A 47,499-nucleotide genomic window follows, 5' to 3' on the forward strand; every position below is an offset into this window, starting at 1 on the left:
TCGCTCACCCAGATCACCGGGAAGCTCTTGAGAAGGCTTATTTTGAAATGGCATATTGATCAACTGAAATTAAAATCGATAGGGAATCCATTTTTAGCAACTACTTCAGATGTTTTTGCGGAAGTAGTTGCTCGATTAATCCTAGATTTTTAAACGTAATATTTTACTGAACCATGATTTTTCTGAAAAATTCCATCACCCGAAAAAACCTTATGGCTATTACGGGTCTGTTTTTATCTTTCTTTTTAATAATCCATTTGCTGGGGAATTTACAATTGTTATTGCCGGCGGAAGAAGCCCAACTCCAGTACAACTCCTACAGTCATTTCTTAGGAGGTAATATTCTGGTAAAGCTGGTGGCTTATGTTCTTTACCTTTGTATCATCCTTCACAGCCTGGATGCAATTTATCTTGCTTATAGACGGAAAAAAGCGAATGGTGTTTCCTATTCCTATGACCGCCGTGGCAGGGCAAGTACCTGGTACTCCCGGAATATGACAGCCCTGGGAATCATTATTTTTGTATTCCTGGTAATTCATTTTAAAGATTTCTGGTACCACTATAAATTCGGAGATCTTCCAACAGATGTAAATGGCAACAAAGATCTTTATACACTGGTAGTGGTGGCTTTTGAGCAGTTGTGGTATGTTATATTATATATAATAGCGATTCTGGCCCTGGGATACCATCTTCTACACGGGGTTTTTAGTGCGCACAGGACTATTGGTCTTTACCATCCCATGTACAACAAGGTAATTCGGGTCCTTGGAGTTGTTTTCGCTGTAGCCATTACCATTGGTTATATCATAATTCCCCTCTTTCTATATATTAATTTTCAATCATGAGTAAAACAATTGAAGCACCCATTCCTGAAGGCCCTATAGCCGAAAAATGGAGCAATTATAAAGCAAAAGCAAAGCTGGTAAGTCCTAATAACCGAAAAAGGCTGGAGGTTATTGTAGTGGGAACAGGCCTGGCAGGAGCCTCTGCAGCTGCTTCCCTGGCCGAAATGGGATATAATGTAAAAAGTTTTTGCTTTCAGGATTCTCCCAGAAGGGCACATTCTGTTGCTGCCCAGGGAGGTGTAAATGCAGCTAAAAATTATAAAAACGATGGGGATAGTGCTTACCGAATGTTCTATGACACTCTGAAAGGAGGGGATTTTCGTTCACGGGAAGCTAATACCTATCGCCTGGCAGAATGTTCTGCCAGTTTGATAGATCAGGCCGTAGCCCAGGGTGTTCCCTTCGGAAGAGAATATGGCGGGTATTTACGTAACCGTTCTTTTGGTGGAGTCCAGGTCTCCCGTACTTTTTATGCGAGAGGTCAAACAGGACAACAGCTACTTTTGGGATCCTATCAGGCCTTATTAAGACAAAAGCAGGCAGGAAAAGTAAAGCTTTATGCCCGTCATGAAATGCTTGATGTGGTTATTATTGAAGGAAAGGCCCGGGGAATAATTGCACGTAACCTTGATACCGGTCAAATCGAACGCCATGGGGCTCATACCGTAGTTCTGGCAACAGGAGGATTTGGAAAGATATATTATCTCTCCACCCTGGCTATGGGTTGTAATGCTTCAGCAATTTGGCGTGCTCATAAAAAAGGAGCTTTTATGGCCAATCCCAGCTGGACACAAATTCATCCAACAAGTCTACCTCAAAGCGGGGAACATCAGTCAAAACTCACTTTAATGAGTGAATCCCTGAGGAATGACGGACGAATCTGGGTGCCTAAAGATCAAAATGAAACCCGTGCACCCGGGGATATTCCGGAGGAGGATCGGGATTACTACCTTGAAAGAAAATACCCCTCTTTTGGTAACCTTGCCCCCCGTGATATTTCCTCCCGGGCCGCAAAAGAACAAATAGACCTTGGGAAAGGGGTGGGACCTCTCAAAAATGCCGTTTACCTCGACTTTTCCAGAGCAATTAACGAGTATGGAAAAGATGTCATCGCCGAACGCTATGGCAACCTTTTCACCATGTATAAAAAGATCACCGGGATAGATGCTTACAGGGAGCCAATGAAAATTTCTCCCGCAGCGCACTTTTCCATGGGTGGCCTTTGGGTGGATTATGAACTTATGACCACCGTACCCGGACTGTTCGCAATAGGGGAAGCAAACTTTTCAGATCATGGTGCTAACCGTTTAGGGGCAAATTCCCTGCTACAGGCCTGTGTGGATGGATATTTTATTCTTCCTTACACCCTTCAGAATTATTTGGCAGACCAAATAAGGATTGAAAAGACAGATGTAAATCATCCGGCATTTGAAGAAAGTGAAAGGCAGGTAAAAGATCAAATGCAGGCCTTTCTTAATTGCAAAGGCAAAAAAACAGCTGAAGAATTTCACAAGGAACTGGGAAGAGAACTTTATGATAAATGCGGACTCCTGAGAACCAAAGAAGGTCTGGAAAAAGCGATTGAAAACATAAAAAAATTAAGAGAAGAATATAAAACAAATCTCCTGGTGCCGGGAACAGCCGGAGAGGTCAACAGCGAACTCGAAAAGGCCGGTCGCGTTTCAGATTATATGGAACTGGCAGAGCTAATGTGCCTTGATGCCTTACACCGGGAAGAATCTTGTGGAGCCCATTTTAGAGCCGAATATCAGACGGCAGAGGGTGAAGCAAAAAGAGATGATGAGAATTATTGCTATTCAGCAGCATGGGAATGGACGGGAAATGCGTCTGCTCCAATGTTAAACAGGGAACCGCTGGTTTTTGAAACAGTAAAACCTACGGTGAGAAGTTATAAATAGAAGGTTATGAAGATCAAATTAAAAATATGGCGCCAAAGGGATAGCCGGAGCAAAGGAGAATTTAAAGAATACCACCTCGATGACGTAAGCAAGGATATGTCTTTCCTGGAAATGCTTGACACTCTCAATATAAAACTAATTAAGCAAGGCGACCTGCCGGTGGAATTTGACCATGACTGCAGGGAAGGAATTTGCGGACAATGTGGGGTGATGATCAATGGAATTGCCCACGGACCTTTAAAAAACACCACTACCTGCCAGCTGCACATGAGATCCTTTAATGATGGGGATACTATTCATGTGGAACCTTTTAAAGCTGCTGCTTTTCCTATTGTGCGAGATCTCAAGGTAAATAGATCTGCTTTTGACAATATAATTTCTTCCGGCGGATATGTTTCTGTAGATACGGGTCAGGCTCCCGAAGCCAATTCCATACCGGTTACCTTTGAAGAGGCAGAATCGGCTTTTGATGCTGCGGCTTGTATTGGGTGTGGAGCTTGTGTGGCCAGTTGTAAGAATTCCAGTGCAGCCTTATTCACAAGTGCGAAGATCTCCCACCTCGCACGATTACCCCAGGGGGACAAAGAGACTTCCACCAGGGTTGTGAACATGGTGAATCAAATGGAAGAAGAGGGATTTGGATACTGCACAAATACGGAAGCCTGCCAGGTGGAGTGTCCGGAAAATATTTCGGTATTGAATATCGCTCGTATGAACTACGAATACAATAAAGCTAAAGTTCTGGCAAAGAAGTAAAAACGGAAATACGAAACTGTCAAAATTTTCAGGTTCTGATAAGTGACCGATAGATCCTGAAATATAATCATAATGACTTTTAAAAATTAAGGAGCACCCGAAAAGATGCTCCTTTTTTCATTCCGGCAAATATTCCCTCTGATTCTGAGCTCAAAAAAACCGCCCGGAGATCTCTCTCCGGGCGGTTCCTGTGGTTGGATTTAGTTAGTATCTAGAATTCTGCATCCATGTGATGATGCTCATCAATTAGCGGACCTCCATTGATTATCTGTTCAGATGCCTCTGTAGAGAATTTCTCGAAGTTGAGGTGGAATGAATGGGCTAACTGAATGGATTTTTGAATATAAGCGCCTTTCTGCAGCCATGTATTCAATGGGTTCAGCATTTCTGAAGGCACATTATGACAATATTTAGGCATATGTAGTCCAAAGATCGGATGCATTTCAAAATCAACATTCTCAAGCTCTCCTTTGAGAATAGAAGTGATCATTGCACGGGTGTATTTAAGTTTGATCCTGGATCCTGTTCCGTAAGGACCACCGCTCCATCCGGTATTGATAAGCCACACATTAACACCTGATTCTTTCATTTTTTTGCTTAACATTTCTGCATAAACGGTTGGATGCAGCGGCATAAATGGTGCTCCAAAACAAGCGGAGAATGAAGGTACCGGTTCGTTAATTCCTGCTTCTGTTCCTGCCACTTTTGCGGTATATCCTGAAATGAAGTGATATGCAGCCTGACCTGGGGTTAACTTAGAAACCGGAGGCAGTACTCCAAAGGCGTCACAGGTAAGGAAGAAAATGTTTTTAGGATTTTTAGCGTAAGAAGGAACCTGGATGTCATCAATATGATCAATTGGATAACTTACCCTGGTATTTTGAGTAATGGAGGCATCAAAAAAATCAACTTCTTTTGTACCCTTTTTGAAGATCACGTTTTCCAGTAGGGCTCCGGGTTTTATAGCACGGTAGATATCCGGTTCAGATTCTTCGGTAAGGTTAATTACCTTGGCATAACAACCACCTTCAAAGTTGAAGATCACATCTTCAGCTGTCCAGCCATGCTCGTCATCCCCAATAAGCTTTCTTTCAGGATCTGCAGAAAGTGTAGTTTTTCCGGTTCCTGATAATCCGAAGAAAATAGCTGTATCCCCGTCCTCACCAACATTGGCAGAACAGTGCATAGGCAGTACATTTTTTTCTACGGGTAGAATAAGGTTAAGAGCAGAGAAAATTCCCTTTTTCATCTCCCCTGTATAGGCAGATCCTCCTACCAGTGCAACTTTACGTGTAAAATCCAGGATACTAAAGTTTCCCTGACGCAAACCATATTTTTGGGGTTCTGCTTCAACATATCCGGGAGCACAAACTACCAGCCATTCTTCTTTAAAATCGATAAGCTCTTCCTGTTCAAGGCGAAGGAACATATTCTTAACAAAGAAGGCAGACCATGGGTACTCAGTAATGGTACGCACATTCATACGGTAGTCTTCGTGTGCACAAACATATCCGTCATGTAAATAGACCTCTTTTCCCGAAAGATATTCGGTCACTTTCTCATAAAGGAGACCAAAGTTTTCTGAAGACAATGGTTTATTAATGTTTCCCCACCAAACTTTGTCTTTCGTATAATCATCTTTTACAAGAAACCGGTCTTGTGGCGATCTTCCTGTAAAGGTTCCTGTATTGACACTAAGAGTGCCGTTTTCAGTTTCGGTGCCCATTCCTTTGCGTACAGTGATTTCCTGTAACTCTTCGCCCGAAAGATTCCAGTGTACCTTGCAGTTTTTCAACCCATATTTATTAAGGGTTTCGGTTTGAGGTCTTTCTAATACATTTTTCATGATCTAAGTATTGAGTGGTTATAAATTGTGCCATTTGTTTCGCTGGCGATAATTAAATTTAAACTGAAAGGTAAAAATTTTGGTCACCCGCCTCTGGTTCTTAATCAAGAACCAGTAGAGGAACATTTGAATGCAGGGTAAGCAAGTTTGTAAGTCGGCCTGGAGAAGCCTCACTTCCCGGTAAATGGGTTTTTGGCATTATGGCCAGCATATCCATATCATTCTTTTGAATATAACTAAGAATGCCCAGTTCAATATCTTCACTTTCGTGGAAAGTATGGTGAGAATAGAACATTTCAAGGAAGTAATTCAAAGTAGCCTCATTACTCTCATCGTCCTCATTATATCCCATTGCCATTTCCTTTTGCTGAATGGTCAAAACATGGACCTGAGTCTGATGTTTTCGGGAAACCTCCAAAAGGGTATATAAAGGAGACCTGTCGGCTATCTTTTCATTACCCAGAGAGAGGATGATGGTGTTGAGCCTGAATTTCTTATACTTTTCAGGAATAACAAGTACCGGAAGATCTGCTTCCTGAACAAGATTTGAAGTTGTGGTGGCAATATTCTCTTCTCCGGGTTTTGCTCCCCGGGTTCCCATTATAATGAGATCTATCTTTAGCTCTTTTTGAAGCTGAATGATTGAAGATACCAGCTCCCCACTACGCACTATGGAATGAATTTCCGGAAGAAGAGGCTTTTTGTACTTTTTTATGATCTTCTTAAAATTTTCTTTAATGGCATTGACATCAGAGTTCTCGTTAGAAATATTTAGAAGGAACAAAGTGATAGAAGGATCCTTATCTGCAAAATTTACAGCATACTCCAATGCATTTTTGGATACTTCAGAAAAATCGAAGGGAATTAGGATATTTTTCATGGCTTTAAAATTGCGGAAAATGCTGTACATATTCCTGATTTATATCACCTTAAAGATACCTCTAGTAAAAACTGTTAATCATGACAAATATCATTTGTAGAATGAAAGAAATCAACATTTTAGCTCCGAAAACGTTTGCAGTTTTTGCTTTAATCCTACTGCAGAAAAAGAGGTGCCAAAAATGCTATTTTTGACAGGTAAGTATAAAGAGAAATTTCTTTTCGGGATTCTTAATTCCGAAGTTCTAATCCTTCCATTCTTTTAACTGAAGGTTTTTCCCGTCGTAAACCCCATAAGTGTAGAAATTGATCCAGTCCCCCAAGTTCATGTAAGTAGAATTCTCCTGAAGTTGAATATCCAGCGGAAGATGCCGGTGTCCAAAAATAAAATAATCGTAGTGCTGAGTCTCCAGCTTCCGCCGGCAGTATTGAATTAGCCATTCCTTTTCCTCCCCCAAAAACTGAACGTCTTCTTCCCCTGAGATAGCTTTATTTTTTACAGAAAAATATTGTGCCAGTGGCATTCCAATATCGGGATGCAACCAGCGGTAAAGCCATTTGGCCAACGGATTGGTAAAGACCTTTTTCATCCTTTTAAAACCCTTGTCTCCCGGACCGAGCCCGTCCCCGTGACCGATAAGGAATTTTTTTTCATTAAAGATGAACTCCTTTGGCTTCCGAAAAACGGGAATATTTAACTCCTTTTCAAAATAGTCGTCCATCCAAAGATCATGATTTCCCACGAAGAAGTAAATGGGAATACTACGGTCCCTTAATTGCGCCAGTTTTCCTAAAACCCGAACGTAACCTTTTGGCACCACATGTTTATATTCAAACCAAAAGTCAAAAAGATCCCCCAGTAAAAAAATTGCAGCAGCGTCTTGGCTAACATGATCAAGCCAGGCAACGAACTTCTCCTCCCGGGGCCTGCTTTCTTCGGCAGTAGGCGCACCAAGATGGTTATCGCTTGAAAAGTAGATCTTTTTACCCTCGGGTATATGCATGCTAAGGATTTGCGGGTAAAGATAGTTTTTAAATTTCCGAAGTTAAAATCTTCAGAAAAAATGGCATCCTACCGTGCGCTCCTTGGGGATTTTATGAAATAAAGGTATCTTTAAAAGAAACAGTTAAAAATGGATAAATTGATTTCGGGAATTCATCATGTCACTGCCCTGGCCGGAGAGCCACAGGCAAATCTGGATTTTTATACAGGCATTCTTGGCCTACGAATGGTTAAGAAAACAGTGAATTTTGATGCCCCCGATGTTTACCACTTCTATTATGGCGATGAGGACGGAAACCCGGGATCAATTATGACCTTTTTCCCATATGAAGGCATACAAAAAGGCCGTCACGGAAAAGGCATGCTAAACATTACTACATTCTCGGTGCCGACTAATTCCCTGCTGTACTGGGAGGAGCGTTTAAAAAAATACCAGATTAACTATAAACCCGCGCAGGATCGGTTCGACGGAGAGGCTGTGATCTATTTTGAGGATCCCGATGGATTGGGACTGGAACTGGTTTTCAATGACCGCGACAATAGGCCCGGATGGACCTATGGGAATATCCCGCTGGAGCACTCCATTCGCGGTTTTTACAGCGTTGAGATATGGCAGGAAGGTTACGAGCGAACTGCTGGTTTGCTTACAGAAGGTCTTGATCATAAACTAATCGCCGAAAAAGGTAACCGCTTTCGCTTTGCGGCAACAGATGCTCCCGGAAATTATTTAGATATTGTGTGCAGGCCCGATGCTTTGAGAGGATTGGGAGGTGGCGGTACAGTCCACCACCTGGCATTTTCAACAGCAAATAAAAAAAGTCAGTTAGCAGTGCGGGAAAAGCTCGCCAATTCAGGGTATAATCCAACCCCCGTGCTGGACCGGCAATACTTTGAATCTATCTACTTCAGGGAACCCGGCGGAGTTTTGTTTGAAGTAGCTACTGCCGAGCCAGGTTTTGCCATTGATGAATCCCGGGAAAAGCTGGGGGAAGAGCTAAAACTTCCGCCGCAGTATGAATCAAGACGGGATCTCATCGAAAAAGCAATAAAACCTGTAAAGCTTAACCCTTCAAAATTTGAATAATGTTACACAAGAAAGATTTTAAATACAATGGTACTCCTATTGATCAAGCTAAAAAGGCACTCATTATGGTGCATGGCCGCGGTGGGTTTGCCGAAGATATACTGGCAGTAGCCGATCATCTCAAACTTGAAGACTTTGCATTGGTAGCTCCACAAGCGTATAACAACAGCTGGTATCCCCTCTCCTTTATGGCGGCGGAACAGCAGAATCAACCCTGGCTCGACTCGGCCATAGAGATGCTGCAGTTGTTGGAAACCGAACTTAATCAAAAAGGAATTGCCTCTAAGGATATTTATTTCTTTGGCTTTTCACAGGGAGCCTGCCTCACCCTTGAATATGTAAGCCGAAATGCAAAGAGATACGGCGGAGTCATTTCCATAATTGGGGGACTCATTGGAAAAAATATTAATACTGGAAACTACATCACAAATTTTGAAGGTACGCCTGTTTATTTGGGTACCAGCGATCCCGATGCACACGTTCCAGCAGATCGTGTACAGCAAACAGCGGAGATTCTTAAAAACAAAAATGCACAGGTAGAGTTAGACATTCACAAAGACGCCGGCCATGTTATCCTCCCGGAGGAATTGGGCCGCGCCAATAATTTTATTTTTGGATATTCAGGTGAGCCCAATAAGAAACCTTAAAGGTTATCTGAAGCATACCACTCGGCATAGGAAGTTTCAGTTTCCTGAAGCTTAAGGTTAAAGAGTTGAATGTGCCCGGGAAGTCGTGACTTTATTCTTTCTGCAAAATCCTGGATCATATTTTCACTGGTGGGTTGATAATCAACAAGAATTACGCTGTGCCCCCTTTTTTGAAGTTCCTCTGCCAGCTCAACGTGGGGCGTATTCTTATTAAAAACCGTCGCATGATCGAACTTATCCACGATCTCCTGTTTCACGATCTTCTTTAGATCTCCAAAATCAATGACCATCCCCAGTTTCACGTGATCCTCATCTTCAATAGGTTCTCCAATCACCGTTACAGCCAACTTATAGCTGTGTCCATGCACATTTTTACATTTCCCGTCATAGCCAAAAAGGGCGTGACCGGTTTCAAAGGAAAATTGCTTGGTTATACGGATTAATGCCATAGAATAAAGGTTTGGTGCAAAGATAGGAGTTTTTCCCGCCGCTTATTTTAACTTTTACTTCCGGAATTTTATAAGACTTAGCTTTTTAATGATGCAGAAATTTGGCATTTTCAGGATACATTTACAGCCTTATAAGAGATGCCAGTGGAGATAATTGAAAACCCGGTTTATGAAAAGATCATTTCAGATCTTTTGGATCAGCAATATTCTATTGTAGAAGACTTCTTTAGTCTTTCTGAAGTGGAAGAGCTTCGGAATTCCCTTCTTTCCAAATATGAAGAGGACAACTTCAAAAAAGCAGCGATTGGAAACCGAACGAATGAAGTAATAGCCAAATCTATACGGGGGGATTTCATCTTATGGCTTAATGAAGCTGAAGCTGCACAGGCAGAAAAAGCTTTCTTTCAGAAAATCAATGACTTCGTCCAGTATCTCAATCGTACCTGTTTTATGGGAATAATACATAAGGAATTTCATTATGCTCTATATCCCGAAGGCACTTTTTATCAGCGTCATCTCGACACTTTTCAAAATGACGACAGGCGAAAATTGTCAATGGTTTGCTATTTAAATGACCAGGATTGGCAGCCCGAGAATGGAGGGGAATTGGTGATCTATACTAATGAAAATGGCGTGGAGAAATCAAAAAGCATTTATCCTTTTCCAGGGAGAATGGTAATTTTTGAAAGCCAGGTTCTGGAGCATGAAGTAAAGCCGGTAAAAACTGAAAGATTAAGTATTACAGGCTGGTTAAAGACACGTTAGACTACTTCCTGAATTTTTTAAATAAAACTACAACAATCAACAAAATTGCTATAAGCAGCCAAAAACCATAGCCACTTAAAAACCTGAGAAGATCAAAGGTCTCTTCGTTCACGGGTAAGTTCTCCTGCATTAGCGTTCATTTCTTTTTCGCCTGGCATAACGGGCATAGAAGAAAATTGCCAGAACAATAATAATCCCAACAAGATAAACCCAATTATCCTCCAGAAAATCTACAGGTGAAAATCCATAACCTTCCCTCTCGCTTGCCGGCCTGTCTTGTGGTAAATGTTCTTGTTGAATATTCATATAGTTATTTATTAAGTGCTCAAAAGGGCATTTTTAACCCCAGTTATTTCTCTTTCTGCTTCTAAAGAAGATAAGATAGAGTATAGCAGCCAAAAGTACTACGGCAACACTCACAATTGTCCAGAAGTTGGATCCTACGAAATATCCAAGATTGTAAGCTATTTCCCCTGCCTTGCTTTTGCCAACCTCCTGTGCAGCAAGTATTAAATTTAGGTGCATATTATTTATTTTTAATTTTTGATAATGCTTTACGGGTGAAATCGGAAAGCACTAATTCCCCTGATATCGCTGCACGTTCCTGAAGAAGACTATCCCAATTCTCTGTTCCCTCCCAAAGTGCTTTTTTCATCTCATTTAAAGCTGAAGGATTATAAGACGCCAGTTTTTCAGCAAAAAAGTTTAACTCTTTATCCATTTCAGAAATGGTATCAAAAACGCGGGCAAACAACCCTTTTTCCTGCGCCCAATATGCATTTTTCCATTCATGTGCTGCAAGAGTTAATTCGGCTAAGGCTCCTACTCCAATTTTACGTCTCACAGCCGGGGCGATCACAAAAGGACCTATCCCAATGCTGAGTTCAGATAATTTTATGGCTGCCTGTTCGGTAGCAAAACAATAGTCACATGCTGCCGCCAATCCAACGCCTCCTCCAACTGTTTTTCCATGGATACGGCCAATAATAAGTTTTTTGCAACTCCGCATGGCATTGATCACATTAGCAAACCCCGAAAAGAAAACTTCACCTTGCTGCATATTCTCTACTGCAAGCAGTTCATCAAAAGAAGCACCTGCGCAAAAGGCTTTTTCTCCTTCAGATTTTAAGATGATCACTTTTACTTCTTTGTCTTTAGAAAGACTTTGCAGTTCCTTTTCCAAACGTTCCAGAAGGACCGAAGGAAATGAATTACTCGCAGAATGTCCAAATTCAAGAGTAGCTATTCCGTTAACAACATTAGTATAGAGACTTCCGTTTTCTCGCGTGGTGGTCATTTTTAAATCTGTTTATGTAAAGTTACATTTTATTTTAAGCTCCTGAAGAATTTACCTCTCCCGACTTTAAATCTGAAAAAATATATCTTCAGTTTCCAATATCCGGAAATAAAAAAGATGTTTACTGGAAGTCAATAAACATCTTTCTCAAGGAGTACATCCAGACTTTTAATTAGGTGCCGGATAGAGATAATTTGCCTCAAAACTCAATGGGATTCCCAGCCACCAATAAACCAGTAAAAAGATCGTCCAGGTAACTAAAAATATAACCGAATAAGGTAACATCATTGATATAAGGGTTCCAATACCCATTCCTTTAACATAGCGCTGACCAAAAACGACTACCAGGGGAAAATAGGGTAATAATGGTGTAATAATATTGGAAACAGAATCCCCCACACGATAAGCTGCCTGAGTAAGGTCAGGTGAAATACCCAACTGCATTAACATAGGAACAAAAATGGGTGCAATGAGTGCCCACTTTGCCGATGCAGATCCTACCATTAAATTTACAAAGGCACTTAATATTACAATTCCAACAATAGTTATTTGACCCGGCAAGTCAAGTGCCTGAAGAAAATTTGCTCCTTTAATTGCTATCAAAAGACCTATGTTTGAACGTGAAAATGCATCAATAAAAAGTGCAACGAAAAAGGCCATTACAATATAGTAACCCATACTTTCCATGGATTTTGTCATACTTTTTATCAAATCCCCTGAAGATTTATATCTACCTGATACAAAACCAAAAACAAGTCCCGGAATTAATAAAAAAATAAAAATCAAGGGTACAATTGCCTGCATTAAAGGCGCATGAAAAGAAGTGAGGGATTGAACTTCGGGATCAACCATACCCGGTCCTCTTAAAGCCGAATCTTCTGAAGATGCCCATAAAAATAAGCCAACAATTCCCAATACCATAGCCAGAAGTCCCAACCAGAAAGCTTTACTTTCTTTGGAAGTCACCTTTTCCATTTTAGGCATTTGATCTTCATCCCCATCCACTTTCACCTTTGAAAGCCGTGGTTCGACAATTTTATCTGTAACCCACCAGCCAACAAATACAATCAATAAAGTTGATGCAGAGGTGAAATACCAGTTATTTAAAGGGTTTAAGTTAATATCGGGATCAAGGATCCTGGCGGCCTCAAGCGTGAAGCTCATAATGAGCGGATCAATAGCCGAAGGAATAAAGTTCGCTGAAAACCCTCCGGATACCCCGGCAAAAGCTGCTGCAATTCCTGCTAAAGGATGTCGACCTGCGGCATAAAAAATAACACCTCCCAGGGGAATTACAAGCACATAACCTGCATCTGCTGCTGTGTGACTAACGATAGCTATTAAAATTAGCATCGGGGTAATCAATTGTTTGGGTGTAAAGTTTAAGAGCTTTTTTAAACCGGCGTCGATCCAACCCGAGTGTTCTGCTACCCCAACTCCAAGCATGGCAACTAAAACAATTCCCAAGGGAGCAAAAAGCACGAAGGTGCTTACCATACTCGCAAGAAATTTGGCCAATTGAGACCCTGTGAGTAAATTTTGAACATTTAGGCTATTCCCGGTCATTGGATGAACTTCCCCAAAATCAAACGGAGACAGAATTGCCGATAAAACCCATACGAAGATGAGTAAATAGAAAAATAAGATTGCAGGATCGGGTAATTTATTACCCATTTTTTCAACTAAATCAAGGGCTTTGTTTAAAATGCCTCTTTTGGGTGAATCAACTGCTTCTTCCATAATTAAATCAGATAGTTGTTAATTAAGTGCTAAAATAAAAATTTATCTAAAAATCAACAGTTAATCATCCTGCCCCTTTTTTAAGTTTCCCGGTGAAGGTATTTACTGCGGAATTTTATGACCAAAGCGCTGCTGCGTATAATCATCCACACAAAAAATGCAATCCAGATCGCATGGAGCTTCAGCCCGAAGTAATCTCCAATTAATAATGCCGGAGTGAATCCAAGAAAGGTTGCCGCCAATAAAACATTCCGCAGATATTTAGCCTCTCCCAGTCCTTTAAATATTCCGTCAAACATAAAAGCAATTGCATTTACCGGTTGCATAACCAGGACCATCCAAAATACAGAAGTAAAGAGCACAAGAACCAGGGCTTCTTTGCTAAAGATTAATCCAATTTCTTCATAGAACAAAGCACAAATTCCTATGAGGGCTATGGCTATCATAAGAGAATACTTGCTGATCTTTTTACTAAGCAGCCACAAGCCACTGTAATCTTTGGCTCCCAAAAGCCGGCCACCCATGGCATTACCTGCATTCGCGTAACCGTCAATAAAGAAGCTGAAGAACAGCCAAATGTTCATGAGAATACTTTGGGCTGCTATAAAATTGTTACCGTAACCCGTGGCGTAGGCGTTGGCAAGATAGATTGCGAAGTTGAGCGCAACCGTTCTCACAAAAAGGTTTCCGCTCATTAATAAGAGGCCTCTCATTTGTGGATTTATTCTGCGGCTAAGCCCCAGGTTGAAAGGAGTTTTAGTAAAAAAGAAATATAGAGCCATCACCAGCATCACCGCCTGCGCAATCACACTTGCCCAGGCTGCGCCTTCGAGATGCATGGCAGGAATCCATCCTTCGATCCCATAAACCAATGCGAAATCAAGTCCAACATTAAGCAGAGCACCAGTTAAACTACATTTCATAGCCCAGAGCGTATTCTGTAACCCACGAAATACGCCGAACAAAGCAAAGGTCACCAGAGTGAGCGGATAACCCAGCGCCCGAATCTGATAATAATCGGCAGCATAATTCAACACCTTGCCTTCGGCATTATAAGCACTGAAAATTGCCGCTGCGAAATAAGCGGTCACTGCATAAATAACCAGACTCAGTAAAAAGTTGAAGAATATTGCCTGCGGCACGAGGGTTTTTACCGCATGAATTCTCCTTGCACCAAAATGCTGAGAAACGAGGGCAGAGATTGCAGTTTTTGTCTGCGCTACGATCCATATAATAGCAGAAAGAAAAGATCCCACAATACCCGCAGCCGCCAAGGCTTCAACAGGATCCTGCTCCACATTGCCAATAATGGCTATATCTGTAAGAGAAATGAGCGGTTCGGCTATTCCCGCAATAATTGCAGGAATAGCGAGTCGGTTAATGGATTTAAAATTTACAGCATTTGTCACCCGTAAAACTTCAGAAATGCAAAGTTAAAATTTGCAGGAGAGTAGCTTGGAAAATATTGAAGAAATACCTTACGTACGGATTAAAATTCTATTTTTGAAAAATCGTAATTTTTCGGTTTTCACCGAAAACGATCATTAAATTCCTCGTAAACAAATGAAAAACAATTTACTATTTTTTCTTGCAATTGGCTTATTCGGACTTCTTCCGGCTTCTGCACAAGATGATTATCCCACTAACAGAGAAATCGAACAAAGGCTTCAGCAAATAGCTTACGCAAGAGATGCAAAACTTATATCGCTAACCAAAACAGAAGGAGGTCAGGATATCTGGGCCTTACAAATAGGAAAAGGGGACCTGGAAAATAAACCGGCGATTGCGGTGACAGGAGGAGTGGAAGGCTATCACGTCCTAAGTGTCGAACTTGCCCTACAAGTAGCTGAAAAGCTGGTGAGAGAACATAATGACCTTCTGGAAACCAACACCTTCTACGTATTCCCTAATATGTCTCCCGATGCTTATGGGAAGTATCATGATAATTTAAAATATGAACGCCGTGGGAATGCCGCAAGAGTTGACCAGGACCGGGATGGAAATGTTTCTGAAGACGGCTATGAAGATCTAAACCGTGACGGGCTAATAACTGAAATACGGGTTGAAAGTCCTTTGGGAAAATATGTAACTCACGAGGATCATCCGCAGATCCTTATCGAAGCAGAAGGAAGAGATGCTGCAGGAGAAACGAGATACCTTAAATTCTCTGAAGGATTTGATAACGATAAGGATGAGAAATTCAATGAGGATCTTTTAGAAGGAATTGCATTTAATAAAAGTCTTACCTATCAATTCCCCGTTTTTCAACCTCTTGCAGGTGACTATCCCGTATCACAAAGAGAAACAAGAGCTCTGCTAGATTACCTTTTTGAAAGGTGGAACATTTTCGCTTTTGTGACTTTCGCTCCCGAAAATAATTTATCCGCACCTTTAAAATATGATAAGGCGGGTGCCGAAAAAAGGTTAATAACCTCAATGTTGGAAAAGGATGTCAAATTGAATAAAATGGTATCAGATCTTTACAATGAAACAGTGTCTCTTGAACCTTACAATCAGGATAATAAAGGAAAAGGCGGAGATTTTTTCCAATGGGCCTATTTTCACTTCGGAAGATTAAGTTTTAGTACTCCAGGCTGGTGGGTTCCTGAAGTAAAGGAGCAAAAGGAAAAAGAGAATGACTCCATACCTTCCAAAAAGGGGGAAATTACTCCCGAAACAAATTTTCTTGCCTGGGCAGAACAGGAAGGATTAAATGATGTTTTTATAAACTGGACAGAAGTTGATCATCCCGACTTTCCTGACCGTAAAGTGGAAGTCGGCGGAATTCGTCCATTTGCAATGACCAACCCACCTTATAAAATGGTGGACAGTATTGCCCAACAACATACAGATTTTGTGGTAAAACTGGCTAAAATGAAGCCAAATTTGGAATTTCACAATCTTCAAACTGAAAAGCTCAGCGGTGGACTTACCCGGATTACAGTAGACCTTTTCAATAATTCCCCCTTACCCACACATTCTGAAATGGGAGAAAGATCCCGATGGCTTCAAAAATTACAGATTACTGTTAATAAGGACAAAGAAGATATTTTGGCAGGAAATACCATTAAACTTTCAGGAAAACTTGGAGCCTTCGAAAAGGAAACCATTTCCTGGATCGTAAGAGGCGGAGGGACAGCCACCGTGAAAGCCGGAGCACCTCACACGGGGTATACCATCATGAATGTAAAACTTTAATTTTTTAGAACAAATGAATTTTAAGAACATAAGAAAAATAGCAATTCTGGGAATTTTAAGTTTTCTATTGACCATTCCTTCGGTTTACGCTCAGGAAAAATTCTTCCGCGCTATAGGAACACCTCACAAACCAAAGGTGGAAGTGAGCTGGAACAGATACTATACCTATGAAGGAATCGTGGAGATTATGGAAAAAATCACTAAGGCATATCCCGATCTTGTAAGAATGGAAAGCATAGGAAAATCCTTTGAAGGTAATGAGATATATCTCCTGACAATTTCAGATTTTAAAACAGGAGATCCAGATAAAAAACCTGCAATGTATATTGATGGAAATATTCATTCTAATGAAATTCAGGGAGCCGAATTTTCTCTTTATACGGCATGGTATCTTACCGAAATGTTTGGGGAACTAGATTTTATAAAGGAACTTCTTCAGGATAAGACTTTTTACATTAATCCTACAATAAACCCCGATGCCCGTAATAACTATATGAATGAGCCAAACACTCCACATTCCCCAAGATCGGGAATGATCGTTTTGGATAATGACAAAGATGGACAGGCAGGAGAAGATGGATTTAATGATCTTAATGATGATAATCATATCACCATGATGATAAGGAAATCTCCAACCGGCCGCTACATCAAGGATCCTCAAGATCCCAGAAGGCTGATCCGCGTTGAAGCTGAAGAAAAAGGTGAATTTGAAATGTTGGGCTATGAAGGCAAGGACACAGACGGGGACGGCGAAGTAAATGAAGACGGAATAGGATATTACGATCCAAACCGTGACTGGGGTTGGAACTGGCAGCCAGATCATATTCAGCGTGGAGCTTACAAATATCCCTTCAGCCTTCCGGAATCAAGAGCTGTAATGGAATTTATAATGGACCATCCAAATATTGCCGGAGCCCAAAGTTACCATAACTATGGAGGAATGATCCTTAGGGGGCCGGGAGCAGAAGAGGATAAGAATACGTACAATGCAGAGGATGTCAAAATTTATGATGCCATAGGCAAAAAGGGAGAGGAAATGATTCCGGGTTACAGATATCTTGTAGTATATAAAGATCTCTATTCTGTGTTTGGAGGAGAGCTCGATTGGTTTTATGGCGGCAGAGGGATCTACACTTATACCAATGAACTTATGAATTCCTACCAGTATTTTCACAAAAATGAAGGAAGAGGAAACCAGGAAGAGGAACTCAAAGTTGACAGGTATCTAACTTTTGGAGACGCATTTGTGCCTTGGGAGGAATTCGATCATCCACAGTACGGTAAAATACAGATAGGTGGATTTAAAAAGAACTTTGGAAGAGCACATCCCGGTTTTTTACTTGAGCAGGATGCACATCGTAACATGGCTTTCACAATCTACCACGGCTATCATACACCTAAGCTAAGTATAACCGATGTAAAAGAAGAAAATCTTGGAGGAGGGCTGAAGCAGATCACTGCTACGATTTATAATGAAAGACTAATGCCAACACATTCCAGCCAGGATCTAAAATACAACATTGAGAGACCCGATTATATTAGCATATCCGGCGCAAATGTGGTAACCGGGATGGTGGTAAATGATGAAGATTTCAATAAAGTAGAAGAACAAAAACAAAATCCGGAGAAAATAAAAGTTGACAACATTCCCGGAATGGAGTCTGTAAAGGTTCGCTGGATCGTTTCAGGAAATGGGAATTATCGAATAAATGTTGATTCTGCTAAAGGCGGAACGGCTGCCTGGAGTAAATAATTTGCTTCCTTAAATATTAAAAAAGCTTCGTGAAAACGGAGCTTTTTTATTTTGATCGAAAAATAAAACTGTTTCATTCCAAAACCAATTCGTAGCAGTAAAACGGATGTCTACTCTGCTTTGGAAAGTAGACATTCCCGAGTCTCTGGTAGTCTCTCCGCGCATAAAACTGCTGATTTCTTTTATTCTGGCTAAAGGTGTCAAGCCTTAAAGAATCATAATTTTGTTCCCGGGCGTAGTCTTCGGCAAAATCCATTAACCGCTGTCCATTACCACTGCCCCATGTGGAAGGTTCTGTCGCGAGCCGGTGAACATAAAGATTATTACCGGATTCGGTCAACCAATCAATTGGGATGTACTCCTCATCCATTTGAGGAGTGAGGACGATGATCCCCAGCAGTTGTTCTCTTTCCTCAAGCAAGAACAGCTCCTGCTTATTTATATCCTGCTGCAGTTTTTCCATAGACGGATAATGTTCATTCCACTGAAAAATGCCTTTTTCCTGCATCTTTACAGCACAAGCCTCAGTGAGGCTTTTAATTGATGCCAAGTCTTTTAATTCAGCTTTTCTAATCATGAGAAAGAATATTCGACCGCAAAAATAATTTTAATAGAAAGAATTTAAAGCCTTTACCTATTTAAATAAATTTAATACATTTGCCACGTTGAAATTGTTTCAGCAACATGGGGGATTAGCTCAGCTGGCTAGAGCGCCTGCCTTGCACGCAGGAGGTCATCGGTTCGACTCCGATATTCTCCACAAAAAACCACTGCGAAAGCGGTGGTTTTTTTTATTTAGACTCTTAAGAGGATCCAAAAATGCCATTTTTGAGACCTATTATTTTTTAATAAACTCCGTCGCCTTTTGTATGATCTTTTCCATCGCCGGTGGCAGCTCATCTTGTTCCCATGGATGGGAAGCTCCAAAAACATGGTCACTACCTTCCAGCAGGAATAATTCTGATTGCCGGGACCATTCATGAAGCTCCCGGGCATTTTCTACCGAGACCGTGGGGTCTGTTGTGCCGTGAACAATTAAGTAAGGTATGTTTAGTTTTTTTGCCGACCTGGAGATGGTTAAACGTTCTTCATTTTGCTTAAAATCTTCATAGAAGTCAAACAAGTGTGGCATTTTCTGTTTGGTTCTGGAATTTTCTATATAAGAAATACCCTTTTGTCTCCATGCTTCCAGCTCTTCTCCCTTTGGAAATCTTTCCCCAAAGTCGCTAACCGCAGCAAGTGATATTAGTTTTTGTATACGATGGTCTTCGGCCGCTTTAACCACAACAATTCCGCCGCCCCGGGAATGTCCCATAAGGGTAAGACGCGAGAGATCGGCTTTTTCGGCGTAAGGGAAATTTTCACTGCTAATCCAGTCGATCAATACTTTAAGATCATCAAGTTCTTTGGTGTAAGTGTTTTCTCCAAAAGCATCGAGGTCCGGAAAGTCTACAGGCTCTTCAAGAGTTCCGCCGTTAAAGGCAAAATTAAATTTTATAAATAGAAAGCCATTTTTTGCAAAATCTTCAGCCATTAAATTCCATGCACCCCAGTCTTTAAATCCTTTATAACCGTGGCAGAATAATAGAACCGGTTTATTTTCCCCTTCTTCAGAATAAAAAACATCTGTTGGAATTGGACGGCCGTGAAGACCGGGCAAACTTTTATTCTTCTCTTGTTTAATTACCATGCGTTTTGTTTTATTTCTTTTTCTACAAAAGGAACTTCGGGATCACATATCTCTAAAATAAGATTTTTAAGCTGCAATTTAAATTCTTCAAGTGTTTCTTCAGTCACATCGGTATCTTTCCTGGCTCCATATCCTTTTTTATCCTTTTTACTGAACTTAAGGAATCCTTCCTTTAAATTCTTAAAGGAGATTATCCCTGCTTCAGAAACCGGTGGCAGAGGTTCTTTAGCGTTCATCATAAGGGCATAGGTAAGGATTTGAAAAGGTTTGCTGTACCTGTCATAGTCAGATGTTATTTCTTCCCAATCAACCACTTCTACTTTGTTCTGCTCAACTCTTCCGGTTTTGTAATCTATGATGCGTAACTTCCCATTGAATTCATCAACCCGGTCAACTGTTCCCTTAAGAAAAACAGGAAAATTAAGTTCCTCAATGTGGATTTGGGTTTTCAGTTTTTCTTCTATTTTTAGAATCTTTAGGGTATTTCCCTCTTTTAGACCATTAATTTCTGAAAGTAAAAAGTTGCGCACATAACGTCGTGCTACTTCAAAAATGAGCAGGTTCTTTCCCTGATCCAGTGGTGCCTTAGTGTAATGATCCCTAAACTGCTTTTCAATCTCTGCATTAATCCCTTTTAATACCGGTTCAAGCTTCTGAATAGATATTTCTTCGTTTACCCAATTTTTGTAAAATTCTTCAAGGGTATCATGCACCACAGTTCCAAGTGTATTGTACGCCACTGTTTCTTCCACTTCTTCCCGCTCCTTGAGTCCCAGAACATATTGCTTATAAAAATCCAGCGGATTTCTAATATAGGTCGTAAGTGCCGATGGTGAAAAACCTTCTGCTGCTCTTTCTCTAATTTTTTCCATCATTCCCGCCGACTTAGGTACAGTCTTAAGTTTCGCCGATACTGGAGGTACTATAGGACTAATGTTACCTTTTTCTATTGTGTGGTTCTTATTCGCTTCCATTTCAAGCTGCAGTAAAAATCTGCTTTTTTCACCTGCATTAAGTCGGTCACTTTCGGTGTTATAAAGCAGATTCACATGCTCGGCACGCTGTAGCAAATGGTAGAAGTGATAGGTGTAGACCGCATCTTTCTCTTTATATGTGGGCAACTTATAAGCACATTTAAGATCGAAAGGAATAAAAGAATTGCTACTTTTCCCTGCCGGAAGCACTCCCTCATTAACCGAGGTAAGAATTACATTTTTAAAATCCAGGACTCGCGATTCTAACATCCCCATGAGCTGTAATCCAGAAAAAGGTTTTCCCCGGAAGTCAACCGCCTTCGAGGAAAGAAGATCCTTGTAAATCGAGAACAGGATCTTTATTGTATTTATGTATGGATATTCCTGAAGTAAATTACTTAATTGATTGACCAGTAAATTTAACTGATATAGAAATTCAAGTGTTATCTTGTTCCGGTCCTTGTCAAGACGATCTTTAAAGATCATGATCAATTCCTGAAGTGCCTCCAGTGCAATTTTGGGATCATTATCCCAATTTCCAAAACAGATCTTAAAAAGCCGTTTTAACTCATTAGGTACAGAAGCAAGTATATCCTTTTCATTTAGATATACCAGATTTTCATTTCGAATATTTTCCAGCATCTTTCTCGAATAACCACGGGTTACCTGCTGTACAAGCGGATGGCTAAGAACAAGCATAAGATCTTTATAATAGTAATTTCCATTCCCCTGGATTGTATGCATCTTCAACAAATGTTCGAAAAGAAATGTTATCGGTGCATTTTGAAGGGCAAACCCCATAGTTATGTTCACCTCCCCCACGTTAGGAGGCAGAGAATTTAAAACCGGGAGCAACAAACTTTCATCTCCAAGGACTACAGCAGTTTGCTGTAATTCACCCGGTGACAATTTCGACAACAATTCTCCAACATATTTTGCCTGCCCAATGTTTTTGGGTACCCCCACCATCTTAATATTCTTGGCACTGTTGTAAGATTGGGAAATTATTTTGAGTTCATTATCCTTGTAATAAGGCCAGGATTTCATATAATTTCTCAAAAATAGCGAAACATCGTGCTGTTCATCCTTTAAAAAAACCTCATCCACATCCCAGTAGACTTCGGCTTTTCCTGCAGCCAGGAGCGTTTGAAAGATGTCTTGCTCTGCACTATTTAGGGCATTGAATCCTATAAAAACAAAAGATTTAGAAGCAGCCGCAGCATAAGCAGTAATTTTTTCTGAGGCCCGTCTGTAAACCATTCCTTGATATGCCAACTCCTTTTTTTCAAGTTGTTCTTGAAGAGTCTGGTAATATTCAGCAAGTTTGTTCCAAAATAAAAGATAGTTCTCCATGAGGGGAGTACGCTCCTCCTGAAGATACCAGTGGTTCATTTCCTGTATGTTGCCCAGGTAACCAAAAAAGGATTGATAATCCACGAGGTATCGGTCAATTTCATTGAAATCGTACAATAGCGTTTGTGCCCAGGTGGAAAAGGTTTCAAATCCTTCACAATTCTCTTTGGGAGTACAGGCCAGGTAGGCTGAATAGAATTCAAAGAGAGAAGTTACGTTATCAATAGGTTTTAAGCCTGCTATTTCTTCGGCAAAATCTTCAATGCTCAATACTCGTGGGGCAAACATGGGAGTTGAGGAGAGTCTTGAAAGCCGGTTAAGAAGAGCGGCACCCGCTCGTTTACTCGGTAAAATAAAGATAGTTTCAGAAATATTGGTTTTTCTGGATAACAATTCCTGAAGCACCTGTTCAATAAATGATGTCATGCTCTAAAAATAAAAAACGCCCCGAAAAATCGGAGCGTCTTTTTAAAAATTTATTCTTTCAGAAAACTAATTGTTATCCTGATCATTGGTTTTTATAAACCTATTCCTCTAAAGAGATCTCAACACGTCTGTTCTGCTGTCTTCCTTCTGCAGTGTTGTTAGTTGCTATAGGATTAATTTCACCATAACCTTCGGCAGTCAATCTACTTGCATCGATTCCTTCAGATACAAGAGCTTCTCTTACAGATTCAGCTCTTTCTCTAGATAACTGCAAATTATATTCTTCGCTACCAGTGCTATCTGTGTGTCCACCTATATGGAAATCACTAGTAGGATATTCCATCATAATTTCTGCAATAGCATCAATTGTTTCCTCAGAATCGTCACGAATTGTAGCTTTATTAAGATCAAAAAGGATTGTTCTTGAATATTCGTTCAATTCTTCAATAATTGCCACAGTCACTTCAGGACAACCATTGTTCGCAACAGTTCCCGCAACTTCAGGACATTCATCGTCTTTATCCAGAACTCCGTCATTGTCCATATCTTCCCATGGGCAACCGTTGTTTTCTTCTGGTCCTGCTTCATTTGGACATTCGTCCTCGCTATCTCTTATTCCATCACCATCGGCATCAGGACATCCATTCATTTCAGGAAGACCAGCTACGGTAGGACATTCATCCTGTGGATCGGCAACGCCATCACCGTCAGTATCGGGACATCCGTTATATTGAGCCAAACCTGCTTCGTTAGGACATTCGTCCAGTCTGTCTTGAATTCCATCACCGTCAGAATCAGGACAACCATTGAACTGCTCTAAACCGGCAACTTCAGGACATTCATCATTCTTGTCATAGATGCCATCACCATCGGTATCTTTTCCACCCAAGGCAAATTTAATTCCTGCTGCATGTTGGAAGTGAGAATTCATATTCTCATCAAACCCATGCTTATAGATCGTTTGGACAGATAAAGCAAAATTTTCTGAGATCCAGAAGTTCAATCCTACTGTTCCATCAAGAGTTGCAAAGCCTTCGTCGTCCAGCCAGGTATATCCACCACCAACTCCAATAATAGGATCCAACCAACCTTCGTCGGCGTTATTACGGAAGCTGTAGTTAAAAGTACCGTCTAAACCATAATACATTAAGTCATTGCGACCTTCATCTCCAAATTTACTGATCCGGTTTATAGATCCAGCTCCTTCAAAATAGAATCCGGCTCCAATGTTTCGGGCAACAGAGATCCTTGAAAGACCTGCAAGTATGTTCCAGTGATCTCCGACATTAAAAAAGTCATCGAAGTATTCACCTAAAGGAGCGTCCTCACCAGTCGGATAAAAATCCACTGCGTTTACTCCCAAACCTATAGCCCAGGGATTATCATCATCCTGTGCCTGCATAGTGCTAAAGCTCAGGATACATAATGAAGCTAATAATAATCTGTTAAGATGTTTCATATTGAAGAGTTTAATTTTAATTAGTTAGCAGAAACAAAAGTAGACCGATAATCAGGATTAACAAAGCTTAATTTAATAAAGTTTTCTTAATAAGAACTCGATAACAGCGGTTTGCAGCCGAATTCAGACACTAATATTTTCAGAAAATATTAAAGTTTTAATAAAAAATTAAGATTTGTGATTGCGTTTGAAATCTCTTAAAAAAAGAGTTATTTAGGAGAAAAAGATCTACTTAACTCATTAAGCCGCATCTGGTAACATTCTTTAAGAAAATTTAAAAAAGTAAAAAATAAGGATGTATTCTAAAGCAGAACACATCCCTATTAATATTCCTTCTTTTATTTAATTATATTCAATTCTTTACCTACCTTTTTAAAGGCTGCAATGGCTTTATCTAAATGTTCTTGTGTATGTGCGGCAGATAGCTGTACCCGAATGCGGGCCTTACCTTTTGGTACAACAGGATAAAAGAAACCTATAACATAAATCCCCTCTTCCAAAAGTCGATCGGCCATTTTTTGCGAAAGTTTGGCGTCATATAGCATGACCGGAACAATAGCAGCATCTCCGTCTATTATATCAAAGCCTGCGTCTATAATTTCTTTTTTAAAGTATCTTGTATTTTCCTTCAGTTTGTTTCGCAGCGTATCATCTTTCGCGAGCATTTCAAAAACTTTAATAGAAGCACCCACTATGGCCGGGGCTAAAGAATTAGAGAAAAGATATGGCCTTGATCGTTGGCGTAGCATTTCGATAATCTCTTTTTTACCTGTAGTATAGCCGCCCATTGCGCCTCCTAAGGCTTTACCCAGTGTTCCGGTAATTATATCTACCCTCCCCAATACATTCTTTTCCTCGGGAGTTCCTATTCCATTTTCTCCAATAAAACCGGTTGCATGTGCTTCATCGATCATGACCAGGGCATCATATTTTTCGGCCAGGTCACAAATTTTATCCAGCGGTGCCACGAGTCCATCCATTGAGAAAACCCCGTCTGTCACCACGATCTTAAATCTTGCTCCATCCTCATTTGCCTGCTTTAACTGGTTCTCCAGGTCTTCCATGTTATTATTCTCATAACGATAGCGTGCAGCTTTACATAACCTAACCCCATCAATGATGGAGGCATGGTTGAGCGAATCTGAAATTATCGCATCTTCTTTCGAAAATAAGGGTTCAAAAACTCCTCCATTGGCATCAAAAGCCGCAGCATATAAGATTGTATCTTCAGTATGGTAAAAATCGGCGATCTTTCTTTCAAGTTCCTTGTGGATATCCTGTGTTCCACAGATAAACCGAACGCTAGACATCCCAAAACCATGCGTATTCATGGTTTCCTGGGCAGCTTTTATCACTTCTGGATGTGATGAAAGCCCCAGGTAGTTGTTAGCACAGAAGTTAATCACTTCTTTTCCGCCTTCTATGGTGATATCTGCTCCCTGCGGTGAAGTAATTACCCGTTCTTTTTTATAGAGTCCTTCTTCTTTTATTTGTTCTATTTCATTTTTTAAATGATCTTTCAATGCTCCGTACATAATGGTGGTTTTTTTACAAAATTACATTCTTTAAACAAAATTGACCTGTAGGTCTTCATTAATGTAGACCAACAATCTTTTTTCTACCCGATAATTCATCCTTTCAAGCACTCTTCCATATTCTTTAATTTGTTCCCCGTGAGTCGGATTTCCGGCACCGGTTTTATAATCAATAATGCTAACGCGGGTGCCCGAGAAGTTCAACCTGTCGGGTCGCAGGAGAGATCCATCTTCAGAAATAATATCCCGTTCATTAAAATTTACTACTCCCTGTGCAAAAAACTCTTTTAATTCAGGATGTTTTATAACTTCAAAAATGCTCTTTCGAAGCTCCTCTTTTTCTGTAGAAGAAAAAAGTCCCTCTTCTTTGGCATTTTCAAGGACCCTCTCCACATCTGCTTCAGTATTGATTCTGGCAAAAAGATCATGGATCAACTGCCCTTTTTCAATAGCTTCCTTCTGTCTTGAATTCCACATTAACCCAGAACGGGTAATAATAGAGATCCCATTGCTTTGCGTGGGGTAAGAAAAAAAACTTTCCTGTTTGAGAGAATTTACAGCCTTTTTCTCCTCCATAAATCTCTCCTCTGGATCTCCAATATGGTATTCATTGCTGCCATCCCACTTGCCAATGGAACGTAAATAGGAAATCAACAATCCGGAAAATCGACCGGTTTTCTCATTGCCTTTTTTGTCCAGATCCATTTTGGAAATAACATATAACTGTTGCTCCGGGCGGGTCATGGCTACATAAAGAACATTTAGGGCATCGAGCTGACTGTTACAGCACAAATCGTGATAAAGATGAGGTGCCTCTCCTTCCCATTCTTTCATTTTTTCAGCGGCACGTAAATAGGCTATCTCCACATTGGAACCAAATTCAACGGGTAGATCCATCCAGATATGCTCCCGGGCCGTATCACTTATCTGGGTGTTGGCAAAAGGATAAATTACTACCGGAAACTCCAGCCCCTTCGCTTTGTGAATAGTCATTATTTGAACCGCATTTTCTCCCTGAGGAACTACAATGCTCAATTCTTCTTTTTTGCGCTCCCAATGCTCCAAAAAGGAAAAAAGACCAGATCCTTCTGTACTTGAAGTTTCATAAACAAAATCCAAGTAAAACTGCAGGTAAGCATCAGATATTGCTTCAATTGAAAAAGCTCTTATAATGTATTCTACGGCTTCATAGATAGACATTTCAGTGACTAATCCTGGAGAAAAATCAATGTTTTGAGCCAGGGCTTTAAAAAACTGTTCTCCTTCAAGCTGAAGGTGATCCATCAAAAATTGAAATTCATTTTCAACCTTTATGGTTTTATTCAGCAGATAATCTAAAATCTCAAATTTGAGAGTCTTATCGCCCGGATCCAGGCAGTACTGCAAAACCGAAGTAATGAAATTCACCTTTGGAGACCTGCTTATGAGGAGACTTTCAGCAGAAATCACCGGAATAGAATGTTCACTCAAAAAATTAGCGACAGCAATACTTTCCTTACGAGTGCGGGTAAGAATACAAATACCGGTTAAGGATTGTCCTTTTTCCTGCACATTATTTATAATTTCCAGAACTCTTTTAGGGTAAACCTCCATTTCTTCGGAAGCATTTTCGGCTTCTATAAATGAAATGTTTACATAGCCTTTCCTTTTACTCACCTTTCCCTGGCCACTATTGAGAAAAAGGTCTTTATGCGTGGTATTCAGAAAATAATCTGAAGCAAATTTGAAAAAACCATTATTGAATTCCACTATAGTACTCGCACTGCGATAGTTGTTGGGTAGCACTAACATTTCCGTCTCTTCAATACTAAAAGGATATCTTCTTTCACATAATTCTATAAATTGCTCAGCCTTGCCCCCGCGCCACCTGTAGATAGACTGCTTTGCATCTCCCACCAAAGTGAGAGAGCCATATTCCCCGACCGGGTGTTCCATCGAGAGAGTGTTGTCAACCAGCGGGATCAAGTTTTCCCACTGTAGTTGTGAAGTATCCTGAAATTCATCAATGAAATAATGACGGTAGCGATCACCAAGACGTTCATAAATGAAAGGTGCTGGTTGATCCTTAACTGCTTTTCCTATTGTAGCATTGAATTCTGAAATTAAAACCAGAGAATTTTCAGCTTTGATTTCCTCAATCTGGGCCTGAATAGCGTTTAACAAGGATAAGGGCACCAGGTTTTTTTCCACGGCCTCGAGAAACTGAAGTCTTGTAATATTCTTTTTCACTTCCCCATACATTTCCACGATTTGCGGCTGAAGGGCGTCGAGAATTTGCTTTTTTTCGGAATCTAATTTGTTTGCGTAAAGTGCTTTTTCCGCCAGATCTTGTTGCCATCCTGCCGAAAAATTCACATTAAAATCCCCTTTTTGAAGCTTCAGAAAAAATTTTGGACAATAGCCTCCACTGAAGCATTTATCGTCAAGATTGTTTTCCTCCAGTAATTGAAAAAAAGAATTCGCAGTATTATTTACAGCTTCTTCAAGTTTTTTCTGTTGTTCATTTGCCCTTTCTTTCAGTTCTTCAAAGTCCGTAAGCTTTTTGGATTTAAGAATTTCCAAAAATTTGCCACTGGTTTCCTGGGTAAGCAATCGTCCAATGGCAAAAAGATCCCGGGCTATGTCCCAGCTCTTATCATCATCTGTCCTGGAAAGGACGAAATTTACCAGTACCCGGGTAATAGCCTTATCCTTACCTGCTTTACTTATAAGACGGTCCACAGCCTCAGTAAGCACTTCATCGGTACGCAGTTCCACTTCAAAGTTAGGAGGGAGACCAAGATCTTTAGCAAAAGTTCTCAATACGCGATGGGTAAAACCATCTATTGTTGAGACTTCAAAAGCCGCATAATTATGAATGATGTTCTTTAGAATTTGCCTGCTTTTTTGCTGAATTTTTTCAACTGGCATCCCGGAGCTTTCAGAAATATCCTCCAGTAAAGCCTGTTCTTTCTCAGATCTATCGAGCTTTGCCAGCGCATTAAGGCTTTCAATGATTCTTGACTTCATTTCCCCCACAGCTTTATTGGTAAAGGTAATTGCCAGAATATTTTTATAACTTTCTATACTCGGAGAAGAAAGTAGTAGTAGCAGATAATCTTTGACCAGGGTGTAAGTCTTTCCCGAACCAGCCGAAGCATTATAAATTCTGAAGATATTGGACTGCTTCAAATTTTTTTTTACTAAAGTAAGAAATGCATCTGGAATCGCCCTAAACCCCAGTTAGGGATTAATTAAATTATTTTCAAAGAGTTACCACTTCACCTCTCCTATCTTGATTTAATGCTTTAAAAACGCCAAAGTTTTAAGGATTTTATAACGTTTTATAATTTCTATTAGATGGCTTTATCTTTAAATTTGAAGTTGACCTTATTTAATAATACTAAAAAGATATAATTATGGCTTTCGAGTTACCAAAACTAAAATACGCAACTGATGCATTGGAGCCTCACATTGATGCGAGAACAATGGAGATCCACCACGATAAGCACCACGCAGGATATACCAGCAAATTAAATGACGCCGTAAAGGGTACAGATATGGAAGGTAAGAATATAGAAAATATTCTTACTAATCTGGATATGGAAAACAAAGCGGTTAGAAACAATGGTGGTGGATATTTCAATCACAACCTTTTCTGGGAAATTATGGGACCTAATGGTGGTGGAAAACCGCAGGGAGACCTGGCTTCGGCAATAGACAGAGATTTCGGATCCTTTGATTCATTTAAAGACGAATTTTCGAAGGCAGGTGCCACTCAGTTTGGATCGGGATGGGCATGGCTATGCGTGAAAGAAGGAGGCAAACTTGAAGTGTGCTCTTCGGCAAACCAGGACAATCCACTTATGCCGGGTATTGGATGTGGTGGACAACCCATTCTTGGAATGGATGTTTGGGAACACGCTTATTATCTCAAATATCAAAACCAGCGTCCGGCATACATTGAAGCTTTTTTCAATGTCATAAACTGGGAAGAAGTATCTAAGAGATACGCACAACACAAATAGTCAAAATCTCCAAAAATATTTGGCTTATTACAGAGCTGCTGGTAATCCCGGCAGCTTTTTTTATACGCATAAAAAAAGGTGGAAAGCTCCACCTTTTTTTGCCCCAAATCTACCATGAACTTAACCTACTTATGTTATGGCTCTTCTAAAGTAGACAAAGATCCCATTATCAAAAACTATTTTAGTCAAAATACTGGGATAATTGTTAAAGAGCATTTTTTTAGGTTCAGGTGTAAGAATTAAGAAACAACGGTTAGCAATTATCTTAATTAACCTCTAAATCTTTTAGTCTTAACTGCAGGCTAATATTCCCCTGAAATTCATTTTCATCAATACAATAGGCAGCTTTAACCTTTTTACCCTCATTAAGAAGTTCGCATTTCTTCCCCAGGTCAAATCCAATGGCATCAAAGCTACGGTCATTCCCTTTTTTGAAAAAGCGAGCCTTTAGATGTTTATCTTCGCCACCAACACAACGGGCATAACCGGTATCTCTCAAATCCCTGGTCATAAAAACGGGAGACATATTACCAGGGCCAAAAGGGGCAAATTGTTTAAGGATTCTATGGAATTTTGATGTGATATCCTTTAATTCTATTTCTGTATCTATCTGGATTTCGGGAGTCAATAACCGCGGATCTATAGTTGCCGAAACCACCTCTTCAAATTTATTTTTAAAATTTTCATACTGCTCAGAAAGTAAGGTTAATCCAGCAGCATATTTATGACCCCCAAACTGTTCAATGAATTCACTGCACCCTTCAAGCGCATCATATACATCAAATCCACGTACAGAACGGGCCGATGCGGCAAGCTTCTCTCCGCTTCGGGTAAATACCAGGGTTGGCCGATAGTAAGTTTCAGTTAATCGTGAGGCAACGATCCCAATAACTCCCTTATGCCAGTTCTCCCGGTAAACTACCGTCGTCTTCCTTTCCTGCTCGCTAAGCTCCTCAATCTGGGCAAGAGCTTCTTCAGTAATTATCTTATCTGTTTCTCTTCGGGTGGTGTTGTACTCCTCAATTTCTTTTGCAAACATTTTTGCCTGTACGGCGTCTTCTTCAGTTAAAAGATTAACGGCATGAAGGCCATGTTTCATTCTTCCTGCAGCATTGATACGGGGAGCAACTATAAAAACAACATCGGTAAGTGTTAAATGTTCTTTTTTGACTTGTTCCAGGATGGCAGCAATCCCGGCGCGTGGTGCGACATTAATGACCTGAAGACCATGATAGGCAAGAATTCGATTTTCCCCTGTAACGGGAACTATGTCGGCTCCAATAGCTGTAGCCACCAGGTCAAGATATGGAATGAGCAACTCAAAAGGCTCCCCACGTTTTTGATTCAGTGCCTGCAAAAGCTTAAAACCCACGCCACAACCGCAAAGCTCCTTGTAAGGGTAATTACAATCCTGTCGTTTGGGATCCAGAACTGCTACCGCTGCAGGAATTTCTGCTCCCGGCCGGTGATGGTCACAAATGATAAAATCAACTCCTTTTTTACTTGCATAGGCTACCTTTTCAATGGCTTTAATTCCGCAGTCGAGGGCGATAATTAGGCTAATATCATTGTCGGCCGCGAACTCTATTCCCTTATAGGATACCCCATAACCTTCTTCGTACCTGTCCGGTATATAAGTTGCAACGTTGGGATATATCTTTTTTAAGTAGGAGGAAACAAGAGCAACGCTTGTTGTGCCATCAACATCGTAATCTCCAAAGACCATGATATTTTCCCTTTTTTGAAGAGCAAGTTCAATTCTTTCAACCGCCGCTTTCATATCCTTCATCAGGTAAGGATCGTGAAGGTCATCTAAATTTGGTCTAAAGAATTTTTTTGCCTCTTCAAAGGAACAAATTCCGCGCTGAACCAATAAAGAAGCTATTGGTGCTTCCACTCCCAAAGCTGCCATGAGATGTTCTACAATTTCAGGATCGGGTTTAGGTCTAAGAGTCCAGCGCATTTCATTTTTTTTCAAAAGTACAGATTGTTCTCAATAATTTCCTTCCTACATGATTTCACTTTATAGGAAGTGAAGAAAATTCTTTCGAAAGAAGAAGCACGTAAAATGCCATTATTGAAAACTGTTTATTTTTTTCAATAAATTAGCTTTAAAGCTAGATTTATGAGAAATTTTGTTCTTGTTTTAATATCTCTTTTCATCCTTAGCTGCAACGATGACTCTCTAAAGAGTGAAAAAGTGCAGGAAACTTATACAGTTTCAAATACTGAAACTCTGGAGATCCTTTTAACTACAGCTATTCCCGTTGAAGGAGGATATAGTGTTGCGGAACAGCCACAACACGCTGTTCTAAGTGAAGTTCAATATCAGGAGAAGGGAATTTTCTATGTTTATAAACCTGAAAAAGGGTTCACCGGGATCGACGTAGTTAAGATCAAAAGAGAAGATTCAAACGGTGCAGAGGTGTATGCCGAAACTATTACAACAATAAATATTAAGGTTACTGAGTAGTTTATTTCCTGCCTGCAACTACCAGTACAATTTCTCCTTTAGGCGGCTTTTTTTCATAGTGCTCCAACACTTCGGAAGCAGTTCCTCTCACTGTCTCTTCATGTAACTTTGAAATTTCCCGGGAAACCGACACTTGCCTATCTTCTCCAAAAAATTCTTTTATCTGCCCAAGAGTTTTCAGAAGTTTATGAGGTGATTCATACAAGATCATAGTTCGGGTTTCCTGTGTAAGGATTTCCAGCCTGGTTTGTCTGCCTTTCTTGACAGGGAGAAAACCTTCGAAAACGAATTTATCATTTGGCAGTCCACTATTCACAAGCGCCGGAACAAAGGCAGTGGCTCCAGGCAAACAGTCTACCTCCAGACCAGCCTCTACGCAGGCACGGGTAAGTAAAAAGCCGGGGTCACTAATAGCAGGAGTTCCTGCATCACTTATAAGTGCGACATTTTTTCCATTCTGGATTTGCCGCACCACATTTTCCACCGTTTTATGCTCATTGTGCATGTGATGGCTTTGCATAGGAGTGTTGATCTCAAAATGCTTTAGAAGCTTTCCGCTGTTGCGGGTATCTTCGGCTAGGATAAGATCAACTTCCTTTAGAACCCGTATGGCGCGAAAAGTAATATCCTCTAGATTCCCAATGGGAGTTGGCACAATAAATAGTTTAGCCATAGCAGCTTCTACTCGTAACTTTTCTCAACTATAGCCAAAAATCTGCTTTCATAGTCTTCTTTTCCCTCCCAGTTATTATAATCGGGTTTAACCATGTTTGCAACAAAATTAGAAGCTTCTTCTTTGGATTTGATAGTATTGAGTTGGGATAAAACCCTGTTATAATCTGTAGTACTACCGTCAAAAAGGTGCTTTACAAAAGCCATTCGATCATTCAAGCCAATATTGATCCCTTTTTTGAGGCGGTCATTAAGAGATCTAGGTTTATCCTGGCCAGCACCTGACTTCTTTACCGGCTCAAACTGCGGGAGATTATCATAATGGACACCACCAATGTCACTCATGTCATTCTTCTTATAATTGCGTGGTTCTATGTGCGCAAACAAATCATCAACCTGCTGAGTTTCGGGTGGCATCTGGGCTACTATATCTTTAATTTTTTCGGTATTAGGTTCCGTGATCGCCTCAGAATCATTATACTCAAGCCCGGTCGGGTTGTATTCATCTGGTTCGGGAAAATTCTCTTCCTGTCTTACGGTCTCCGACTTTTTTTCAGGAGTTTTTTTCTCCTGATTTTTTACTTCTGAAGTTTTCCCCTCCGGCTTCTGTTCTTTTGGAGCCTCCACTTGTTGTGCAGTTTTCACCACTTCCTGCTGTCTTATTTCAGCAGCGGTGTAAAGATTGGATTCGGTGAAATTATAAATCGTGAGTTTTTCGAACAATCTCCTGGCCAATTCTTTCAGTTCTCCTGTAGAGACCTGATCCTGATCTTTTAAAAGAGCAACTTTTTCGGCCAAAGCTACTAATTCCTCTTTCAACTGCTTTTTCATAACTTTCATGCTTGCAACCTAAATGCGGTTGTATTTTTAATAAATTTGTGTCACCTTTATCAAAAGCGAAGTCCGCTTTTTGGTCTTGAAAAATACAAAATGTTTCTCGAAAATACAGTAAATCATAAGGAGCAATTTGGGTGGATTGAAGTTATATGCGGTTCGATGTTCTCGGGAAAGACCGAAGAGCTTATTCGCAGGCTCAAACGTGCAAAATTTGCCAAACAAAAGGTTGAGATCTTTAAACCGGCCATAGATACCCGCTATAATGAAGAAATGGTGGTCTCTCATGATTCCAATGAAATTCGCTCTACTCCCGTGCCTGCTGCAGCCAATATAAGATTGCTGGCAGATGATTGCGATGTAGTAGGAATTGATGAAGCCCAGTTTTTTGATCAGGAAATCGTTTCTGTATGTAATGATCTGGCCAACCGTGGAGTGCGGGTGATCGTTGCCGGCCTTGACATGGATTTTAAAGGGAATCCTTTTGGACCTATGCCCAGCCTCATGGCAACTGCAGAATACGTGACGAAAGTACATGCGGTTTGCACCCGTACCGGAAACCTCGCTCAGTTCAGCTACCGCAAAACTTCAAACGAAGACCTGGTGATGCTGGGGGAGAACGAAGAATATGAGCCTCTTAGCAGAGGTGCTTTTTACAAGGCCCGCCTGCGAGAAAAACTGAAGAACATTGAGGTGAAAGATCCTGAAGAATTAAAAGATATAAAAAGAAGCGAACATGCCGAAAGCCAGGGAGACCGTACTTGAAATTGACCTCGGTGCCTTAGCGCACAACTATAATTACATAAGATCCAGGACAAATGATGATGTGAAATTTATGGCGGTAGTCAAAGCCTTCGGCTACGGAAGCGACGTAACCGGAATAGCAAAAAAACTTGTGGAACTGGGAGCCGATTATTTTGCGGTGGCCTATACTTCAGAAGGTATAGCCTTGCGCAAAGCAGGTATTGAAACTCCCATTCTAGTGCTGCACCCGCAATCCATTAATTTTGAAGCGATAATTGAGCACTGCCTTGAACCTAGCCTTTACAGCGAATTTGTTCTGCAGAAGTTCATCGAAACAGCCGAAAAACAGAAACAGAAAGAATATCCTGTGCATATTAAATTCAACACGGGCCTAAATCGTTTGGGCTTTTCGGAAAAGGAAACTTCTATAGTGAGGGATCTTTTAAAGGGGTCAACGTCGGTAAAAGCAGCATCATTTTTTTCTCACCTCGCAGCAAGTGAAGATTGGAGGGAAAGGGAGTTTACCCTTTTGCAGATACATACCTTCAGGAAGATTGCTTTAAAATTATATGATGAATTGGGTTACAGACCTATGCTACATATTTGCAACACTTCAGGAATAATAAATTACCCGAAAGCGCATTTCGACATGGTACGATCTGGCATTGGATTATATGGTTTTGGAAATGATGAACCCGAAGATCAAAAACTAAAACCTATAGGTACTCTTAAAACTATAATCTCGCAAATCCATCACATGCAGAAGGGAGATACCCTGGGCTATAACAGAGCCTTTAAAGCAGATAAGTCGAAAAAAACGGCCACCCTACCCATTGGTCATGCCGACGGTATTAACAGGCAATATGGTAACGACCGTGCAGGAGTACTAATTAACGGGAATTACGCTCCCATAATAGGTAACGTGTGCATGGATATGATCATGATAGACATTACGGGAATCGAGTGTGAAGAAGGAGATGAGGTGATAATTTTTGGTGGACCTCAACATGCCACCAAATTTGCCGCAATGGGCAATACTATTTCCTATGAGCTTATTACTGGCATATCCCAGAGGGTCAAACGCGTTCTCATTGGCAATTAATTTTTAATTTAGCCTGCTAATTAAACTTTCAAATATGGCATTTTTTAAAGATTTTAAAATCTTTCTTTTAAAAGGAGATATCATTGCTCTTGCTACGGCTGTAGTCGTAGGAGCAGCTTTTAATAAAATCGTTTCTTCTGTAGTAGCCGATATTATTATGCCTCTTATCGGTGTAATAATGGGAGGAGTCGATTTTTCAAATCAATTCATAGCTCTGGATGGAGAAAAATATGAAACTCTTGATGCTGCCCGGGAAGCTGAAGCCGCGATACTCACTTATGGTAATGTGATACAGGCCATCATTTACTTTATAATCGTGGCCTTTTTCATTTTCCTGGTGTTGCGTGCTTATGAAAAAACAAAAACCAAGAAAGAAGCTCCAAAAGTAACCGAACCCAAAGGACCTTCACAAGAGCAGTTGCTTACAGAAATAAGAGATGAATTAAGAAAAAGGAGTAGTTAAAAAATCTGGGCCTTTACCACCTTATAACCTTTTTTTCCTGCTATTCTTCTTTTTGATTTAAATTTGTATTAATAATCCTGAACGACACGTAGTAACCGCTACGCTACATATTTTAATTTTAAACCCCCGCCAAAAACGGGGGTCTTTTTTCCTGTTATCTCTCATTTTTAACATTCTGTGAAAAGTGGTTATAAAATGAAACCGGCGCAATTAATTTCATTTCATAATTCTTTTAATTATTAGCAGTACAATACATTTGCAGTGTTAAATGTATGATCTCAAAGATTTTGAAAGCTTAGAAGGTCTTAATTAAGAAATTTAAAATATGAAAGTAGCAGTAGTTGGTGCCACCGGAATGGTGGGACAAGTGATGTTAAAAGTACTTGCAGAAAGAAATTTTGAAATTACCGAATTATCACCGGTAGCTTCAGAAAGATCTGTAGGTAATAAGATCAACTTTAAAGATAAAGAATATGAGATAATAGGCCTGGAAGAGGCTGTCGCACAAAAGCCGGATATTGCCCTGTTTTCGGCAGGAGGGGAGACTTCGCTGGAATGGGCACCAAAATTTGCAGAAGCAGGCACAACGGTTATCGACAATTCTTCAGCATGGAGAATGCATCCCGATAAAAAGCTGGTAGTACCCGAAATAAATGCTTCAGAATTAACCAAAGAAGATAAAATTATTGCCAATCCAAACTGTTCCACCATCCAAATGGTGATGGCACTAGCACCTCTTCACGAAAAATATGGAATAACCAGGGTCGTTGTCTCCACCTACCAGTCTATCACGGGAACAGGAGTGAAAGCCGTGCAACAATTGGAAAACGAGTATAAAGGTGAGCAGGGGGAAATGGCCTATCCTTACCCAATTCACCGTAACGCTATCCCACAGTGTGATGTTTTTGAAGAGAATGGTTACACTAAAGAAGAAATGAAACTTACCAATGAGACCAAGAAAATTTTAAAGGATGATACGGTGGAGGTTACAGCAACTGCCATTCGTATTCCGGTAGTGGGTGGCCATAGCGAATCGGTTAATGTGACCTTTAAAAATGACTTTGACATTAATGAAGTCCGTAAATTACTAAAGGAGTTTCCAGGCGTTACCGTGCAGGATAATACAGATGTAAATACTTATCCTATGCCAATTTATGCCGAAGGTAAAGACGATGTTTTTGTTGGACGTCTACGGCGGGATCTTTCACAACCAAATTCTTTGAACATGTGGATCGTAGCCGATAACCTTCGCAAAGGCGCGGCAACCAATGCCGTACAAATTGCCGAATATTTGGTAGAAAATGATCTTGTATAGTTAAGAGGTGCCAAAAATGGCATTTTTGAAAGCTAATATTTTGAGGCTGCATATCCTGTGCAGCCTTTCTTAATGTGATTTTGCAGAAAAATACCTATTTTAGAACCTGTCTTAAATTACTGAAAAATGAAGAAAACTTTGATTACTGTACTTGCTGCCGGAGCATTGATCTCCTGCGGAAGTTCACAACAACAACAACAACCGGAACCACCCGTTCCGCCAACACCTGAAACCCCATCTACTGCATTGGAATATCCCGAAACCCGAAAAGGTAACACCGTAGACACTTATTTTGGAACCGAGGTAAAAGATCCTTACCGCTGGCTGGAAGACGACCGCAGCGCAGAGACTGAAGCGTGGGTAAAGGCACAAAATGAAGTTACTTTTGACTATTTGGATCAAATTCCGTTTAGAGATGAACTAAAACAAAGACTCACCGAACTCTGGAACTACGAGAAATTAAGTGCTCCAAACGAAGAAGGTGGTTGGATCTACTTCAGCAAGAATGACGGACTGCAAAACCAGAGCGTTATTTACCGTAAAAAATCTGAAGATGCAACGCCGGAAGTTTTTCTTGACCCCAACAAATTCAGTGATGACGGAACTACTTCTCTCGCCAGAATGAATTTTTCTGAAGACGGAAAAAAACTGGCCTACAGTATTTCTGAAGGCGGAAGCGACTGGAGAAAGGTGATCGTTATTGACACTGAAACAAAAGAGGTTACAGAAGATACTCTCGTAAATGTAAAGTTCAGCGGTCTATCCTGGAAAGGCAATGAAGGTTTTTACTATTCCAGCTATGATAAGCCCGAAGGAAGTGAACTTTCAGCAAAAACAGATCAGCACAAACTTTATTACCACGAGCTGGGAACTCCCCAAAGCCAGGATGAAGTGATCTTTGGTGCTACTCCCGAGCAAAAACATCGTTATGTGGGCGGAAATGTTTCTGAAGATAACCGCTACCTGTTTATTTCTGCCAGAAGCTCAACTTCAGGCGGAAAACTGTTTATGATGGACCTTACCGAAGATAATCCTACCATTGATACTATTGTGGGACATGAAAGGAATGAGAGCTACGTGATCGATAACCGGGACAGCAAGCTTTTTATTGTAACAAATATGGACGCGCCGAACAGAAAGATCATAACTGTTGATGCGGCCAATCCAACTCCCGAAAACTGGGAAGACCTTATTCCTGAAACTGAAAATGTGCTAAGTCCCTCAACCGGAGGTGGATATATTTTTGCAGAATACATGCAGGATGCGGTTTCAAACGTAAAGCAGTACGACTATGAGGGGCAGCTTGTGAGAGAAGTTGATCTACCGGGAATTGGAACTGTAGGCGGTTTTGGTGGTGAGAAAGAAGAACAAGATCTTTATTACCACTTCACTAACTACGTAACTCCTGGCAGCATTTATAAATTCAATGTCGAAAGTGGAGAATCTGAGTTGTACAACCGTCCCGATGTAAACTTCAATCCAGATAATTACATTAGTGAGCAGGTTTTTTATACCTCTAAAGACGGCACCAGGATCCCTATGATCATCACCTACAAAAAAGGAACTGAATTGGATGGGAAAAACCCGACAATTCTTTACGGTTACGGCGGATTTAATGTAAGCCTTACTCCTTCTTTTAGTATTGCCAATGCGGTATGGATGGAACAGGGAGGAATTTATGCTGTCCCAAATCTTCGCGGAGGCGGGGAATATGGAAAAGATTGGCATGATGCAGGTACAAAGATGCAGAAGCAAAACGTATTTGACGACTTTATTGCAGCCGCAGAGTATCTTATAGAAAACGATTACACTTCAAGAGATTATTTGGCTATTCGCGGAGGCTCAAACGGAGGTCTTCTGGTGGGTGCTGCTATGACTCAGCGGCCAGACCTTATGAAAGTAGCTTTACCGGCAGTAGGGGTACTGGATATGCTTCGCTACCACACCTTCACCGCAGGTGCAGGATGGGCTTACGACTATGGTACCGCCGAAGAAAGTGAAGCAATGTTTAATTACCTTAAAGGATACTCTCCGGTTCACAACGTAGAGAGCGGAGAAGAATATCCTGCCACATTGATCACTACGGGAGATCATGATGATCGCGTGGTCCCTGCTCACTCATTCAAGTTTGCTGCCGAGCTTCAAGATAAGCATGCGGGAGACGAGCCGGTGTTGATAAGAATTGAAACCAATGCAGGTCATGGCGCAGGAACTCCTGTGAGTAAAACTATTGAACAATACGCAGATATTTTTGGATTTACACTTTATAGTATGGGGTACGAAAGTCTTCCAAATGATGTAGAGTAATATTAAATACAGATATCTAACCTTTTCAAAAAGCCTTCTCACGAAGGCTTTTTGTTTTTAATGACGTAAATTTACTATTCAACTTAAAATATATGCTTAAGGTTAAAAACCTTTCTTTTGCCTACGAAGAAAAGCCGGTTTTAAAGAACCTGAGCTTCGGGATTGAAAAAGGGGAAAATATTTCTATTATAGGTGCTAGTGGCTGTGGGAAAAGTACACTCCTCCAGTCGATTTACGGCCTCCATCACGTAAACGGAAAAATTTTTTGGGGTGATAAACAGTTACTGGGACCAAATTTCAATATAGTTCCGGGGGAGGATTTCATAAAATATCTCACTCAGGATTTTGATCTTATGCCACCCTTAAGTGTAGCCGAAAATATAGGCAAATACCTCTCCAACGCCTACCCGCGTAAAAAGCAACAACGGGTTAATGAGTTGCTGGAACTGGTAGAAATGCGGGAACTAGCCCGAGTAAAAGCCAAATTTTTAAGTGGAGGGCAGCAACAGCGAGTGGCACTTGCCAGGGCTTTAGCTAATCCTCCCGAAGTTTTGCTGCTGGATGAACCTTTTAGCCATATTGATCACTTTAGGAAAAATAAGCTGCGAAGAAACCTTTTTTCATACCTTAAAAGAACAGGTGTGACAGTGTTAGTGGCAACCCATGATAGCACAGATGCTCTTGCATTTGCCGACAGAACAATGGTAATGAAAGCAGGTAAGATTGTAGCATTGGGACCGCCGCAGGAGCTTTATAACAATCCTAAAAATGTTTATGTAGCTTCTCTTTTTAGCGAAGTAAACGAGCTGCCGGTATCCCTGTTCTTACAAAATTATCCGGCGCGTAAAAAAGTTATTTTCTATCCTAATGAAGTGAAAATTATAGATTCGGGCATGTACAAATCAGTTGTTAGGAAATGCTTTTTTAAAGGCAGTCATTTCCTAATTGAAGTAGAAATGGATGGGCAGCAAATTCTACTGGAAAACCCAACAGAATTGAGATTCGGGAAAACAATTCACCTGGATTTTAATCCGAATCTACTTGAAAAGAGAATCAGGTAATTAAAACACTTTCTGAATCATAATCTCCCGGCCATTAAAGTTCACGACATCCCCTGCCGTTTTCCCAGTCAAAACCTTAGAAATAGGGGCACTCGCTCCTACGGCAAAATACTTCTCTCCATTCACAATTAATTCTCCAGCGGGAATGGAAATAAAATAATTTGCAACCGGGGTTTTTACAACACTTCCAAAAGTTACCTTTTCATCTATTCTCCCCGAAGGAATTGCCCGTACTGTTTTCTGCAGCTTTTTAAAACCCTCGGATTGTCCGGCAATTTTTTCAAATTCAAGGTGCAACATAGCTCTGTCGGTTTCATATTTGTCGCCCATGGAGCACTTGGTTTCCAGTTTTAAAGCAGCTTCAAGATCTTTTATCCCTAATTCCATCTTATTAATCCTCGTGGTGACATATTCTGTACAAGCTTCCAAAAGTTGGTGTTTTATTTCTAATTCCCTCATCTTACTTAATTTTAAACCCCTACAATCTTCCAACAAGACCGGCTGGAATTCTGGATTAATTGCCCACAGTCAGCCGAAAAATAAAAAAAGAGCCTAATCATAATTTAGACTCTTCTGCTTTAGCTAAAGTATCAATAGATTTTTTTAAAATCTCCTTCCAACGGTCAATCCTAATCTGGGATAGACAGGATCTATTTCATCTGGACTTAAAAAGTTTCTTCCCGCTCCTCCAAATACTTCAAAAACCCATCCACTTTCAGTCATAAACTTAGCGCCAACAGCAAGGCCTAAACCTGCACCCACTTCATTAGTTACTGTTTCTTCATAATAATAGTCTTCATAATACGAATACTCATAATAATCGCCCCCATAGATAGCGGCATTACCTTCAACAAAAAATCCGGATGCAGGTTTATCCCCGAAATAAACCCTGTAATAAGGAATGGCCATAAAATCGATACCAAAAACTTCATCTACAGAAAAAGCAACAGAAAGACCTAACGCTGATTCCTCATCTAAAACGCGTTCATAAGAAAGTTCGGGAAAACCTAGGAGCAAGTAAAAGGCATTCACTTTTAATTCGTTCTTACCCGTATAAAACCTTTCTGGCTGTTTATCGGTTACTTCTTCAGCTTCCTGAGCATATCCACTGAAATTAAAACTCAATAAAACCAATAGTAATAGTAATATTCTTCTCATTGATTTGTTGTTAAATGATGTTTTTATAGGTCGACAAATATAACTTTTAATTGAAATTCTCAAATTAAATTTGGAGAATACTACTAATTCTACAATTTTAATTCTCCAAGATTCCTCATTTGCCTCACGATCCAGGCTTGTCTTCCCTGAATATAACTACTGGCCGGGTTAGCTCTATATTGTCTTGGATTAGGAAGAATAGCTGCAATAGCTGCTGCCTCGTATGAAGTAAGGTTCTCTGCACTTTTGTTAAACCAGGCTTCTGCTGCCGCCTCGGCACCATATACACTCTGCCCCATTTCAATGCTGTTGAGATATACCTCCAGGATGCGTTCTTTACTCCACAACAATTCAATCCAAAAAGTGAAATAAACTTCCATACCCTTCCTGAACCAGCTACGCTGCGGCCACAAAAAAACATTTTTTGCTGTTTGCTGAGAAATTGTACTCGCCCCTCTTACTCGCTTACCTTTCTTGTTATCCTCCATCGCCTTCTGAATAGCCTTATAGTCAAAGCCACTATGATGTAGAAAATTTTGATCCTCGCTGGCGATTACAGCAACCTTCAGGTTATCTGAAATTTCTTCCATAGGCACCCAATCGTGCCTGATTTCTTCTTCGGGATTTTCAAAATATCTAATAGCCATTAAAGGAGTAAAAGGTATTGGCACCCATTTGTAAATAATTACCATGAGAATACTAAAGAGAAATAAACCCAGTACAAGTTTCAGCAAAAGCCTGAAGAATTTTTTCATACTTAATCGATTAGCTCGGCAAGTTCTTTTCCTACGAGACTGCCAATTGCAATACCCATTCCGCCAAGCCGCACCCCGCAGAAAACATTTTTGGAAACCTTCTTAATTACCGGCTTTTTTTGATCTCCCATACCCATAATTCCGCTCCAGCGTCTTTCGATTTTAAAAGGTTTGCCCGGAATTATAACATTTTTCAGAAGTGCTTCAAGCCGCTGCTGAATTAGAGTCGTGAGGGCAAGTTCTGTAGTTTCTTCTCCTTTTAAATTGAGATTTCTTCCGCCCCCCAATAAAATTCTATTATTGATATTTCTGAAATAAAAGAAACCCTTGTCCATGTGAAAAGTACCTTTTACATGCAAATCTGGAATTGGTGAGGTGATCAACACCTGCGCCCTGGCAGGTTTGACCTCGGGTATTCCCAGTTGTGAAGCAAAACCATTGGTGGCTATAAGTAAATTACCTGTGTGGAAGCTAAAATGTTCTGTCTCTACCTCTACAGAATCATGCCCCTGAACAAAACCGTTTACAGTGACCGAATTTAGAATCTTAACTCCGGCTGCCTGCACCTTTTGTAGTAATGCAGTCATCATTTTACCGGTATCCAGCTGCCCTTCAAATTTATTGAATATCAATTGGTCCTTTACCTTTCCAAAGTCAAATTTATTATTCGTAATGCTGAAAACATCCTCTCCAAAAATGGGATTTAAAAGGTTGTTTATTTTTGCCATTTTCGAGAGACAAGAATTATAAAAATTCTCTTCTGCTGCTGTGAACAGTTCATATCCGCCATTCACCTGAAGGTCTATATTTTCACTTCCCAAATTTTCTTTGAGTAGATTAAGCCCCTGAATTCGCTTCCTCACCAATGCCACCATTTCCTCCTCGGAATGTTGCTCGAGATCATCCAGAATTTCACCAAGGCTGCCAAAACAGACAAATCCGGCATTTTTAGTACTCGCTCCGTTGGGAAGAAGACCTCTTTCCAGAACTACAATCTTAGCTTTTGGATAACGGGTTTTTAGTTGCAGGGCACAGTTGAGACCGGTGATTCCGCTGCCAACTATTGTAAAGTCTATACTTGAGAACCAGGAATCATGCTCCCAATAGGAAAAGCTCATAAAAATTGCATTTTGACGCTAAAGTTATTCTTTTTTTGCCTCTTCGGGCTTCTCCCTGTAAAGTTTGAGGGGTACAAGAGCCCCACCTTGTCTAAGAGAGCCGGAAAGACCTTTATCTGTAAGTTTTCCTTTAAAGTGAAAACCTCCTGCTTTAGGCGCCTTTACCTCCAGTATACGATCATTATATGTTATAGACTCCACAGGTATATCATAAGCATTTTGCGCAGGACTGTCCAGGGTGGTTATATACCCATCGTGGGTTTCAGAAATATGAAAAACAATTCCCATATTGCGATCCTGCACCTTTAAATTTCCGTACCAATCTCCTGTAATATCCTGGGCAACAAGGGGTATGCTTATGAACAATAGAAATAAGGCAGTAAATAATTTCCGCATAATATTGAATTTATGAACTGTTGAAATGCTGTGTCGGCTACAGCCTGAACCAAATTTTCCTCTTAAGGTAATAATTTATTTATAAACCACTGAAGTATAACATATGGCATAAACATGAAGAAGAACATGTAATCCTGTTATTTCAACTTTTGAGCTGATGAAAGATAAAAAAGCCCCTTAGAAAAGGGGCTTGGAAAGTTATTCTATGGGCTTCATTTTGAAGGTTTCCATAAATTTGGTTGTATAATTCCCTGCAACATAATCGGGTTCGTCCATCAACTGCCTGTGAAACGGAATTGTTGTTTTCACTCCTTCAATCACAAACTCGTCCAATGCCCGTCTCATCTTGCTTATCGCTTCTTCCCGGGTTTGGGCAGTAGTGATCAACTTCGCAATCATCGAGTCGTAGTTTGGGGGAATTATATACCCGCTGTAAACGTGGGTGTCAATTCTTACTCCATGTCCTCCCGGTGCATGGAGATTCGTGATCTTTCCGGGAGAAGGCCTAAAATCGTGGTAAGGATCTTCAGCATTAATCCGGCATTCAATAGAGTGCAGTTGCGGTGTATAATTCTTTCCTGAAATTGGTACTCCTGCAGCAACCAGGATTTGCTCTCTTATAAGATCATAATCGATCACCTGCTCGGTGATTGGATGCTCCACCTGGATTCGGGTGTTCATTTCCATAAAATAGAAATTCCTGTGCTTGTCTACAAGAAATTCCACAGTCCCTGCACCCTCATATTGAATAAACTCGGCTGCTTTTACGGCAGCATCACCCATCTGTTTTCTGAGTTTATCGGTCATAAAAGGAGATGGCGTTTCTTCAGTAAGCTTCTGGTGACGGCGCTGAACTGAACAATCTCTTTCTGAAAGGTGACATGCTTTTCCCGAGCTGTCTCCCACTATCTGGATTTCAATATGACGTGGCTCTTCAATGAGTTTTTCCATGTACATTCCGTCATTCCCAAAAGCGGCACCGGCTTCCTGACGGGCAGATTCCCAGGCTTTGCGCAGCTCTTCCTTCTTCCAAACGGCACGCATTCCCTTACCTCCACCACCGGCAGTAGCTTTAAGCATTACAGGATAACCCATATCTCCTGCAATCTTTTCGGCCTCTTCGTAAGATTCCAGAATCCCTTCAGAACCGGGAACACAAGGTACTCCTGCTGCCCTCATAGTAGCCTTGGCAGTAGCCTTGTCCCCCATCTTCTCGATCATCTCCGGACTGGCACCTATAAATTTTATTTGATGTTCGGCACAAATCTTTGAAAATTTTGCATTTTCAGAAAGAAATCCATATCCGGGATGAATAGCATCTGCATTGGTAATTTCTGCAGCTGCAATTATATTGGACATTTTTAAATAGGAAAGGTTACTTGGAGGAGGGCCAATACAAACGGCTTCATCGGCAAAACGAACGTGCAGACTTTCTGCATCGGCAGTGGAATACACCGCCACGGTTTTTATGCCCATCTCCCTACAGGTGCGAATAACGCGCAAGGCGATCTCTCCCCTGTTGGCAATCAATATTTTTTTAAACATACCTGTATAGTTTTGGCTGTAGGGTAAAACCTTACAGCTGTTATGAAGGATCTACTATGAAAAGAGGTTGATCGAATTCTACAGGTGAAGAATCATCCACAAGTACTTTTATGATCTTACCAGAAACTTCACTTTCAATCTCGTTGAAAAGCTTCATAGCTTCGATCACACAAAGCACATCTCCTACCTTTACCGAGTCTCCTACTTCTACGAAAGGACCTTTGTCCGGGGATGGCTTCCTATAGAAGGTTCCGATAATTGGAGATTTAATAGTGATATATCCTTTGTCATCATCTTCCCCGCCGGTATCACCGCTGCCAGGTGAAGTTCCTTCTTGCTGTTGCTGTGCCGGCGCCTGCTGTTGCTGTACCGGTTGGTGCATTTGCGATGCAGCCTGCATTGGTACCTGCTGTAAAATTGTGGTTTCCTTATCCTCAGATCCGGTTTTGATGGTGATCTTTACATCATCCATTTCCAGCTTTACTTCACTGGCTCCAGACTTGGCCACGAATTTGATTAGATTCTGAATTTCTTTTAAATCCATAATATTTAATGTTGGGTGTTTTTAAGAATTATAAGCCCATTTAAGGTAAACTGAGCCCCATGTAAAGCCTCCTCCAAATGAAGCAAAAATAAGATTATCTCCTTTTTTAAACTGTTTTTCAAAGTCGCTCAATAACAACGGTAAGGTAGCAGATGTTGTATTACCATATCGCTGAATGTTCATAAGTACTTTTGCATCGTCAAGGCCCATACGGCCAGAAGTTGCATCTATAATACGACGGTTGGCCTGGTGCGGCACCAGCCAGTCTACATCTTCATTGGATAAGTTATTGCGCTCCATGATCTTTGCACTCACTTCGGCCATGTTCGTCACGGCAAACTTGAAGACGGTTTTACCATCCTGATAAACATAATGTTGTTTATCGGCAACCGTTTGTGCTGTTGGAGGAATTAAAGATCCACCCGCCGAGATTTTTAAAAATTCTCTTCCGGTCCCATCACTTCTAAGAATCTCATCCTGCATTCCCAGCCCTTCTTCATTAGCTTCAAAAAGCACTGCGCCTGCACCGTCACCAAAAATGATACAAGTAGTTCTGTCTGTATAATCCAATATAGAAGACATTTTATCTGCCCCAATTACCAGTACTTTTTTATACTTTCCTGATTCAATGAAGGCAGCAGCAGTTGACATACCATATAAAAAGCCGGAACATGCGGCCTGTAAATCATATGCGAAAGCATTCACGGCTCCAATCTCTGTAGCCACATAAACTCCTGTCGCTGCTACAGGTAAATCTGGAGTTACTGTTGCAAGTATTACGAGATCAATTTCTGCAGGATCAACATTAGATTTTTCAATGAGGTCCTGTGCTGCTTTTTTGGCAAGAAAAGAAGTTCCTTTATCAGAGTCCTTAAGAATGCGCCGTTCTTTGATCCCGGTTCTGGAAGTAATCCATTCATCATTGGTATCGACCATAGTCTCAAGGATCTTATTGGTCAATACGAATTCGGGTACATACGCGCCTACAGCTGTAATCGCTGCTGTTCTTTTATTCATAAAATAGCTTTTGTGCCTCTGTATTAAAATTAGTATTCTGTATAGTAGTAAATTACTAAATCTTCAAAATACAGCGGTGCAAATTAAGGTGTTTTTAGGGATCAATCTCAAAAGTTGTGGAGGAATTGAAGTAAAGCTAGATATTTGCAGAAAAACTAGAGGTGGATAATTACCTGGATTTACTTAAGCTTGTATTGCCGCAATTCCTTGTAGAGCATTTTGATTTGATAAGAAGTAGAAAAGAAAAAGAAGTACTTCACCTTTACTTTGAGGAACGCAATACTCCTCCTCAGGAACATTCCTCAAAACTTTTAGTGTCTAAAGGATTCCATAAAGAAGTTACTATTCAGGATTTTCCCTTGCGAGGTAA

At 40.6% G+C, this 47,499-nt stretch carries 44 protein-coding genes and 1 tRNA gene (1 of these 45 cut by a window edge); 19 read left to right on the top strand and 26 right to left on the bottom strand.

The window, feature by feature from the left end; translation table 11 throughout:
* The 4 genes from H148_RS0100835 to H148_RS0100850 form a co-directional block, all read left to right on the top strand.
* On the top strand, positions 1-59 hold the end of the coding sequence (locus H148_RS0100835) for an acetyl-CoA hydrolase/transferase family protein (protein ID WP_037324455.1). 1,219 nt of this gene lie to the left of the window's left edge; 59 of the gene's 1,278 nt are visible here — the last part of the coding sequence; its start codon lies off the left edge, out of view; its stop codon occupies positions 57-59.
* Positions 60-173: 114 nt separating this feature from the next.
* The gene (locus H148_RS0100840; RefSeq protein ID WP_211222965.1) at positions 174-845 is read left to right on the top strand and encodes a succinate dehydrogenase cytochrome b subunit; all 672 of its coding nucleotides are present in this window, start codon (positions 174-176) and stop codon (positions 843-845) included.
* Positions 842-2,764, top strand: a complete 1,923-nt coding sequence (locus H148_RS0100845) for a fumarate reductase/succinate dehydrogenase flavoprotein subunit (protein ID WP_029033099.1) — start codon at positions 842-844, stop codon at positions 2,762-2,764. Before H148_RS0100840 ends, H148_RS0100845 begins: the two co-directional genes overlap by 4 nt.
* Before the next feature lie 6 nt (positions 2,765-2,770).
* On the top strand, positions 2,771-3,520 hold the full coding sequence (locus H148_RS0100850; RefSeq protein ID WP_029033100.1) for a succinate dehydrogenase/fumarate reductase iron-sulfur subunit: 750 nt from the start codon (positions 2,771-2,773) through the stop codon (positions 3,518-3,520).
* Positions 3,521-3,731: 211 nt separating this feature from the next.
* Here H148_RS0100850 and pckA read toward each other — a convergent pair whose 3' ends face one another.
* The 3 genes from pckA to H148_RS0100865 form a co-directional block, all read right to left on the bottom strand.
* Positions 3,732-5,366 (bottom strand): phosphoenolpyruvate carboxykinase (ATP), encoded by a 1,635-nt coding sequence (pckA, locus tag H148_RS0100855; protein WP_029033101.1) that lies wholly within the window; start codon positions 5,364-5,366, stop codon positions 3,732-3,734.
* Positions 5,367-5,466: 100 nt separating this feature from the next.
* A complete protein-coding gene (locus H148_RS0100860) occupies positions 5,467-6,246 on the bottom strand; it encodes a universal stress protein (protein WP_211222966.1) in 780 nt (259 codons plus the stop codon).
* A gap of 244 nt (positions 6,247-6,490) precedes the next feature.
* Positions 6,491-7,249, bottom strand: a complete 759-nt coding sequence (locus tag H148_RS0100865) for a UDP-2,3-diacylglucosamine diphosphatase (RefSeq protein ID WP_029033103.1) — start codon at positions 7,247-7,249, stop codon at positions 6,491-6,493.
* A gap of 129 nt (positions 7,250-7,378) precedes the next feature.
* Between H148_RS0100865 and H148_RS0100875 the strand changes: the two genes are divergently transcribed.
* Both H148_RS0100875 and H148_RS0100880 read left to right on the top strand, forming a co-directional pair.
* Complete coding sequence (locus H148_RS0100875; protein ID WP_029033104.1) at positions 7,379-8,332, top strand: ring-cleaving dioxygenase; 954 nt, start codon at positions 7,379-7,381, stop codon at positions 8,330-8,332.
* Positions 8,332-8,979 (top strand): alpha/beta hydrolase, encoded by a 648-nt coding sequence (locus H148_RS0100880; RefSeq protein WP_029033105.1) that lies wholly within the window; start codon positions 8,332-8,334, stop codon positions 8,977-8,979. Before H148_RS0100875 ends, H148_RS0100880 begins: the two co-directional genes overlap by 1 nt.
* On the opposite strand, the gene queD is transcribed toward H148_RS0100880, so the two are convergent.
* Complete coding sequence (gene queD / locus H148_RS0100885; protein WP_029033106.1) at positions 8,976-9,428, bottom strand: 6-carboxytetrahydropterin synthase QueD; 453 nt, start codon at positions 9,426-9,428, stop codon at positions 8,976-8,978. The two genes, H148_RS0100880 and queD, sit on opposite strands and share 4 nt — an antisense overlap.
* Before the next feature lie 138 nt (positions 9,429-9,566).
* Between queD and H148_RS0100890 the strand changes: the two genes are divergently transcribed.
* Positions 9,567-10,193, top strand: coding sequence for a 2OG-Fe(II) oxygenase (locus H148_RS0100890; protein WP_029033107.1), 627 nt, complete (start codon positions 9,567-9,569; stop codon positions 10,191-10,193).
* Between the two features lie 129 nt (positions 10,194-10,322).
* Here H148_RS0100890 and H148_RS18555 read toward each other — a convergent pair whose 3' ends face one another.
* The 5 genes from H148_RS18555 to H148_RS0100915 form a co-directional block, all read right to left on the bottom strand.
* Entirely contained in the window at positions 10,323-10,499 is a 177-nt protein-coding gene (locus H148_RS18555; protein WP_156877176.1) for a hypothetical protein, read from the bottom strand.
* A gap of 33 nt (positions 10,500-10,532) precedes the next feature.
* Positions 10,533-10,718: a hypothetical protein gene (locus H148_RS0100900; RefSeq protein WP_029033108.1), complete on the bottom strand. Its 186-nt coding sequence runs from the start codon at positions 10,716-10,718 to the stop codon at positions 10,533-10,535.
* Between the two features lies 1 nt (position 10,719).
* A complete protein-coding gene (locus H148_RS0100905; RefSeq protein WP_029033109.1) occupies positions 10,720-11,490 on the bottom strand; it encodes an enoyl-CoA hydratase/isomerase family protein in 771 nt (256 codons plus the stop codon).
* Positions 11,491-11,658: 168 nt separating this feature from the next.
* Positions 11,659-13,230, bottom strand: a complete 1,572-nt coding sequence (locus H148_RS0100910) for an AbgT family transporter (RefSeq protein ID WP_029033110.1) — start codon at positions 13,228-13,230, stop codon at positions 11,659-11,661.
* An 80-nt stretch (positions 13,231-13,310) separates the two neighbouring features.
* Positions 13,311-14,639, bottom strand: coding sequence for an MATE family efflux transporter (locus tag H148_RS0100915; protein WP_029033111.1), 1,329 nt, complete (start codon positions 14,637-14,639; stop codon positions 13,311-13,313).
* 154 nt (positions 14,640-14,793) lie between these two features.
* On the opposite strand from H148_RS0100915, the gene H148_RS0100920 reads away from it, so the two are divergent.
* Together H148_RS0100920 and H148_RS0100925 are read left to right on the top strand one after the other, a co-directional pair.
* The gene (locus H148_RS0100920; protein WP_029033112.1) at positions 14,794-16,428 is read left to right on the top strand and encodes a M14 family metallopeptidase; all 1,635 of its coding nucleotides are present in this window, start codon (positions 14,794-14,796) and stop codon (positions 16,426-16,428) included.
* Between the two features lie 13 nt (positions 16,429-16,441).
* The gene (locus H148_RS0100925) at positions 16,442-18,181 is read left to right on the top strand and encodes a M14 family metallopeptidase (protein ID WP_029033113.1); all 1,740 of its coding nucleotides are present in this window, start codon (positions 16,442-16,444) and stop codon (positions 18,179-18,181) included.
* Positions 18,182-18,254: 73 nt separating this feature from the next.
* Here the strand turns inward: H148_RS0100925 and H148_RS0100930 are convergent, their stop codons facing one another.
* Positions 18,255-18,758 (bottom strand): GNAT family N-acetyltransferase, encoded by a 504-nt coding sequence (locus tag H148_RS0100930; protein WP_029033114.1) that lies wholly within the window; start codon positions 18,756-18,758, stop codon positions 18,255-18,257.
* Between the two features lie 109 nt (positions 18,759-18,867).
* On the opposite strand from H148_RS0100930, the gene H148_RS0100935 reads away from it, so the two are divergent.
* A tRNA-Ala gene (locus H148_RS0100935) sits at positions 18,868-18,941 on the top strand.
* A gap of 78 nt (positions 18,942-19,019) precedes the next feature.
* Here the strand turns inward: H148_RS0100935 and H148_RS0100940 are convergent.
* The 5 genes from H148_RS0100940 to H148_RS0100960 all read right to left on the bottom strand — a co-directional run bounded on the left by H148_RS0100940 (position 19,020) and on the right by H148_RS0100960 (position 28,789).
* Positions 19,020-19,871 carry an alpha/beta hydrolase family protein gene (locus H148_RS0100940; protein WP_029033115.1) on the bottom strand — a complete coding sequence of 284 codons (852 nt, stop codon included), beginning with the start codon at positions 19,869-19,871 and terminating at the stop codon, positions 19,020-19,022.
* On the bottom strand, positions 19,865-22,624 hold the full coding sequence (locus tag H148_RS0100945; protein WP_029033116.1) for a PD-(D/E)XK nuclease family protein: 2,760 nt from the start codon (positions 22,622-22,624) through the stop codon (positions 19,865-19,867). The genes H148_RS0100940 and H148_RS0100945 overlap by 7 nt, the downstream gene beginning before the upstream one ends.
* Positions 22,625-22,724: 100 nt before the next feature.
* A complete protein-coding gene (locus H148_RS0100950) occupies positions 22,725-24,083 on the bottom strand; it encodes an OmpA family protein (RefSeq protein ID WP_029033117.1) in 1,359 nt (452 codons plus the stop codon).
* Positions 24,084-24,421: 338 nt separating this feature from the next.
* Positions 24,422-25,618 carry a glycine C-acetyltransferase gene (gene kbl / locus H148_RS0100955; protein ID WP_029033118.1) on the bottom strand — a complete coding sequence of 399 codons (1,197 nt, stop codon included), beginning with the start codon at positions 25,616-25,618 and terminating at the stop codon, positions 24,422-24,424.
* A gap of 30 nt (positions 25,619-25,648) precedes the next feature.
* Positions 25,649-28,789, bottom strand: a complete 3,141-nt coding sequence (locus H148_RS0100960) for a UvrD-helicase domain-containing protein (RefSeq protein WP_029033119.1) — start codon at positions 28,787-28,789, stop codon at positions 25,649-25,651.
* Between the two features lie 227 nt (positions 28,790-29,016).
* On the opposite strand from H148_RS0100960, the gene H148_RS0100965 reads away from it, so the two are divergent.
* Positions 29,017-29,625, top strand: a complete 609-nt coding sequence (locus H148_RS0100965; protein ID WP_029033120.1) for a superoxide dismutase — start codon at positions 29,017-29,019, stop codon at positions 29,623-29,625.
* 265 nt (positions 29,626-29,890) lie between these two features.
* On the opposite strand, the gene recJ is transcribed toward H148_RS0100965, so the two are convergent.
* Positions 29,891-31,588: a single-stranded-DNA-specific exonuclease RecJ gene (gene recJ / locus H148_RS0100970; protein WP_029033121.1), complete on the bottom strand. Its 1,698-nt coding sequence runs from the start codon at positions 31,586-31,588 to the stop codon at positions 29,891-29,893.
* Between the two features lie 162 nt (positions 31,589-31,750).
* Here recJ and H148_RS0100975 point away from each other — a divergent pair, with 162 nt between their 5' ends.
* Positions 31,751-32,098, top strand: coding sequence for a hypothetical protein (locus H148_RS0100975; protein WP_029033122.1), 348 nt, complete (start codon positions 31,751-31,753; stop codon positions 32,096-32,098).
* A 1-nt stretch (position 32,099) separates the two neighbouring features.
* On the opposite strand, the gene rsmI is transcribed toward H148_RS0100975, so the two are convergent.
* Both rsmI and H148_RS0100985 read right to left on the bottom strand, forming a co-directional pair.
* Positions 32,100-32,771 (bottom strand): 16S rRNA (cytidine(1402)-2'-O)-methyltransferase, encoded by a 672-nt coding sequence (gene rsmI, locus H148_RS0100980; RefSeq protein WP_029033123.1) that lies wholly within the window; start codon positions 32,769-32,771, stop codon positions 32,100-32,102.
* Between the two features lie 8 nt (positions 32,772-32,779).
* Positions 32,780-33,601 carry a hypothetical protein gene (locus tag H148_RS0100985; RefSeq protein ID WP_029033124.1) on the bottom strand — a complete coding sequence of 274 codons (822 nt, stop codon included), beginning with the start codon at positions 33,599-33,601 and terminating at the stop codon, positions 32,780-32,782.
* Between the two features lie 99 nt (positions 33,602-33,700).
* Here H148_RS0100985 and H148_RS16990 point away from each other — a divergent pair, with 99 nt between their 5' ends.
* From H148_RS16990 to H148_RS0101015, 6 genes are all read left to right on the top strand, one after another.
* The gene (locus H148_RS16990) at positions 33,701-34,369 is read left to right on the top strand and encodes a thymidine kinase (protein WP_037324457.1); all 669 of its coding nucleotides are present in this window, start codon (positions 33,701-33,703) and stop codon (positions 34,367-34,369) included.
* Entirely contained in the window at positions 34,341-35,450 is a 1,110-nt protein-coding gene (gene alr / locus H148_RS0100995; protein WP_029033125.1) for an alanine racemase, read from the top strand. The genes H148_RS16990 and alr overlap by 29 nt, the downstream gene beginning before the upstream one ends.
* Before the next feature lie 34 nt (positions 35,451-35,484).
* Positions 35,485-35,913, top strand: a complete 429-nt coding sequence (gene mscL / locus H148_RS0101000; RefSeq protein ID WP_029033126.1) for a large conductance mechanosensitive channel protein MscL — start codon at positions 35,485-35,487, stop codon at positions 35,911-35,913.
* A 325-nt stretch (positions 35,914-36,238) separates the two neighbouring features.
* On the top strand, positions 36,239-37,228 hold the full coding sequence (locus H148_RS0101005) for an aspartate-semialdehyde dehydrogenase (protein WP_029033127.1): 990 nt from the start codon (positions 36,239-36,241) through the stop codon (positions 37,226-37,228).
* A 126-nt stretch (positions 37,229-37,354) separates the two neighbouring features.
* The gene (locus tag H148_RS0101010; RefSeq protein ID WP_029033128.1) at positions 37,355-39,535 is read left to right on the top strand and encodes a prolyl oligopeptidase family serine peptidase; all 2,181 of its coding nucleotides are present in this window, start codon (positions 37,355-37,357) and stop codon (positions 39,533-39,535) included.
* Positions 39,536-39,627: 92 nt separating this feature from the next.
* Positions 39,628-40,596, top strand: a complete 969-nt coding sequence (locus H148_RS0101015) for an ABC transporter ATP-binding protein (protein ID WP_029033129.1) — start codon at positions 39,628-39,630, stop codon at positions 40,594-40,596.
* On the opposite strand, the gene H148_RS0101020 is transcribed toward H148_RS0101015, so the two are convergent.
* From H148_RS0101020 to H148_RS0101055, 8 genes are all read right to left on the bottom strand, one after another.
* Positions 40,597-41,055, bottom strand: a complete 459-nt coding sequence (locus tag H148_RS0101020) for a hypothetical protein (RefSeq protein WP_037324458.1) — start codon at positions 41,053-41,055, stop codon at positions 40,597-40,599.
* 144 nt (positions 41,056-41,199) lie between these two features.
* A complete protein-coding gene (locus H148_RS0101025; RefSeq protein ID WP_156877177.1) occupies positions 41,200-41,754 on the bottom strand; it encodes a DUF3575 domain-containing protein in 555 nt (184 codons plus the stop codon).
* An 89-nt stretch (positions 41,755-41,843) separates the two neighbouring features.
* A complete protein-coding gene (gene mtgA / locus H148_RS0101030; RefSeq protein WP_029033132.1) occupies positions 41,844-42,509 on the bottom strand; it encodes a monofunctional biosynthetic peptidoglycan transglycosylase in 666 nt (221 codons plus the stop codon).
* Positions 42,510-42,511: 2 nt separating this feature from the next.
* Entirely contained in the window at positions 42,512-43,627 is a 1,116-nt protein-coding gene (locus tag H148_RS0101035) for an NAD(P)/FAD-dependent oxidoreductase (RefSeq protein WP_029033133.1), read from the bottom strand.
* 24 nt (positions 43,628-43,651) lie between these two features.
* Positions 43,652-44,023 carry a hypothetical protein gene (locus tag H148_RS0101040; RefSeq protein ID WP_156877178.1) on the bottom strand — a complete coding sequence of 124 codons (372 nt, stop codon included), beginning with the start codon at positions 44,021-44,023 and terminating at the stop codon, positions 43,652-43,654.
* Positions 44,024-44,221: 198 nt separating this feature from the next.
* Positions 44,222-45,568: an acetyl-CoA carboxylase biotin carboxylase subunit gene (gene accC, locus H148_RS0101045; RefSeq protein WP_029033135.1), complete on the bottom strand. Its 1,347-nt coding sequence runs from the start codon at positions 45,566-45,568 to the stop codon at positions 44,222-44,224.
* 40 nt (positions 45,569-45,608) lie between these two features.
* Entirely contained in the window at positions 45,609-46,112 is a 504-nt protein-coding gene (gene accB, locus H148_RS0101050; protein ID WP_029033136.1) for an acetyl-CoA carboxylase biotin carboxyl carrier protein, read from the bottom strand.
* Between the two features lie 21 nt (positions 46,113-46,133).
* Complete coding sequence (locus H148_RS0101055; RefSeq protein WP_029033137.1) at positions 46,134-47,129, bottom strand: beta-ketoacyl-ACP synthase III; 996 nt, start codon at positions 47,127-47,129, stop codon at positions 46,134-46,136.
* A 161-nt stretch (positions 47,130-47,290) separates the two neighbouring features.
* Here H148_RS0101055 and H148_RS0101060 point away from each other — a divergent pair.
* A partial coding sequence (locus tag H148_RS0101060; RefSeq protein ID WP_029033138.1) for an ISAon1 family transposase N-terminal region protein occupies positions 47,291-47,499 on the top strand: 209 nt, incomplete at its 3' end.

This window comes from Salinimicrobium terrae DSM 17865 (genome assembly GCF_000424665.1).
In the GTDB taxonomy this organism is placed as follows: Bacteria; Bacteroidota; Bacteroidia; order Flavobacteriales; family Flavobacteriaceae; genus Salinimicrobium; species Salinimicrobium terrae.

Excerpts from the sequence above, each read along its gene's own strand:
- alr (WP_029033125.1), top strand. The coding sequence starts at position 34,341 with ATGCCGAAAGCCAGGGAGACCGTACTTGAAATTGACCTCGGTGCCTTA.
- H148_RS0100985 (WP_029033124.1), bottom strand. The coding sequence starts at position 33,601 with ATGAAAAAGCAGTTGAAAGAGGAATTAGTAGCTTTGGCCGAAAAAGTT.
- H148_RS0101015 (WP_029033129.1), top strand. The coding sequence starts at position 39,628 with ATGCTTAAGGTTAAAAACCTTTCTTTTGCCTACGAAGAAAAGCCGGTT.
- H148_RS0100875 (WP_029033104.1), top strand. The coding sequence starts at position 7,379 with ATGGATAAATTGATTTCGGGAATTCATCATGTCACTGCCCTGGCCGGA.
- rsmI (WP_029033123.1), bottom strand. The coding sequence starts at position 32,771 with ATGGCTAAACTATTTATTGTGCCAACTCCCATTGGGAATCTAGAGGAT.
- H148_RS16990 (WP_037324457.1), top strand. The coding sequence starts at position 33,701 with ATGTTTCTCGAAAATACAGTAAATCATAAGGAGCAATTTGGGTGGATT.
- H148_RS0100925 (WP_029033113.1), top strand. The coding sequence starts at position 16,442 with ATGAATTTTAAGAACATAAGAAAAATAGCAATTCTGGGAATTTTAAGT.
- H148_RS0100865 (WP_029033103.1), bottom strand. The coding sequence starts at position 7,249 with ATGCATATACCCGAGGGTAAAAAGATCTACTTTTCAAGCGATAACCAT.
- H148_RS0100965 (WP_029033120.1), top strand. The coding sequence starts at position 29,017 with ATGGCTTTCGAGTTACCAAAACTAAAATACGCAACTGATGCATTGGAG.
- H148_RS0101035 (WP_029033133.1), bottom strand. The coding sequence starts at position 43,627 with ATGAGCTTTTCCTATTGGGAGCATGATTCCTGGTTCTCAAGTATAGAC.
- H148_RS0100930 (WP_029033114.1), bottom strand. The coding sequence starts at position 18,758 with ATGATTAGAAAAGCTGAATTAAAAGACTTGGCATCAATTAAAAGCCTC.
- queD (WP_029033106.1), bottom strand. The coding sequence starts at position 9,428 with ATGGCATTAATCCGTATAACCAAGCAATTTTCCTTTGAAACCGGTCAC.
- H148_RS0100945 (WP_029033116.1), bottom strand. The coding sequence starts at position 22,624 with ATGACATCATTTATTGAACAGGTGCTTCAGGAATTGTTATCCAGAAAA.
- H148_RS18555 (WP_156877176.1), bottom strand. The coding sequence starts at position 10,499 with ATGAATATTCAACAAGAACATTTACCACAAGACAGGCCGGCAAGCGAG.
- H148_RS0100950 (WP_029033117.1), bottom strand. The coding sequence starts at position 24,083 with ATGAAACATCTTAACAGATTATTATTAGCTTCATTATGTATCCTGAGC.
- H148_RS0101005 (WP_029033127.1), top strand. The coding sequence starts at position 36,239 with ATGAAAGTAGCAGTAGTTGGTGCCACCGGAATGGTGGGACAAGTGATG.
- recJ (WP_029033121.1), bottom strand. The coding sequence starts at position 31,588 with ATGCGCTGGACTCTTAGACCTAAACCCGATCCTGAAATTGTAGAACAT.
- H148_RS0101025 (WP_156877177.1), bottom strand. The coding sequence starts at position 41,754 with ATGAGAAGAATATTACTATTACTATTGGTTTTATTGAGTTTTAATTTC.
- H148_RS0100880 (WP_029033105.1), top strand. The coding sequence starts at position 8,332 with ATGTTACACAAGAAAGATTTTAAATACAATGGTACTCCTATTGATCAA.
- H148_RS0100840 (WP_211222965.1), top strand. The coding sequence starts at position 174 with ATGATTTTTCTGAAAAATTCCATCACCCGAAAAAACCTTATGGCTATT.
- H148_RS0100975 (WP_029033122.1), top strand. The coding sequence starts at position 31,751 with ATGAGAAATTTTGTTCTTGTTTTAATATCTCTTTTCATCCTTAGCTGC.
- H148_RS0100910 (WP_029033110.1), bottom strand. The coding sequence starts at position 13,230 with ATGGAAGAAGCAGTTGATTCACCCAAAAGAGGCATTTTAAACAAAGCC.
- H148_RS0100940 (WP_029033115.1), bottom strand. The coding sequence starts at position 19,871 with ATGGTAATTAAACAAGAGAAGAATAAAAGTTTGCCCGGTCTTCACGGC.
- H148_RS0100920 (WP_029033112.1), top strand. The coding sequence starts at position 14,794 with ATGAAAAACAATTTACTATTTTTTCTTGCAATTGGCTTATTCGGACTT.
- pckA (WP_029033101.1), bottom strand. The coding sequence starts at position 5,366 with ATGAAAAATGTATTAGAAAGACCTCAAACCGAAACCCTTAATAAATAT.
- kbl (WP_029033118.1), bottom strand. The coding sequence starts at position 25,618 with ATGTACGGAGCATTGAAAGATCATTTAAAAAATGAAATAGAACAAATA.
- H148_RS0100905 (WP_029033109.1), bottom strand. The coding sequence starts at position 11,490 with ATGACCACCACGCGAGAAAACGGAAGTCTCTATACTAATGTTGTTAAC.
- H148_RS0101055 (WP_029033137.1), bottom strand. The coding sequence starts at position 47,129 with ATGAATAAAAGAACAGCAGCGATTACAGCTGTAGGCGCGTATGTACCC.
- H148_RS0100860 (WP_211222966.1), bottom strand. The coding sequence starts at position 6,246 with ATGAAAAATATCCTAATTCCCTTCGATTTTTCTGAAGTATCCAAAAAT.
- H148_RS0101010 (WP_029033128.1), top strand. The coding sequence starts at position 37,355 with ATGAAGAAAACTTTGATTACTGTACTTGCTGCCGGAGCATTGATCTCC.
- accB (WP_029033136.1), bottom strand. The coding sequence starts at position 46,112 with ATGGATTTAAAAGAAATTCAGAATCTAATCAAATTCGTGGCCAAGTCT.
- mscL (WP_029033126.1), top strand. The coding sequence starts at position 35,485 with ATGGCATTTTTTAAAGATTTTAAAATCTTTCTTTTAAAAGGAGATATC.
- H148_RS0101040 (WP_156877178.1), bottom strand. The coding sequence starts at position 44,023 with ATGCGGAAATTATTTACTGCCTTATTTCTATTGTTCATAAGCATACCC.
- accC (WP_029033135.1), bottom strand. The coding sequence starts at position 45,568 with ATGTTTAAAAAAATATTGATTGCCAACAGGGGAGAGATCGCCTTGCGC.
- H148_RS0100900 (WP_029033108.1), bottom strand. The coding sequence starts at position 10,718 with ATGCACCTAAATTTAATACTTGCTGCACAGGAGGTTGGCAAAAGCAAG.
- H148_RS0101020 (WP_037324458.1), bottom strand. The coding sequence starts at position 41,055 with ATGAGGGAATTAGAAATAAAACACCAACTTTTGGAAGCTTGTACAGAA.
- H148_RS0100850 (WP_029033100.1), top strand. The coding sequence starts at position 2,771 with ATGAAGATCAAATTAAAAATATGGCGCCAAAGGGATAGCCGGAGCAAA.
- H148_RS0100890 (WP_029033107.1), top strand. The coding sequence starts at position 9,567 with ATGCCAGTGGAGATAATTGAAAACCCGGTTTATGAAAAGATCATTTCA.
- H148_RS0100845 (WP_029033099.1), top strand. The coding sequence starts at position 842 with ATGAGTAAAACAATTGAAGCACCCATTCCTGAAGGCCCTATAGCCGAA.
- mtgA (WP_029033132.1), bottom strand. The coding sequence starts at position 42,509 with ATGAAAAAATTCTTCAGGCTTTTGCTGAAACTTGTACTGGGTTTATTT.